We start from the raw sequence: 57,671 nt of genomic DNA on the forward strand, positions 1-57,671 counted from the left end.
GCGTTTTGGATGAGGTCCTTTGGAAATACGCATAAGGAGACCGTCATAATTAGTGTTTTAAGTGAGTTCGCTATTAAAGATGCTTACTGATAACCAATCTCTGAATTTCGCTCGTACCCTCGTAGATTTCGGTGATTTTCGCATCACGGAAGTATCGTTCAACTGGATAATCCTCTGTATAGCCATAGCCCCCAAATACTTGGATGGCCTCTGTTGTTACTTCGACAGCTGTTTTGGAAGCAAACAGCTTTGCCATGGAGGCTTCCATTCCACATTTGATTCCTCTTTGGCGAAGATCAGCTGCACGATAGATTAAGAGCTTCGATGCTTCAACAGCCGTAGCCATATCTGCCAGCTTGAATCCGATCCCCTGCTGAGCAGCAATCGGCTTTCCGAATTGGACACGCTCTTTCGCGTATTCCGCCGCCGCTTCAAGAGCCGCTTCTGCAATTCCAAGCGCCTGGGCGGCAATACCGATTCGGCCTACCTCCAAATTAGCCAAGGCAATCTTAAAGCCATGTCCTTCCTCCCCAAGTAGATTCTCAGCCGGAACTCTCATATCCTCAAAGCTTAGCTGAAGCGTTCTGGAGCCATGCAAGCCCATCTTTTTCTCGTCTTTTCCGATCACAAGACCCGGCGTATCTTTTTCAACGATAAAAGCGGAAATCCCTCTGCTTCCGAGCTCAGGATTAGTTAAGGCGAATACGATATAAACATCCGCTTCCCCGCCGTTTGTGATAAAAACCTTGGATCCGTTGATCACATGATGGTCACCTTTTTTAACAGCCTTTGACTTCAGGCTTCCCGCGTCAGATCCGGCACTCGGCTCTGTTAAGCAGAAGGCGCCAAGATATTCGCCTGAGGCAAGCTTCGGAATATACTTTTTCTTTTGTTCCTCTGTACCGAAATAAAGGATTGGATTGGTCCCTACAGAGGTATGGACGGAAAGGATAACGCCAATCGTTGCACTCACCTTTGATAGCTCATTGATGGCAATGATGTAGGAGGTAAAATCCATTTCCGCACCGCCATACTGTTCCGGAATGGGAATTCCCATTAGGCCGAGCTCCCCCATTTTTCTTAGAATTTCACGTGGAAACTCGCCTTGCTCCATTTTTTCAATAAAAGGTGCTATTTCGGATTGGGCAAAGTCTCGCACCATTTTTCTCATCATTTCCTGCTCTTCTGTAAATCTCAGGTTCATTTGCAGCCCTCCGTTATTCCTATCGGGTGATTTTTATTTAAGGAAATGCCTATTCGTACGTATAAAAGCCTCTGCCTGTTTTACGTCCCAGCCAGCCGGCCTTCACATATTTTCTTAACAGCGGGCATGGGCGGTACTTATCGTCACCAAAGCCCTCATGAAGTGTTTCCATAATATATAGACAAGTATCAAGTCCAATAAAATCCGCCAAAGTAAGCGGCCCCATCGGATGATTCATACCAAGCTTCATCACTTCATCGATGGCTTCCTTAGAAGCAACCCCTTCATATAGGGTAAAAATGGCTTCGTTTATCATCGGCATCAGCACTCGATTTGACACAAATCCCGGAAAGTCATTGACTTCAACTGGTACCTTTTTGAGCGTTTTCGTAATGTCTTCAATTGTTTGGTAGACGTCATCTGCTGTTGCAAGACCGCGGATGATTTCTACAAGTTTCATAACAGGAACTGGATTCATAAAGTGCATGCCAATCACTTTTTCCGGCCGCTTTGTGGCAGCTGCAATTTCTGTGATTGGTAACGATGACGTATTACTTGCGAGGATGGCGTGTGCAGGCGCAATGTCATCCAGCTGGCTGAATATTTTCGTTTTGATCTCCATATTTTCCACAGCAGCCTCAATAATAAGATCCACAGCTTTGGCATCCTGCAGATCCGTAGATGGCGTGAGATTGTTTAGAATCTCTTCCATTTGCTCGGCCGTCATCCGTTCTTTTTCAACTTGACGGGAAAGGTTCTTTCTGATCACACCTAGACCGCGATCAACAAATTCCTGATTTAGGTCATTTAAAAGCACGCTGTAGCCTGCTTGTGCACAAACCTGGGCAATCCCAGAGCCCATTTGACCCGCTCCGATTACCATGATTTTTTGTACGTTCATTTTTGCTCCTCCGTTCGGTTGAATGTATATATTGGCTGATGATTATTGGGGTGTTAAATTTGATTTGGCTGATAAATAGGCTAAATTGGCTGACAAATTTAACATGGGCCGACAAATAACGAATTTAGCCGTTCATTTAGTTTTTCGGAACTTCAATCATGATGGCATCGCCTTGGCCGCCGCCGCTGCAAATCGCCGCGATGCCGATTCCGCCGCCTCGACGTTTTAATTCATGCATTAATGTCAGGATAATTCTCGCTCCACTCGCACCGATTGGATGCCCTAACGCGACCGCACCGCCATTTACATTGACCTTATTTTCGTCAAGACTGGCAATTTTTCCGCTTGATAGCGCGACAGCTGCAAATGCCTCATTAATTTCAAAAAGATCAATCTGCTCAACGGATTTCCTAGTCTTTTTCAAAAGCTCGTTGATCACAAGCCCTGGTGTTTTTGGAAAATCCTTCGCCTCCACCGCAATGGCAGTGTGACCGAGAATAACCGCTGCAGGCTTTCTTCCTTCACGAACAGCTCTTTCCTCGCTCATTAGGATTAATGCAGCCGCTCCATCATTCACACCAGGCGCATTGCCGGCCGTAATCGTGCCCTCTGGACCGAATGCCGGGCGAAGCTTCGCCAATTTATCAATGGAAGTATCCTTTCGAGGAGACTCATCCTCGGAAATCATAATGGGTTCTCCTTTTCTTTGCGGCACCGAGACTGGAACAATTTCCTCCGCTAGCCTTCCAGCTTCCATTGCAGCAATGGCCAATTCATGACTTCTGAGAGCCCAGCGGTCTTGCTCTTCCCGGCTAATGTCCATTTCTTCCGCCGTTTCGTTTCCGTACGTCCCCATATGAACCCCTGTGAAACTGCAGCTTAATCCATCATGTGTCATTAAATCCTTAACTTGTGCATCCCCCATGCGTAATCCCCAACGAGCTGTTGGCAGAAAATAAGGAGCTTGGCTCATTGATTCCATTCCACCAGCCACGATTACCTCTTCATCACCGAGGCGGATGATTTGATCCCCTAATGTGACACTACGCATGCCCGAAGCACAAACCTTATTAACGGTTTCTGTTTTCACTTTCCACGGAATCCCTGCTTTTCTTGCAGCCTGACGGGAAGGAATTTGGCCTTGCCCACCTTGCAGTACCGTTCCGAGAATGACTTCACCGACTTCCTCCGGTTTGACACCAGCACGAGCTAAAGCCTCTTTTACAGCAAAACCGCCAAGGTCTGAAGCCGAAAAGCTGCTTAATCCCCCAGCAAACTTACCAAATGGCGTTCTTGCTCCACCTAAAATTACGGTTCTTCCCATCAGAATCTCTCCTTTGTTTTACTTATTTTTTTCAAACCTTCCTGCCCAATTGATTCATAGCGATCAAGCCATACGACTGAACGCTCGCTCAATGTCCATCCAAAAAAATAACCCCTATATTGTAAGCGCTTTATCTATAATTCTATTTTACTTTAAAAATAGTTAAAATTGAAATACTTTACGAAAAATTCTTATAGTTCAGCTCCAATTTTCGGAAATATCTTCCAACTGGAGCTGAACTAATCATTTTATTAAGAAACTAAAGTTTGCTTCTCCCCGATGACGGATTTTTCAAGAATTTCTGCTACATCGTAAGTATGAACGGTTTCTTCCACTTCCTTCGCCTTCGTTCCGTCCGATAGCATCGTTAGGCAGTATGGACAGCCTGAGCTGATGATGGATGGACCTGCGGCTAATGCTTGTTCTGTACGAGATACGTTAATGCGGTGGCCAGTTTCTTCCTCCATCCACATTAAGCCTCCGCCCGCTCCACAGCACATGCCAGTTTCGCGGTTTCTCTCCATTTCCACAAGCTTCACACCTGGAATGGATTTCAAAATTTCACGCGGCGGATCATAAACCTCGTTATAGCGTCCTAAATAACAAGAATCATGGAAGGTAATCGTTTCATTTACCGGATATTGCGGCTTCAGCTTTCCTTCCTCAACAAGCTTTGCAAGGATTTCCGTATGATGGTAAACCTCTGCCTGCAGCCCGAAATCAGGGTATTCATTTTTGAAAATATTATAGGCATGCGGGTCGATTGTGACGATTTTCTTCACTTCAGCCTTTTCAAATTCCTCTATATTTTTTGTCGCTAGCTCCTGGAATAAGAACTCATTTCCAAGACGTCTCGGTGTATCTCCAGAGTTCTTCTCCTTGTTTCCAAGAATGGCAAACTTCACACCCGCTTCATTCATTAATTTAGCAAAAGAAAGAGCAATCTTTTGGCTGCGGTTGTCAAATGAACCCATTGATCCTACCCAGAATAGGTACTCGAACTCTTCCCCAGCTTTATTCATTTCTTTCACAGTTGGTACATGAACATCCTCGCGTGCTTCACGCCAGTTTTCCTTCTCTTTGCGGTTTAATCCCCAAGGATTTCCTTGACGCTCGATGTTCGTCATTGCACGCTGTGCGTCTGCATCTAACTTTCCTTCTGTTAAAACAAGATAACGGCGAAGGTCGATAATTTTATCGACATGCTCATTCATAACCGGACATTGATCCTCACAGTTACGGCAAGTCGTACAAGCCCAGATCTCTTCTTCTGTAATGACGTCCCCAATTAAGCTTGGGCTGTATGCTAATCCAGCAGCTGCTTCCTCTGCCGCTTTTCCTGCACCAGCTAAGGCAATCTGATTGCCCATTGTATTCGAGAAAGCAAAGGTTGGCACCCACGGCTGTTTGGAAGTAACGGCTGCCCCATGATTCGTTAAATGATCACGAAGCTTTAGAATCAAATCCATTGGTGACAGCATTTTGCCCGTTCCCGTTGCAGGACACATATTCGTACAGCGCCCACACTCCACACAAGCATAGAAGTCAATCATTTGCAGCTGATTGAAATCTTCAATTTTGCCGACACCAAAGCTTTCCTGTGTTTCATCTTCGAAATCAATTTTTGTTAATTTGCCCGGCTTCTCAAGACGGTTGAAATAGACGTTGGCAGGTCCTGCGATTAAGTGCGCATGCTTGGATTGTGGCACATAAACAAGGAAGGCTAATAAGAAAATTAAATGAATCCACCAAGCGATATAGAATACAACAATCGAAGCGGTTTCCCCCATCCATGAGAAGGCTCCCGCAATGACAGATGCAACTGGCTCAGTCCATGCCGCTTCATGTCCGTGCCAGATCATGCTCATTCCATTTCCAAGTAAAACAGAAAGCATTAATCCACCGATAAAAATAAGCACTAGACCTGATTTAAAGCCTCTTTTTAAACGGACAAGCTTCTCCACATATCTGCGATAGAAGGCCCAAATCACAGCAATCAGTATCATTAAGGTAACAAGCTCCTGGAAAAACGTAAATCCTGAATAGAGAGGTCCAAGAGGCAAATGCGCACCTGGTTTGATTCCTTTAATGATGAAATCAATGGCGCCAAATTGGACTAGAATAAACCCGTAGAAAAACATGACGTGTATGATTCCACTTTTCTTATCCTTCAACAGCTTCTTTTGGCCAAAGACATTAACCCAAATTTTTCCTAGACGCTCCTTAACGTTGTTATCAAACTCTACCTTCTTTCCGAGTTTGATATATTCAATTCTCGTTTTAACAACATACACAAATAAACTGACTGCGTAAGCGGTTACAAGGAGAAATCCAATTAGATTCACCCACAACAATCCTGTCATTATCGTTAGCTCTCCCCTCTTAAAATGGATTGTCTAGCTTATAATTCAAAAATTTTCAATACGATAAAATTTTCAGAAATTATTCCTTGTCTCTATTATATTATGAGTGAGCATTCAGTCAACACATTTTATTTTAAAAATTATTTCTGATTGACTGCTTGCTTTAAAAAAATCATATAAATGATTGGGCTGGAGATAATAATTGGAAACCATCACGAGGAGGAGAAATAATGAAAGTAACCTCCATTCTTTTAATAATCGTTCTTTTGATCGCTCTTTGGCTGACACTTGATTTTTATTTTGGACGAAGAAATCAATTAAGCAAACAGACAAAGAAGGAGTATCCCTTTTGGAATAGCAGCCTGGATATTTTTACAGAAGGACCGGCATTATTCGAGGATCTTTTTTCGGAAATAAAAAAAGCAAAGCTTCACATTCATATATTATTTTATATTGTTAAGGACGATCAAATTAGTACAGAATTCTTAAATATCCTGAAGCAAAAAGCTCGGGAAGGAGTTGAGGTCCGCCTCCTTCTGGACTGGCTTGGGAGCCATCTGATTGATAAAAAAACGATCCAGTCTTTAGAGAGTGAGGGTATTCAGTTTTCTTTTTCCCAGCGGCCTAAGTTTCCTTTCCTGTTCTATACGCTGCAGGCTCGCAATCATAGAAAAATTACAGTCATTGACGGAAAAATCGGTTATATCGGCGGTTTCAATATTGGCAAGGAGTACATCGATTTAGATCCTAAACTGAGTCCATGGCGAGACTATCATTTGAAGATTGAGGGTGAAGGTGTAAACGGACTGCAAAAGGAATTTTTGACTGATTGGCGTCATGATAGCAAAGAGGATTTGCTGGATCATCCAAACTATTTTCCTACACTCCCTCAGGGTCCGTGCAGACATCAATTAATTCCCTCTAAAGGTGCGTTTCTGGAGGATACCTATACTATGCTAATTCGGAAGGCAGAAACGAATATTACCATTGGAACACCTTATTTTATTCCCAGCCAAAAACTGCTGCGTGAATTGTCTAATGCCCTCTCAAGAGGTGTCAACCTTACCGTACTTGTCCCAAAGACATCGGACCATCCTCTTGTAAAGGAAGCTTCGTATTATTTTTTTAGAAAATTAATTAGGCAGGGTGCGGCTGTTTACGAATTTAAAAATGGCTTTTACCATGCTAAAACTCTTATTATCGATGATAATATTTGTGATATTGGCACGACAAATTTTGATTTTCGGAGCTTTTTTTTAAACTACGAAATTAATTGTTATATCTATGATTATGACTTTATTCAGAAGGTGCGGCAGGTAATTCAATCAGACATTCGCCAATCCGAACGAATGACGCTCGCAAAACTAAACCAGTTTAACCCAATCCGGTCATTTAAGGAATGGGCGGCGCACTTGATTATATTGTTTTTGTAATATCCTTTAGTTCCTGTTTTTCTTGAATTCGTGAAAGTTTTGGAAAAAAACAAAAAAGCTGGCACGTAATTAGGAGGGAGGGCCCGCTCGATGGGGCTCTGCCTCTCTTTTACATGTCAGCAATCTTTTTACATTTTCTCCGGGGCCGAAACTCCGATTAGGGCAAGTGCATTTTTCAATGTAGTTTTAACTGCTTTGATTAAAGCAAGTCGTGCTTGCGTCCGTTCTGGGTGGTCGGTATCTAATACTTTTTCAGCATTGTAGAAGCTGTGGAACGCCGATGCCAATTCGAAAATATAATTAGTGATTCGATGCGGCAATCGTTTTTGTGCGGCTTCCCCTACTGCTTGCGGGAATTCGCCCAGCTTCTTCAAAACGTCTATTTCCTTTACAGCCGAAATTAAGGAGAAGTCGGCAGAGCGGCTCACAGATAATCCCTGCTCCTCGCCTTGTCGTAAAATACTGCAAATCCGTGCATGCGCATATTGCGCATAATAAACAGGATTTTCATTAGACTCGGAAACGGCTAAATCCAGGTCAAAGTCCATATGCGTGTCCGCACTTCTCATCGCAAAGAAATAGCGAGTTGCATCCAATCCTACCTCTTCCACTAGATCACGCATCGTTACCGCTTTTCCTGTCCGTTTGCTCATTTTCATTTTTTCGCCGTTTTTATATAAATGAACGAGCTGAATAACTTCTACTTCAAGTGTATCATGGTCGTAGCCTAATGCTTGAATAGCTGCTTTCATACGAGGAATATAGCCGTGATGGTCAGCACCCCAAATATTAATCAGCTTTTCAAAGCCTCGCTCCAGCTTATCCTTGTGGTACGCAATATCTGGTGTTAAGTACGTATAGGAACCGTCATTTTTGATCAAAACGCGGTCTTTATCATCGCCAAAAGTTGTAGAGCGGAACCAGGTTGCCCCCTCTTCCTCAAAAATATGGCCATTGTCCTTCAATGCTTGTAAAGCCGTATCAATTTTTCCATTATGATATAAAGATGTTTCAGAATACCACACATCAAACGGCACACGGAATTCCTCTAGGTCAGTCTTCAGCTTCGCCATTTCAACCTTTAATCCATATTCACGGAAGAAATCGAAGCGCTCTTTTTCATCCACATGAACATATTTGTCGCCGAATTCCTCAGCAAGCTTTTTCCCAATCCCAATAATATCCTCGCCGTGGTAGCCGTCTACAGGCATTTCTTTTTCCAATCCTAGTGCTTGGAAGTAACGTGCTTCCACTGAATACGCAAGATTATTAATCTGGTTGCCTGCGTCATTAATATAGTATTCGCGGGAAACATCATAGCCAGCCTTAGCTAAAATATTGGATAGAGAATCCCCTACAGCCGCACCACGAGCATGGCCAAGGTGAAGGTCCCCAGTCGGATTGGCGGATACAAACTCAACCTGAACTTTTTGATTCGCTCCAACATTTGTTTCTCCGTACTGATCGCCTGCTTCAAGAACAGCTGGAATTAAATTCGTTAAATAGCTATTGTCCATGTAAAAATTAATAAACCCTGGGCCCGCAATCTCCATTTTTTCAATGGAGGCTTTCGATTTATCAAAATTCGCAATCAGCGCCTCGGCAATCATTTTCGGCGCCTTTTTCGCTACGCGTGCAAGCTGCATCGCCATATTCGTGGAATAATCCCCATGCGCCTTTTCCTTCGGCGTTTCCAAAATAACGTTTGGCATTTGTTCTTCAGTTGCTAGATTCGCTTTGATCACAGCCGCTTTAATTTCTTCTTTCAGTTTGTTTTGCATTTGCTCTACACTGTTCAACTTTCTTCCTCCTCTTCGAATGTAATCGATAAATGGTATGTACCTGAACTTGCGCCTTGCATTTTCAATTCATATAAAAGGTCGATAGAGCCGTTCCCGGTTTGTTCGTTAAACTGGTGATCCAGCCTTTTTGTCATCGTTTCAATCTCAAACACGCCATAAGGTGTATGATAGCTTCCCTTAAGCTTTTTATTCATGATAAAAGGGAGCCTCATTCTCACAGCGCCGCTTCGCATAATAAGACCTTCTTTATCGGATACCTTGATGATTGTTTTGGCCATTCCTTCTTCCATCGCTTCCTCATATTGAAGAAACCGGGCATTTTCCTTTATATAGTATCGACCAAATGCGATGAGTTCAAAAGTATCTTTGCTTTGCCCATCTCGAATGTCTGTCTTTACTTTAATTTTAACAGGCATTTGCTCCGCTGGTCTAGTAGACAACGGCCACACATCCTTTTCGTAACATTATAGTAGACTTTAGCGAAAGGTTCTACTCTTCCCTGTATTAGGTTTACTATAGCCTATTTTAAAAATGGAAAAAACGGAGACCTCTGTCTCCGTCATCGCTTTTTAAAAAGATAAGCTCAGTCCTTTCCGCTTTTTCTTATTTCACCCAGCCCAAAATCATTTCGCGAATGAGCTTGCTCGCCGTGTTAGCTGTTTGCTCAGATGGGTCGTATATAGGTGCAACCTCTACAAGATCGCAGCCAACTACCTTTACATTGGAGCGGGCAATTTCATGAATGGAAGCCAGAAGCTCCTTCGATGTAATGCCGCCTGCGTCCACAGTGCCAGTTCCTGGAGCATGAGCAGGGTCAAGCACATCAATATCGATCGTTACATATACGGGACGTCCCGCAAGCTTTGGCAGAATTTCTTTTAACGGCTCTAACACATCAAATTTCGAAATGTGCATGCCGACTTCTTTTGCCCATTTGAATTCTTCCTTCATTCCAGAACGGATACCAAAGGAAAAAATATTTTGAGGCCCGATTAGATCACAGGCTTTGCGGATAGGTGTCGAGTGGGATAATGGCTCCCCTTCGTAATTCTCACGTAAATCCGTATGTGCATCCATGTGAATAATCGCTAAATCCGGATATTTTTTATACATTGCCTTAAAAACCGGCCATGAAACTAAATGCTCTCCGCCCATGCCAATCGGAAATTTACCTTCTGCTAAAAGCTGGTCAATAAATTCCTCGATTAAATCCAAGCTTTTCTGCGGATTTCCGAATGGCAGCGGAATATCGCCGGCATCATAATACTTCACTTCTTCTAATTCACGGTCTAAATAAGGGCTATATTCCTCGAGCCCAATAGACACCTCACGAATGCGCGCAGGACCAAAACGGGAGCCCGGACGGTAGCTGACGGTCCAGTCCATCGGCATTCCGTAAATGACCGCTTCACTTTCTTCGTAATTCGGATGGCTTTTTATAAAAACATTGCCAGAGTATGCTTCATCAAAACGCACCACTGTCATCCCTCGTTCGTATTAAATTTGGGGTCTCTAGCCCCTTGATAGTGCTATAATCAGCGATATTTTTGAATTAATGCTAAATCACATGTACTTTTTTATCTAAAAAACAGTTTATCAGCCAAATTCAACGATTTATCAGCCAATCGACATTTTACTGCCCATTAACACGCATATATTTTGGTACTAAAAATTTACTCCACTAAATCCTTCACAAATTTCGGCAATACAAAAGCAGCCTGATGAAGCTCTTTTGTATAATATTTTGTGTCGATTTCATGGAAGCGGTCTTCGCTAACCTCTAGTGGATCATACTTTTTAGAACCGATGGTGAACGCCCATAATCCGCTTGGATACGTTGGGATGTTCGCCACATAAAGACGTGTAATCGGGAAAATTTCCTTAACGTCCTTTTGAACATTGCGAATTAAATCGGCTTTAAACCAAGGGTTGTCTGATTGCGCGACAAAAATTCCGTCTTCCTTTAAAGCTTTGGAAATCCCTGCATAGAAGCCTTTTGTAAAAAGATTCACAGCTGGACCAACAGGCTCAGTGGAGTCAACCATAATCACATCGTATTCATTTTCGCTTTCTGCAATGTGCATGAAACCATCGCCAACTTTAACATCCACACGCGGATCGTCTAGTTTGCCTGCGATTTCCGGTAGGTATTTTTTAGAATACTCGATGACTTTTCCATCAATATCAACAAGCGTTGCCTTTTTCACGCTTGGATGCTTAAGAACTTCGCGAATCACTCCGCCGTCCCCGCCTCCAACTACTAAAACATTTTCAGGGTTCGGATGTGTAAACAACGGCACATGAGCAACCATTTCATGATAAACAAATTCGTCCTTCACTGAAGTCATAACCATGCCATCTAGTAAAAGCATATTGCCCCATTCTTCTGTTTCCACCATTTCAAGCATTTGAAAATCTGTCTGTTCTGTATGTAAAGTCTGCTTAACCTTCATTGTAATGCCAAAATTCTCTGTTTGTTTTTCAGTAAACCAAAGTCCCATTTATCTAACCATTCCTTCCGTAAAAAAATCGATTATTTACTGTCGATAACAATTCTTTTTTATACTTCCCAATCTGAATAATTACAAACATGAGAAAAAGTATAGATGAATCTAGCAAAAAAGCAAGAAAAAATTGAATTTTGCTTAAGAGAAATGTTTAAAACGAAAGGTTTGTTTCAATACTATTGAGAGATGGAATTTTTCCCAAATTAGAAATTTATAAAAGCTAGTAAACACTTTGGAGAGGTGGTGGTTTTCACGATGGAGATTATGACGAATCAACGTTTCAAAAAAGCTGGTAAGGTTTTACGCGCCATCTTTATTTTTAGCTTAATTGGTTTTATCCTGGCTGCTATCATCATGGCTGGCATTTTGCTTTATGCTAAGGTTCTTGGGCCTCCGCCTCTAGCTGTTCCGCAGTCAACCTTATTCTACTCTGATAGTGGAACCGTGATCGGGGAAAGTCATAATGGCCAAAAGCGGTATTGGGTAGAGCTTTCAGACATTAGCCCATACTTAGTGAATGCCACCGTTTCGATTGAGGATCGTAAATTTTACTCCCATCATGGGTTTGATTATAAGAGAATTGCAGGAGCCATCATTGCTGATGTTAAAGCAATGGCCAAGGTACAAGGGGCGAGCACCATTAGCCAGCAGTATGCCCGAAACCTATTTCTTGAACATGAAAAAACATGGAAGCGTAAATTGAAGGAAGCCTTCTATACGATTCGGCTTGAAATGAACTATTCGAAGAAAGAGATTCTTGAAGGCTACTTAAATACTATTTATTATGGCCATGGGGCCTACGGAACAGAAGCGGCAAGCCAGTTCTATTTTGGGAAGCATGCCGGAGAATTAACTCTTGGGGAAGCTTCCATTTTAGCCGGAATTCCAAAGGGCGCTGGTATCTATTCCCCACTCGTATCAATCGAAAATGCTAAAAATCGGCAAAAGATCATTTTAAACACGATGGTCGAAAATGACTATATTGATAAAAAGACAGCTGAAGCTGCTTTGCAAGAACCGTTGACCTTAGTTGGGAAGCATCTCCATACAAAAGCTAAAACAGCCCCTTACTTTCAGGATGCGGTTCGCCAAGCATTGAAAACAGAGCTAAAACTGGATGACCGGATCATTGAATTAGGGGGATTAAAGGTTTACACCACCTTGGATATGAAGCAGCAGGAAATCGCAGAACAGACAGTGGATCAATTAATCTCAAAGGATTCTGAAATCCAGGTTGGAATGGTTTCGATGAATCCGAAAAACGGGCATGTCAAAGCGATGGTCGGAGGAAGAGATTACGCGGAAAGTCCTTTTAACCGCGCCGTTCAGGCCATTCGCCAGCCGGGTTCAACTATGAAGCCACTGCTCTATTACGCTGCCTTGGAAAATGGATTTACTCCTTCCTCTCTAATGCGAAGTGAGCCAACCACTTTCCGATTCGATGACGAAAGACCTGACTATACACCGAAAAACTTTAACAGCCAATATGCGGATGGCGATATCACCATGGCTCAAGCACTAGCCCTTTCAGATAATATTTATGCTGTTAAGACTCATCTTTTCTTAGGAATCGATACACTCGTAAACACAGCTCAGAAATTTGGAATTTCTACAAAAATGAACAAAGTTCCTTCCCTGGCACTGGGCACATCTGGTGTTCGGATAATCGAAATGGCAAATGCCTATAGTATATTTGCGAACGGCGGAAAAAAAGTGTCGCCTGTCTTAATCACAAGGGTTGAGAATCATAAGGGAGAAATTATTTACGAGCAGGAAAAAGAGGCACTTCCTATATTGCGACCTGATTTAGCTTATGTGATGACCCAAATGATGACGGGCATTTTTGACCCGAGACTGAATGGATACACAAGCGTCACGGGGCGATCCGTTATTAATGATATGACTCGGACCTACGCGGGGAAATCAGGCTCAACGGATACTGACAGCTGGATGATCGGCTACTCACCGCAGCTTGTTTCCGCCGTTTGGACCGGCTTTGACAAGGGAAAAACGATTCATAAAACAGCAGATAAATCATATGCAAAAAATATTTGGATTCGTTTTATGGAGGAGGCGCATCAGGGGTTGCCAGTCAAAGGCTTTAAACCGGTAAAAGGAACAGTCGGTGTCTATGTGAATCCGGAAAACGGCAAATTAGCCACTGATGAATGCCCTGTTAAACGTTTAACGTATTTCGCTAAAGGCACAGAGCCGACCGAATATTGTACAGCTCACTTGTTATATCAAGAGGAGAAGCCAGGTGTAAAAGATCAGCCTGAGAAGAAGCCTTGGTATAAGCGATTGTTTAATTGGTAAAAAGAAGGAAACCTTCTTCGGATTTGGGGTCGGCATTTGGAGAGCTTGTCGCCCTTCCTATGGAAAAGTGAGGTCGAAGGGCATCATGAGGGGGGCTAACGCCATTCCTATGGAAAAAGCAAGGTACAAGGGCGATTAAAGGGGGGCTTAACCCCCTTCCTATGAAAAAAACAAGGTACAAGGGCGATTAGAGAGGGGCTTAACTACCTTCAGATGGAAAAATCAAGGACCATGGGCGATTAGAGGGGGTCTTAACTACCTTCCTATGGAAAAATCAAGGGCCATGGGCGATTAGAGGTGGCCTTAAATCCCTTCCTATGGAAAAATCAAGGGCCAAGGGTGATAAGAAGAGGTCTTAACTACCTTCCTATGGAAAAAACAAGGTACAAGGGCGATTAGAGATGGCCTTAAATCTCTCCCTATAAAAAAACATCATCAAAGAGGCGTCATTAAATCTTTCCCTGTTCTTGGGTGCCGCCATCCAGTGTTTCCATAAGATCTTTCTAAATCAACGTTTCCAAAAAACCGACAAAAAAAAGTGAAAAACCTCGTGCCAAAAAGCCCGAGGTTTTTCGTGTCCTAGTTCTATACAGTGCATTCACACTGTTAAATAGTGTACTATTTTTTATTAGATTTGGGCAAGTAGTTAGAAATTTTAGTCAGTAATCTGTCACAATTTCGTCATAAATCAAAAAGATTATTTTAATTTTCTTGCAAATCATCCTTCAGTTGTTGTAGAGATCGTTCCCACATGCCGGCATCGTGATTTTTCAGAAAATCACTTAGAACTTTCTTCGATTTGGCATCCATATGATCAACCATAATATGGCGTTTAATCGATTTATCCATACGGTTTACATGCTCCGGCAAGGATTTATAGCCTCTGCGAATTTCTCTATCAACAGTCATTTCACAAGCCGTCACACCTGCATAATAAGGACCTTTCTCTTTGCGGTCAATCGTTACCCAAATTAGCCAATACGGCTTTCCATTTGGCACATCTTCCTTATTGGGCAGGAATTTAATACCCTTTTCCACTGGGCTGCGGGCATGCAACGCACCCACTTCAATCGTTGCCTCCCCCGCCTCCACGTCAATGATGACAGGCGAAACATTATCCAAACTTAACGACCCTGAGCCAAAGCCTCCATGTCCGTCAGTCGGATCACTCTTAATAATATTGAATCCAATATTTTTCTTCTTTTTTTCTTCCAACTTGTAGTTCCTCCTTTTTTCAAAAAAACCTTTTATAAAAATATCCCACCAAAGAAGTTAGCTAACCCATCTGCAACGACAGGCAAAACAAAACGAAAGATTGGCTGAATCGTATATTGGTCGAGCGGCGTGATCACAAGAATTAAGAAAATGACCGATCCATATGCCTCATATTGTGTTAATCGCGGTCTAATCGATTTTGGCATTAAATCCTCCACAATGCGATATCCGTCCAAGGGCGGGAGCGGGATTAAGTTAAAAATAAACAAAACTAAATTGAGATGGATAAAAATATTTAAGAAGTCTAGGACAAAGGATGGTAATCCAGCTGCGACACCCATTCCGACCATAGCATACCAAATAAGAAACCCTAAGCTCGCCATGATTAGATTGCTGATAGGGCCGGCAATGGATACCGAAATTCCTGCTAAACGCGGATTTTTAAAGAAGAATCTGTTAACCGGAACAGGTCTTGCCCAGCCAAAGCCTGCAATAAAAATCAGAATGGTTCCAATTGGATCTAAATGCTGAATCGGATTTAACGTCAGTCTTCCTTGATTTTTCGCTGTTGGGTCGCCAAATTTATAGGCGACAAACGCATGAGCAAATTCATGAACGGTAAAAGCAATCATTAACGTAATCGCCACATAAGGAATTTCCTTTAAATTAAAGGCTAAAAATTGTTCCAAGGCCAAAACCCCTTTAATTACAACTTAAAAAAATTATACACGATATTGAGGATAAAAGGAAAACGAACGAACTACTTGCACATTTTTCTGAAATATGAAAAACTACAAACATTAGGAAAAGCTGAGGTAAACCGCCTGTAAAATCAAAGCGGAATACCCCAGCCAACAAAAAAGGAGAGATCCCCATGCCATATGTAACAGTAAAAATGCTAGAAGGCCGTACAGAGGAACAAAAGAAATCACTCGTTGAGAAGGTAACAGACGCAGTAAGCGAAACAACAGGAGCGCCAAAGGAAAATGTTGTTGTGTTTATCGAGGAAATGTCCAAGAATCATTACGCTGTTGCTGGCAAGCGTTTTAGCGACCAATAATTTGTGCAGGGGTGCGACAAGTCCCCCTACTTCCAGCAGTAAAGCCGGGCAAGCTCAATGCCCGGCTTTTTCTTTCAAGCTTTCAATATATTGATAAGCAGTCTCCACTTCTTCCTCCGTATAGCGCTGCTTGCTTTTTAACGTAAAAATCTTCTCTTGTACTTCTTCTTTCGGCAGATTTTCGAAAAAAAGTACGGTCGATACTAGCTCAAGGAATCTTGCATTTTGACTGTTCATATCAGTCAAGCAATCTTGAAGATTGGGCATAGTCACCTCTTCATTAAGGCTCAAGAACTCCTTGCCATTCTCCGTTAATGTATAGCGATACTGGTAATAGCCACCCTTCTTCTCCTTAACCTCATTGAGGAAGCCCATATTGCATAGCTCCTCCACTCTTAAAGTCAATTCCTCCGAGTAAGGACCATAAAAGTGAAATTGAAATCTTTCCTGGAAAGGGAATTCTAGTTTTTTTGCGATATATACCATTTTCTGAAGCCGTTTCCGTCCAATTATTTCTTCTGAGGCAGCAATGGCATGAATGATTTTAGCATGATCTTTCAACAAGATACGTCAACTCCTACTCCATTTAATACCGTGACACGTCTATTTCAAGAAGCTTGCAAATGTCCTTTTTTATCGCTGGTTCCGTTGAAAAGTCTTTTAGAAAATCTGCTGGATAATATAATTTATGGTCGGTTCTCCTTTTTCCAGAGATCGCATCGACAATTTCAGATTCCCGGGAAAGCTCCCGAATTTCTCCATTTTTCATAAGCAAAGAAATCGGCAGCCGTTCTTCTTCTTCTCCCGGCCGGTAAAAATCATATGGAAGGTCGGAAGAGGAATCGACAACTAGATAATACTCAGGATCAATTCCTGCCTTTTGAAATAGAATGGACAGCTCCGCAAGCTTTTTATATTCCTTTGCAGGATCAAATTCAGCATATTTAAATAGATTGCGATTCATAAAGCGGCGGCAAAGGTCCCGTAAAATAAGATCCTCTTCTTCCTGCCACATTTGAAAATAATAAAGAATGATTGCTTCATCAAGTTTAATATAATCTTCAAGTGTAATTTTCCCATCAAACATCGAAAAGAAATGATAAGGATGTGATTTGAAAGAATAGCCCTGCTTATGTAAAGCTTTAGCGCGATGCAAAATTTTCGTTAAAATCACTTCGGCGCTTCTTGTCACAGGATGAAAGTATACTTGCCAATACATTTGGTACCGGCTCATAATATAGTCCTCAACGGCGTGCATGCCGCTTTGTTTAAAGACAACCTGATCTTCCCCCGGCTGCATGACGCGCAAAATCCGCTCCATATCAAAATGGCCGTAGCTGACCCCCGTATAGTAGGCATCCCTTTGCAAATAATCCATGCGGTCGGCATCGATCTGACTGGAAATAAGGCTTACGACTAATTTGTTTTTTGACGTTTTCGCGATGACTTCAGCAACCTTCATAGGAAAATCAGCACTTATGGTTGAAAGAACATGGTTGACTTCTGTTTTTCCGAGAATGATGGCTCTTGTATAGTACTCATGGTCGAGGTCAAAGACTTTTTCAAATGAATGGGAAAATGGGCCATGTCCTAAATCGTGGAGTAAGGCTGCGCATAGGGAGAGGAGGCGGTCATCTTCATTCCATTCCGGCCTGCCGTGGAAAACATCATCGGCAATTCGCCGAATAATTTCGTAAACCCCCAAGGAATGGTTAAATCGGCTATGTTCAGCCCCATGAAAGGTTAAGTAAGTAGTCCCGAGCTGCTTAATTCGTCTAAGGCGCTGAAACTCCTTTGTCCCAATTAAATCCCAGATTACCCGATCCCTCACGTGAATATAGCGATGGACAGGGTCTTTAAATACCTTTTCTTCACGTAACTTCTCCACCGGATATGCCATCATTTACCTCCGATTTTCTAATGTGTCTCTATTATAGCCCGTTTCCTTCTGCAATTCACTACAGAAAATCTGCTAATTCTGCAGAATTCGACGAAATCCTTGATGTAGGCGGGTTATAGCGAGGAAAACAAAAATCACCTCAAGGCGATCTTTAAGGTGACTTTATTTCTTAAGCTTTTTATTAACTTTTTCCATTAATTCCTCTTCTGTTAACCCAGCGAGGGGACGATTATTGACGAAGGCAAATGTTTTCTTTCGGCCTGGTCCACAATAAGATTGGCAGCCTATCTCGATTTTCGCTTCTGGATCTATTTCCTTCAAACGGGGAATTAAGGTTTTTAAATTAACACCCTGACAATCGTCGCAAACACGAAATTCGTTTGCCATATTTATTACAACCCTTTCTATGGTCTATCTTAAAAAATATTTATACAAAACGGGGCAAATGCCGCCTGAAATTAAGATAAAGGTGAAATTTTAATCATCGAGGGTCCTGCAGCATTCGAGTATAAAACTATCTGAACCTGCGCTTCCCCTTTTCTTTTCTCTTGCTGTATTTTACAGCTTCTTTCCTTCTAATGCAAGCTGTCGCCTATTTTAAGCACTGACAAATGGCTAATAAACATATGAATCTAAAGTGTTCAGAATACCTATCTATTGAAAAAATAAAAAAATCTACTATCCTTTTAATTCACTTTGTATATTTTTCTTCTGAAATGTCCATCCTTATATTAAGAATTAAAAAATGTAAATGAATTGGGAGTTGAAGAAATGAAAGTTCGTCAGGATGCATGGACGGAAGAAAATGATTTATTACTAGCTGAAACCGTTTTAAGACATGTAAGAGAAGGAAGTACGCAATTAAATGCTTTTGAAGAAGTGGGGGACCGCCTCGACCGAACTTCTGCGGCCTGTGGATTTCGCTGGAATGCAGTAGTGAGGCATCAATACGAAAAGGCTTTACAGCTCGCTAAAAAACAGCGGAAGCAAAGGCAGCGCTTGCTTGGAAAAGAACAAAACGGAAAGAAAAAGCTGCTCTATTCGCCGCCTGCACCAGCCATTTCAGAGGTTGAAGCCGTACCTGCTGCGGCAATGATGTTATCAGCACCTGCAGAACAGGATGAATCAATGGAAATTATCGAAGCAAGCCCTATTCCTGTCTATGTGGAGAAACCAAGCTACACAGGCGGAGCTTTAACAGGAGATTCTGATTTAAATCTCGATCGCATCATCACTTACTTACAATCTTTAAAACACTCGAGTATTCAACTAGATATTTTGAGAAATGAGAATGAAAGATTGAAGCGAGAGAATGCACAGATTAAGAGCCGAAACGAAGAGCTAGAGGGTAAGATTAATCAGCTCGAAGAAAATTCGGAAACAATCCAAGAAGATTACGAGACGCTAATGAAGATTATGAACCGTGCCCGCAAACTCGTCCTCTTTGAGGAAGAAGAAAGACCAGCAACTAAGTTCAAGATGGACCGAAACGGGAACCTCGAGAAATTAGCAGAATAAATATAAATATAAAACTTCCAATTTTGGGAGCAGGAGAAGGAATTACATCCTCGATTATTTTTAAAAAAGCCGTAACGCTCTGTTACGGCTTTCTCATATTCATCCAAGCACCTTTTCGTTACGTTCGACCATACGTTGGTGATACCCTTCAAATAGCAAAATCTCCTCACCCTGCAGTTCACCTGAAAATAAATGTTTAGAGCGATTCTTTAATGCTTGTAAAAACCGAAGCATAACATCCTGAATCGAAAGACTTTGCCCCAGCAATTCAGATAAAGAAGCCATCACCTCAGGCTTTATTTCTGGAAAAAGGAATTTAGTTTCAATGTCTTTCTTGGAAATGGCATAAAAACGTTCAATTTGGGCAGCACGAGCACTCCCGCTTCCATGAACACAAAGATAAATCTGCACGGCCACCCCATTTCGCAGGCGCCTTTGAGAAATACCGGCAAACTTTTTCCCGCCTATACTTAAATCATAGCTTCCCGGACAATAGGAACCGACAATCTCCTTTGCCTCTATTTCTTTATTAAAATCAGAAAACATTTCCTTAATGAGCATCCACATCACATCATAGCCCCGATTAATATCAATGCCCTTATCACTTTCTGAAAAAACTAGAGTTAAATTTAAGATCCCTTCATCCAAAACAACAGCCAATCCGCCAGAATTTCTGACGATGACGCGATAACCCTCATTCTGCAAATAGCGGATACCCTCTTCCAGAAAAGGGAGCTTTGTATCCTGGATGCCTAATACAACCGTATCACGGTGAACCCAAGCCCTTGCCGTTGGAGGTGCCATGCCGCTCCCAACCGATGCACAGAGGGTATCATCCATTCCGAATGAATATAAAGCAGGCAAATGGACGGCTGCTGACGATTGATCAATCACTCTCCATTGATCTTGCTGTAATAAGTCATTCATATAGTGGTTCTCCTTTTGAGCGAATCCTTTTCATATAACACTAACATTTATTAGCCAAGCACATTATATCAGCAACAATATCGAAAAAAAAGAGACGGACTTAAGTCCGGCCCTCAATCCTAGCCTAATCAATCTCTCAATGCCTGTGCCGCAGTAATTAAGGCTAGTTTATAGACATCCTCTTCATTGCATCCGCGGGAAAGGTCGTTAACTGGCTGGTTCAACCCTTGTAAAATAGGGCCGATCGCCTCAAACCTTCCAAGACGCTGAGCAATTTTATAGCCGATATTTCCTGATTCCAAGCTTGGGAAAATAAAAACATTCGCATCTCCTTGAATCGGTGAATCTGGTGCCTTCTTTTTAGCCACAGATGGGACAAATGCCGCATCAAACTGAAACTCTCCATCAATTAATAACTGCGGATTCCGTTTTTTTACCTCTTCAACAGCCGCAATAACTTTATCGGTTTCTGGCGACTTCGCTGATCCCTTCGTTGAAAAGCTCAGCATCGCTACTCGCGGCTCAATACCAAACATTTTCGCTGTTCTAGCACTTTCAATGGTGATCTCCGCCAAATCCTGACTGCCCGGAGCAATATTTATAGCACAATCCGCGAAAACATACTCTTCATCCTCCCGAACCATAATGAAAACACCTGATGTTTTCCGCACACCTTCTATTGTTTTAATGATCTGTAATGCCGGACGAACAGTATCCGCCGTTGAATGGGCAGCCCCGCTTACAAGTCCATCCGCTTTATTCATATACACGAGCATCGTTCCGAAGTAATTTTCGTCCAGAAGAATTTTTCTCGCATCCGCTTCTGAAGCTTTTCCGCTCCTTCTTTCTACAAAAGCAGCAACCATTTCATCTACTAACTCAAATTGACTCGGATCGTAAATTTCCGCTCCCTCCAGAGAAAGATTCATCTCTTTCGCCTTTGCCTCAATTTCTTGAATCTGGCCAATTAAAATAGGCGTCAGAATTTTTTCTTCCGCAAGTCTCCCCGCAGCAGCTAAAATTCGATTATCCGTCCCTTCCGGAAATACGATTTTTACATTCTTCCCCTTGACCTTTTCCTGTAACTTTCTAAATAAATCTATCATTACTAACTCTCCTTTTGCTGGAAAAAATTAATCCTCTATTTTAATCTAATGCTTGGCTCTTTTAGCGTCAAATTCAATTCTTCCAATTTACCTCCTTTAACAAAGTATCCACAATTTCGCCATACTATTCGGTCTTCCTTTCCTTTTTCAAGTTTTATAAAGTGGTTAATTGGAGAAACTGTGATATAGTAATGGTGTAATTTTCTTATTACATAATAGGAGTGATAGTTATGAGTGAAGCAGCAAAAACGCTCGAGGGCTGGTATAGTTTACATGACTTCCGTGCTATTGATTGGACGTCTTGGAAGATGCTTTCTAGTGATGAGCGCCAAGCAGCTATCCATGAATTTGTAACCCTAGTTGATAAATGGAATGGGGTTCAGAGTGAGAAAAAAGGCAGCCACGCATTATATACAGTTGTTGGCCAAAAAGCCGATTTTATGATGATGGTGTTGAGACCAACTTTAGAGGAATTAAATGAAATTGAAAATGAATTCAATAAAACGAAACTAGCTGAATATACGGTTCCTGTGTATTCCTATGTGTCCATTGTGGAATTAAGCAATTACTTGCCTTCCGATCAGGACCCTTACCAAAGTCCAGAAATACTTGCCCGCCTATATCCTATTCTGCCTAAAGCGAAGCATGTATGCTTCTATCCAATGGATAAACGCCGCCAGGGCAATGATAACTGGTATATGCTTCCGATGGAAGATCGCCGCAATATGATGCGCAGCCACGGAATGATTGGCCGCCAATATGCAGGTAAGGTGAAACAAATCATTACCGGTTCTGTTGGCTTAGATGACTATGAATGGGGCGTTACGCTATTCTCGGATGATGCACTTCAATTCAAAAAGCTTGTATATGAAATGCGTTTTGACGAAGTAAGTGCACGCTATGGCGAATTTGGCTCTTTCTACGTTGGAAATCTGCTTGAAGAAAATCAAATTGGCAAGCTGCTGCATGTCAATTAACTGTTTTAACTCCTAGATAATTGATCTAGGAGTATTTTTTTAATATAATCCTCCTTTTTCCCCTCCTCCTATTGAGGCTCTTCTTTTTTATTCAAAAAAGCATAAAGGAACAAGCATGAACATACTTATGAATTAGTGAGTGGTTATCCAATCCTTATTATGAATTTTTCCTAGTTTCCTTCAAGGCATTTATGAGGAAAAATCTCTGACAATCTATTAATTATGATTACACTTCCCTTGAGGAAAAAAGTCTGCGATGCTTCAAGGTTCTTTTTTATGAAGGAAATAGAGTGGGAGCTCACATATTTAAGTGGGATACATAGCTCCGCTCACATCGCCATTTTGAATAACAGTTCTTAAAATGGGGTGCTGTTTAACTTTATTAGAATTATTTTAAGCTTGGGAGGGGAAAAAATGAGTCAATCAGGTTTTAATCCATATGGAACACCTTATTATGGGTTTCAGCAGCCTATGGTAGGTGTGCCGGGACAAAAGCCTTCAATGAGTGCCCATCCTGTCATGCCACCAATGCCAACAGTTCAGCAAACAATGGGGATGATGCCAACTGGGGGGATGCTTCCTCCGCAAGCAACTGGAATGAACCCACAAACAACTGGCCCGCAGGTACCTGGCATGCTTCCGATTGAACAATCTTATATCGAGAACATTCTGCGCTTAAACAAAGGAAAGCTTGTCACCGTTTATGCAACCTTTGAGAATAATAGAGAGTGGAATGCGAAAAAGTTTGAAGGAATAATCGAAGCCGCTGGAAGAGACCATGTCATATTAAGCGATCCTCAATCAGGCATGAGATTCTTAATTCCAATGGTGTATGTAGATTATGTGACATTCTCCGAAGAAATCGAATACGAGTACCCAGGTTTCACACCACCTGGAATGTTATCGCAATTTAGCCCTAGATGATTACGAAAAGCGGAAGCGCCTTGCCCACCCCCGACAAGCACAAGACAATCCTCACGGAAAGGTGTTCTTTGCCTTTCTGGGAGGATTGGCTTGTGACCTCGAGGGGGTAGGCGCTGGAGCTAGACAGTTCTCTAACTCGAGTAAAGTTATACTTTCTTATCTACAACCAAAAGAAGCTTTGACAAACTAGTCAAAGCTTCTTTTGGTTTACACTTATAAATACTTCACAGCAGCTATAATCAATAGCACCCAGGCCGCCAAAAAGGATACCCCGCCTAAAGGTGTAATAGCGCCAAGGACACTGATTTGGGTGACACTTAAAACATATAAGCTCCCTGAGAAAAGAATAATCCCGATGAGCATCATCCAGCCTGACCAGGATAATAAAGCATTTGCCGGCATTTTACCAAGCAATATCCCAATAACTAATAGGCCTGTAGCATGAAACATTTGATACTGTACACCTGTCTTCCAAATTTCCAGATACTTCGGTTCCACCACTTTTTCAAGACCATGGGCTCCAAATGCACCCAAAGCCACAGATAAAAAGGCATTTAAAGCCCCTATAATGATAAATAGTTTCATTCTACTTCCCTCACCTCTGTCTTCTGACTTCCTAAAAAGCCTCTAGATTTAAAAATCAAATAGCGATTCCCCATTAGCACTGTCATCCATTTCCATTCGCTTCGGCTGCTGGATGGAGGCTGGCTGAACGTGCTGGACGGCTGGCGCCGTGTAAGAACTTATTGAAGAAGATTCTCCCTTTTCCTGTGCCGGCTCATCGAGAATTAATTCACATAACGATTTAATCGCATGAATCCTTTCCCGCAGCTTTGCCGTTGTTGAACTATCCTTTGCTTCCTTCAATTCCTTTTCCATCTTTCCTAAAAGCTGCTGGACGGAAATGTTCAACACAATCACTCCTTAGCATTCACATTAAACTTATAAAAATGGGGCAACATCAAGTCCCCTGCTTATCTCCCTTTCTTTCAAAACGCATGCACGGCTGTCCCGATGCACGCAAAACTTCCATGGAAGGAAGCATTGCTGTTTTGAATTGAAAAGCTCTACAGCCTTTAGGAAATCTTTGATCCCACGTTACATAGAAATATTTACACTTAAAACAATCGACTCTCTTTGCCATCATTTTCATTCTCCAAATTAATCATTCTACATTATACATGATAGCAAATGAATTTTCGATTACACTACATTTAGGGCGACTTCTGCCAAAACCTGTCTGTTTCACGTGAAACAAGGCGAATGATGTAGAAAACGCTAAAATAGGACCTTAAAAAGGGGCCTACCCATTACAGAATAGGACCCCTCCTTTATCCTTATGCCTATCTTTTAAAAGCCGCATTTAAACTTAGCTAATGGTTCATTATCCAAGCAAACGCTGATAAATCGCTCTAGCCTGTGTTAAATCCTTCGTGCCATGGATGAGCGCCCGGCCATCATTAAAAATAACGAGACGCTGCTCCTCCATTTCAACCGAAAGTAAATAAGGATTACCCTTCACTTGATAACCTAGGGATTTCAACTGACGAGATAAATCACCCAACTGAATTTGCTGCTGTCTTGGCGGACGAATTTGCACGGTATCCCTTCCACAAAGGACCGTTGATTTCATCATATTTTCGCTGTCGAGATATGGGTAGGTTCTCATTTCCCCACACGATAAACAGCCCTTATCCTTTGCTTTCGAAACCTTCATACTCGTATATTGATTTCTCCATAAATCAAAGCTGACGAAGGAAGTTCTAACAGCATTCCAGTCTTCTACAAGAATTTTCATAGCTTCTGCAGCTTGGTGTGATATGACCATCTGGACAGCCGGTGCAATGATTCCGCCCGTATCACAGGTCATCCCTTGAATAGGAATAGTTTTAAGCAGGCAATTCAAACAAGGGGTCTTTCCAGGGATAATGGTCAGGCTCATGCCAAAGCTCCCCACACATCCCCCATAGATCCATGGGATATTATGTTTTTGTGAGATATCATTAATCATCATTCTTGTTTCGAAATTATCCGTTGCATCAATGATTAAATCTATACCTTGTACAAGGTCCTCCATCATTTCCGGATTCGCATCTGCAATCAAGGCTTGAATGTTAACGTCTGAATTTATGGCTTTCAAACGTTGTGCAGCTGCTGCCGCCTTTGGAAGCTTCTCTTCTACATCCTGTTCTGTATAAAGCTGCTGCCGCTGCAGATTGCTGGCCTCCACATAATCGCGGTCAACGATTGTTAGCTTTCCAATGCCCGCTCTTGTTAAAATATCAGCATTGCCTGAACCTAAAGCACCCGCTCCAATCATTAATACATGCTTGGAATGGATTTTCTCCTGCCCCTCTTTCCCTATGAATGGAAACAGGGTCTGCCGGGAGTATCGATCATCCATAAAACATCAGCCTCCACTGACCGGAGGAATAAACGCAACAGTATCCCCAGCTTGAATAGCTTCTTCATTTGAAGCAAATTCTTCATTAATAGCTGTCATCACATTTTCCAGATTAACGGACTTATATGTTTCAGAGATTATCTGTTTCAACTCGGCAACGGTTCTGCCGCTCACGTTCAATTCCACAGATTCTTCCCCAACAGCGTCACGCAAATGAGCAAAAAACAAAATTTTATTCATGTAAGTCACTCTCCTCCGGTTTTCCTTTTGGATAAGCAACCGTTTCAAGCTGATTGCCTATCCATTCCTCTCCATCCTCCCAATGCTCCTTTTTCCAAATCGGAACAATTTCCTTAATCCGTTCAATCGCATATCGATTTGCTTCATAAGCATCTGCACGATGAGGGGTTGAAACCGCAATAACGACTGCGATATCAGTAATATCAAGCTTCCCGACACGATGAGTAATCGCAACCTCAGCCCCGCTCCAGCGCTCCTTTATTTCATGGCCAATCTGTTCAAGCTTCTTAACTGCCATCGCTTCATAGGCCTCATAAATTAAGTACAAAGTCTTTTTTCCATGTGTTAATTCTCGTACTGTGCCGATAAAGGTCGTAATCGCCCCCGCTTCACGCTGGACCACTTTATCAATCACCTCTTGAATGACAATCGGCTCCTTAGAAATCTCGTAAAAATTCAAGTAATCCCCTCCCCAACTACATATTTAATCTCAATTTATCGTTAAAGTTTGTTACTAACAACATATCAAATTTTCGGACAAATTCCAAAGAGGAAGCCTCTATTTCCGATTAAAATCCCCCTCCATTTTTAAAGCCCTTTCAAAATCTTCCCGGTGATTCATGTTAAAGAAATGCTGCTCCTGATAATGGTAGTGATGCTTCTGAAGACATGCTTCTGTAACGTACTTCGTCTTAGTATGTTTAAAAAACTGCCTGATTCGCAGCTCCTGATTTTGCAGGGATTGCTGGACCTCCCCAAGAGTATCCTTCCGGTAGGCAGCAAACAATGGATGAAGCTGGTCTGAAACATCAGGGACAGCGACTTGATAATCATCTAAAAAGGTCAACAAAATGTCTCCAACCTGAGAAGAAATAAACGGCATGTCACACGCCACGATTAGATTTTTTTCTGTACTGGAGGCACTTAATCCTGCATGGATTCCAGCCAACGGCCCCATGTCCTTCCAATGGTCCTGAACCATTGGAAGCCCTAGGAATTGATAGTCCTCAAACGTATTTGTGACAATCACCAGATCTGAGACAATCTTACTTAACTCCTGGACAATTCTTTCTATTACTGTTTTACCACCAATGGGCAACAGCGCCTTATTCGTCCCCATTCTGCTCGAACGGCCGCCCGCCATGATGATCCCTGTTACCTGCATGACCTCACCTGCCCATTCAATAGGATTAACACTTGAAATCCCTAGCTTCCTATCCATCCATTTTCTCACTTCTTCTCTTTAGTATACCTTTTGCTTTCGCATCAGGCATGTATTTCTTAATCCTTCAAGTTTTTATAATTTGAATGATTTGTGTCTTCACAAAACGTTCAAATTATAATTCCGTGTTTATTAACCGAATCTTAACAAACCCAATTTATACTGAGGGCGAATTCATAATAAGGGAGGAAAAATAGGATGAATAAGCTGTTTCTATCATCTGTTCTAGGTATTATTTCTTTATTAGTATTGGGCTTCACGATGACCTATTTTATTGTGAAAGATTCTGATAAAAGTATAGCTGCAGATTCACAGCTTTCAAACCCAAGTCAGGCACAAGCTGAAAATACCCCTAAGCATCCGTATGCCCCGCCAAGCCTAGACGATGTACCTGAGGGAGAAGAGGGCGAATTAATTAAGCTCGGCCACAAGTATGCAACTGATACAAGCACCGCATTGGACGGATATGTCGGAAACACTTTAAGCTGTGCAAGCTGCCATGCCAACGGAGGATATGGGGGTTCCCTAGACCTAGTAGGAATTTCAAAAACCTACCCGCAGTATAATCCTCGGGCCGGGAAAGAGGTTACACTTGAAGATCGTATCAACGGGTGTTTCAAAAGAAGTATGAATGGAAAGCCGCTGCCAAAGGATTCACAGGAAATGAAAGCGATGGTTGCGTTCTACGATTATATTTCGCAAAATGTCCCTGATGGCACAACAGAAAGACCTTGGGCTAAGTTAAATAGGTCGGAAGCCGATATTGAAAATGTCGACATTGAAGAAGGCCGAGAGCTTTACAATAAAGCCTGTATTACCTGCCACGGCGAAAATGGCGGTCAGGGTACACCTCTAGCTCTTTGGGGTGACGATTCATACAATATCGGAGCTGGGATGGCTAGACTAAGAACAGCCGCAGGCTTTATTAAAGAATATATGCCCAAGGCGGAAGTTGAGGGTTACTCACAAGGCTCTCTTACTGATGAGGAAGCTATGAATCTAGCGGCCTATATTAATGCCCAAATGCGACCTGACTTCCCGGATAAAATTTATGATTGGCCAAATGGAGATGCCCCAGACGATGCTGCATACGAAACCCTTGCCGGGAAAAAGAAGGATAGCACAGCGAAAAAGTAGCCTATCAAGCGCCAGGCTCCACAACAGTACAAATATCTAGAATGCTACACCACTCATTTGACACTAGATAATGTATCGCGGAGCCAGGCACCTTTGCCGGGTTTTTGTTATTTTTGTGAATAAATCTCGGACTCTCTCAAATGAAGGACTCATTTCTATATAATTAATACGAGATTGAGAAAGGGGTGTAACTTTTTGATGAATAAGCTTAGAGGAAAAACCATCCTGATTATTGATGATGAGGAACGAATTAGAAGGTTAATCAAATTGTCCTTGCAAAGAGAAGGCTTTGAAGTTATTGAGGCGGCGGACGGCTTTGAAGCAAAGGAGCAGTATATGAAGTATGACCCGTGCTTTATTATCCTTGATATGATGCTGCCCGGATTAAGCGGAGAAGAAATCTGCATCTGGCTTCGTCAGGATTTGAACAGCAATGTACCTATCATCATTCTTTCCGCCTTGCATAGTGAAAAAGAAAGAATAGACGGATTAAAATTAGGTGCAGATGACTATATGGCAAAGCCCTTTAGTTTGGAGGAATTAACCACCCGAATTGAAACGGTTTTAAGAAGAACTGCGAACCGCTGCAGTAAAATCAGCTATCGTGGGCTTACTCTCAAGCCGATCGTTGGCATGGCTAAATTTATAGATGCACCACTTGACCTCACTCTCTTTGAATATAAATTGCTTTATCTTTTCATGACACATCCCGATCAAGTATTAACAAGAGAACAAATCATTTCGTTCATATACGAAAAAGAAGAAAAATTAATTAATGAACGCACAGTCGATGTGCATATTAAAAACCTTCGTGAGAAAATTGCCCAATACTCAGACTACCCTTTTATCCAAACGGTTCGGGGAATTGGCTATAAATTCACAACATAGAAGGAAAAACATCCTCCCAATCAGAAGGATGCTAGACTTCTTTTCTTTGAAAATAGGTAAAGCCTGATGCAAAAAACAATACCAAGCTGCCGAAGACAACAATAAACAATGTTTCGAGCGGTACATTCAACGCGCCAAAGCTTTCTCCTGAGCCAGGCATCATCAGCAGAAATGGCTGTGCCCACGGATAATAAGGACCGAACTTATCTGAGTTCACGATTAAAATATTGGGCAATGTAAAAATCACATTAATCGCTAGTGGTGCTGCAAAGCTTGACCAGGCAGTTGAGACAAAGAGCTGTAAAGCAGCAAGCGGCATACAGGCAACCCAGCCTCCGATTACGCTAGATGCAATGATTTTCCATGGAATAGCTGCTTCAAAGCCTTTAAGCTGCCCGATGAGCAAAAGCCCTCCCGTAAACAGAATTTGAGTCAGTGCCAGTAACCCCATCACGATGATGAATTTCGCTATATAGACATTGCCTCTTGAAACAGGCATAGCTAGAAGCTGTTTCCAGCCTCCTCCTGCATGCTCGAACCGGCAAACAAAGGCTGAAAAGACACCGGTCAGTAAAGGGAGAAAAATTAATGCATGCAGAAACACCATAAAGGTTAAAGTCATTTCATATTGATAGGTTTTTTCAGCTTGTAATTCACCAAAACCTGTCAACGAAGCTAGGATCGGACTAATAAAAATCAACATCCAAATAGATGATTTTCGCAGCTTTAAACATTCAGCTCTTAACACTTTGCCCATTTATTGCACATCCTTTCTTCCAAAATCTAACATGCCCATTAAGTAAATAAGGATCCCTAGCCCCAATCCAGCCAGTGTGGAGTAAATCGGGGTTCCCCAGCTAACGTTCAAATAAAGCCAGTTCCATGGAAACCAATCAGGGAATTTAAAGGGTCCCATTGAAACAATGGTACTCAGAATCCCAATCGTTAATGGGGTCGCCTGATTTTTCATTATAATAGACAGCCAAAGCTGAAAGGCAATAAACGGCATAGCTGCGAAATAGGTGAAATAAGCCATTTTTAGCAGGCTTACATACGGAATATCCGTCCCAAATTTCAAGATTATTCCTAGAATAATCACCCCGATAAACAGCAAAGTACTAGACAAGAATAATAGAATTGCCGTAATGACGAATTTCCCTGTAAAAGCACGAAATTTTGAAATGGGCAATGCCAGCAGCTGCTTCCAGGCATTCGTTTGATGCTCAATGCCCGCAATCATGGAGGCTATGATCGTCAACCCAAGCATAAGGGCCGGTATTGCCATAAAGCTCGCTTCCCCAATAAGTCCTCCCCATAAATCCGCTTTATAGCGCTTTGTTAAATAATCATATCTTAAACCGAAGTTGACCGCTTCCAGCACCACAACCCCAAATGGTCCAAGAAAAATAAGAAACCAAATCATTTTTCGCTTTATTTTGATGAAGTCAGAAAAGAGGCTTTTCAACATTACAAGCTCGCCTCCCCACCAGTCAGCTCCAGGAAAATTTCCTCCAGCGATTTCTTCTCCTCCTGAACTCGGTACACAGAAAAGCGACTGTTCACAAGCTCATGGATGACAGTAGAAACATACGAATCAGATGAATACGGCAAATATAATTGCTTATTTTCCATCTCAGCCTGGATGCCTTTTGATAAAAGCATTCTCCACGCTTGTTCCGTATCATTAACTTTTAAGGAAATTTTGCTTTGCGATCTTTGCCTTAACGTTTCGATTGAATCCTGAAAAATCATTTTCCCTTTTGATATAATCCCAACCTTTGTCGCCATTTGGTCGATTTCAGATAGCAAATGGCTCGATACGAGGATGGTCATTCCATGCTCTTTTGGCATGCTTTTGATCAATTCGCGGATTTCTAGAATGCCAGATGGGTCCAGCCCATTTGTTGGCTCGTCTAAAATAAGCAATTCCGGATTTCCTAATAAAGCAGCCGCGATTCCGAGCCTTTGCTTCATTCCAAGCGAAAACCCCTTAACTGGTCTCTTCGCTTCTTTTGACAGACGGACGATGCGCAGAACCTCTTCAATTCTTGACTTCGGAGCATCTAGTAAAATACGAATCGCTTCCAGATTCTCATAAGCTGTTAAATGCCCGTAGTACGATGGATACTCCACTAATGACCCTATTTTTTTTAACACAGAAAGCTTTTCCTTCTTCATATCCTTTCCAAAAATGCGAATGGAGCCATATGATGGTTTTGCTAATCCCAGAAGCATCCGGATGGTCGTTGTTTTTCCAGCTCCATTTGGACCTAGAAATCCATAAATCTCTCCTTGTTTAATTTGAAGATTCACCGTTTCTACCGCATAACGGTTCTTAAATTTCTTTGTTAACTGGTTCGTTTCAATAATAAATTCACTCATCATGATCACCTCATAAACAATCTTAACCAAACACGGTTAAATCAAAGGTGTGGTGAAGTTTAAAATTGGTTTAAAAATGATAGCTTCACTTTTCTTGTACGAATACTCGTGTTTTTCGTTGAGGGAGGCCAAAACAATCACATTGAACCTCTATGTTAGGGTTTTTCGTTGAGGGAGCCCAAAACAATCACATTGAACCTTTCTATGTTAGGGTTTTCCGATGAGAAGATCCAAAACTCTTACATTAAACCTCTCCCTACGCAAAGTTTTATCATTCAAAAAAAAAACCGACATAAAATAAGTCGGCTCCTCAATTTTTCCTCTGTATTCGAATAATTGTTCCTTTTTCTCCTGTTTTCGCAATCCATTCAAGACCCATATCCTTCAACATCAGCGACACAATGGAAAGCCCGATTCCAGCACCCTTCCCGGTTGATTCCCCGCTCATTCCCGAGCCGTGGTCTTCAATGATGATCTGCTCCAGTTCTGCATCAACCTTGACCCCAATATACTTCCCTTCCTTCGCATGCCGATGGACATTCTGATAAAAATTATCCAACACCCGCTCCAGCCATTGCGAATCGATTTCCCAATAAAAGGTCCTCTCAGGAAGATCAATGCACATCTCAAAATGAAGATGTTCAAAAACAGGGTACCAGGCGGCAAAAGAGGTTTTCACTAGGCGAACGATATCCACCCTCTTTGGATCATAAGGGTATTTTCCTGATGTTAACAATGTATAGGAAAGAAGGTTTTCTATTAATTGGCTTAAATACCCAATCTTATTATCAATCAAATCAAGGGATTCCTTCCCCTGTGCACTTAACGGCTCCTTCTTTAGGCTGTAAGCATGTCCTCTAATCGTAGTAAGAGGGGTTCTTAAATCATGAGACAGATTGGCAATCAGCTGTCTTCTTAGCGTTTCTTCCTCCAATTCACGCTGACGGCTACTTTCAAGCTGATGAATCATTTCATTAAACGAACCTTCCAGCTGCCCAATTTCATCCTTTTTCTCTACACTGATTGGATCGGGAATCCCATTTTCAGCCGGGCTCGACATAGCCTGCCGAAGCCGTAAAAGCCGCTTTCTAATTTTGTAAAAGAAAATCCATGAGATAAAAATAAAAATCGCTAATATCGCAAAGATCAAAACAACAATGATATAACTATAATCTTCCTGGATTTGCCGTCCTCTTACCGTCATTGCCGACCTCGGGACTTGCAGAACCATAAAGCCTTCATTTTTATTTTCACCAATTAAGGCCACTACGGTAAAAGGATCCACCTCGTATCCACGACTTTTTTTCATAAAATCAATCGTATAGGACGGGGACCATGATGAAGGAACCGTTATATCCTTAGGTAGTGTTAATTTCGTTTGTCCCGTTTCATCGACCCAGAACATACTCGCTTGATCGAATTCATGTTGGATTTGCTGTAACTTTTCATTTATTTTCTCGTCTGAGGCGCCAGCCAAGCTTCGTGCAGCTTCATGCCACATTTTCTCTAGATCGGTCCCATTTTGATATTTGTTCGGTTCTTCATCACTGTACGGGAGGTAGAACACCATCGTAACGATAGGAAAGGAAATAGGCACAATCATAATCGCAAACAAAACGATTAGTAAATATTGGTTCAATAACGAGTTTTTTAGTTTCATTGCTTCACCCGGTAGCCAATTCCTCTAATCGTTTCAATGATTTCTGGCGAGCTTGGATTCTTTTCAATTTTTTCCCGAAGATAACGGATGTGGACCATCAGCGTCTTATCCCCTTCGATATAAGGTTCTCCCCAAACCGCCTCATAGATTTGTTCTTTCGTTAAAATCTGGTTCGGGTGCCTCAAAAAATGCATGAAAATTTGGTATTGCTTGCCGGTCAATACAATTTCCTCTCCAGAGCGGCTGTCCAAAATTCTATTTTCTGAAAGGTTTACACTTATATGTCCAAGGTTTAGCTCGTTGGTGAGTGAAAGCCCCGATCTTCGAAAGCATACTTCAATTCGTGCAGCCAATTCATCGGGATGAAATGGCTTGGTCAAGTAATCATCAGCAAATTGGAGGCCATGCAGCTTATCTTCAACTGCCGTGCGGGCTGAGAGCATTAATATTGGAATTTGCGGCGACTCCTTTTTCAGCCGCTGGCCAATCGTAAAGCCATCAAGACCCGGCAGCATAACATCTAATATTACGAGGTCATGTTCTGATACCATTTTTTCAGCTCCATCACCCGATTTTAACCATTCAACTTTAAATCCCCTTTGCTCTAAATCTTCTTTTACCCAGCTGCCAATCTCCAAATCATCTTCTATATATAAAATTCTCCTCATTATTCATCACCTAAGCTTATAATAGAGAAAATGGACTGGAAATAAAAGCCTATAACAATAAAGTTTCAGCTAATAATAATTATTGCTATAATTAAAAATGGATAAATTTAATCAAATCGAAACCTGAATTTTGGGAGGAAGGTATCACATGACAATGAAAAAAGTTCTAACAATTGCTGGCTCAGACACGAGCGGGGGTGCAGGAATTCAGGCTGACCTTAAAACATTCCAGGAGCTTGGCGTATATGGAATGACAGCTCTTACTACTATCGTAACGATGGATCCAAAAAACAATTGGAACCATAACGTATTTCCAATTGCTCTCAACACTCTAGAGACTCAGCTTGAAACGATTCTTTCAACAGGAATCGATGCAATGAAAACAGGTATGCTTGGTTCAGTCGAGATCGTTGAGCTTGCAGCCAAAACAATTGATGAGAATCAATTAGATAAAGTAGTGATTGATCCAGTTTTAGTTTGTAAAGGAGAAGATGAAGTTCTTCACCCTGAAACAGCGGATGCGTTAAGAAACATTCTTGTCCCTCGCGCAACAGTTGTGACACCTAACCTTTTTGAAGCGTGGCAGCTGGCAAAAACAGGACCAATCAAAACAGTGGACGATATGAAGGAAGCCGCAGTGAAAATCCATGAACTTGGGGCAAAATATGTAGTGATCAAAGGCGGCAGCAAGCTAAACCATCCTACAGCCGTTGACCTTTTCTACGATGGAAAGGAATTCAAGCTTTTGGAATCTGAGTTGGTCAACACAACCTACACACATGGGGCAGGCTGCACATTCGCATCTGCCATTGCAGCAGAGCTTGCGAAAGGCAAAACGGTTGTTGAAGCCGTTGAAACAGCAAAAGATTTCATTACGGCAGCTATTAATCATGGCTTTAAATTAAATCAATACGTGGGGCCAACGATGCATGGAGCATACCGTCTGTTTGGCGCTGGACGATCAGGAGCAGCAGAATAAGTTTTTTACAATGATTTCAACAGAGCCTTTTTGGCTCTGTTTTTTTGCAAGAAGGCTCCACCCATTTGTGCAGTCATGCTTTTTCTCATCACACAAGCGTCATTTTCGCTTTTACTGTTTATTTTTAGTAAAATAAATGGGTGAAAATTAAAACCCATGAACCTTTCATATTCACCAAAACGTAAGTTTATAAATATAAATTGGAAAGGAGGCCCATTATGGAAGCTGTTAAACCTGAGCAAGTGCAAAAGGAAATAGACCGCTTTGCTAAGAAAGATGTATATATTCATTTGGAAACAACGAACGGGGCCTATGCTTCCCATTTTGATAAGTCTTTTTTCTCTTCGGGGGCCTATATTCGAAATGCTTTCCTGCAATATGAGCATGGAAAAATAGTTGGAAAAGGACCTTATCGAGTTGGGCTCAAAATGAGCTTTGGCTGGGTGTACGCTGAAGGGATTACCCATTTTGAAATCGATGAAAAGGGGCGTCTCCTTTTAGCTGGGCATGACTTTGAAGGCAAGCTCGCAGTGGCGCTGCAAATTGGCGAATCACCTTTTTAAGTTAAACATTCATTTTTAAATATGCAAAAACAGATAGAAAGGAGACAACACAATGGAAAAAGAAAGACATGTTCTAGTCGTATTCCCCCATCCAGATGATGAGGCATTTGGTGTATCCGGAACGATTTCCTTCCATATCGATAGCGGTACGCCTGTCACTTATGCCTGCCTGACCTTGGGCGAAATGGGCCGAAATATGGGAAATCCTCCTTTTGCCACAAGAGAATCCTTGCCCCACATTCGGAAAAAAGAATTACAGGATGCTGCGAATATTCTAGGGATCACGGATTTAAGAATGCTTGGCTATCGAGATAAAACAATCGAATTTGAAAATGAGGAAGTTGTCGCTGCCCATATGGCCTCCATTATTAAAGATGTGAACCCTTCCTTAATCATCACATTCTATCCAGGCTATGCCGTGCATCCAGACCATGATGCTACAGGGGCAGCCGTTATTCGGGCAGTTAGAGAAATGCCCGCTGAAAAACGTCCAAAGGTTCATTGTGTGGCCTTTTCCCATAATTGTGAAGAGGAAATCGGCCAGGCTGATGTCGTTAATGATGTATCTGCTTTTGTTGATAAAAAGCTCGCTACCATTAAAGCACATGTATCGCAAACCCAGCTGGTCGTGAGCCAGATGGCGATAAACCTGGAGAACCAAGATCCCGAGTATGTAGCCAGATTTCATAACGAGCGTTTTTGGACCTACTCGTTCTAGGGCCTTTCATGCAAAAAGCAGTTTTTCTCGCATCACTGAGAAAAACTGCTTTTTTTGCTAATTACTCACTTTTTTTGCCTTCAAGCATTTCCTTCAAATACTCAAGCTGAAATCCGTCTTCCTTTTTGATCATATTGACAATTAATCTCTTTGTTAATTTCATCCTAAGTCCGCTCGTCTTCACAAAGGCATCAAGCTCCACCTGGGTTCCTTCCTCAATCTCATGAAAGGCATAGGCGTACTCGGTAATCAAGCCATTGGAATTGCTCCTCGTTGTGAAGGCTTGATCCTGTTTATATTCAATAAACTCAATTTCTGCATTCACGGTATTCCCTCGGACGGACCGGCTTTCCTTAAACTTTGTTCCTTTGCCAATCAGTCCTTCTGTGAGTTTTTCCATTTTCACTACATTGGGCATGAGTTCAGGAACATTCTCCATACTGGCCATGTAATGAAATACTTCTGAAACCGGTTTATGAATAATTACACTAGAACGGAAATCTGCCATAGATAAAGCACCTCTGTACCCTTTTAAATACCTTTATTATACATAACTCTATTTAAATTAACTATTAGAGTTTATGATGAAAAAGGGAGCAAAAGCGGCACCAATCCGTAATTATAATGTTTTTCCCGCTAATTTCGAGAAGTCCATCCTTTTTTAGCTTAGAAAAAACCCGGCTGACACTTTCTCTCGTTGTTCCAACTAAGGTTGAGAATTCTTGTACGGTTATCGGAAGCTCAATATGCATTCGGTTACAATGATTGGCACCAAACTTTTCAGCCAAACGTTCTAATGCCCGCACCGTTTTCATATACACATCCAGTAAAGCAACATCCCGTAGAATCGAAGTAAAATCACGCAGCTGCACACTCATATAGCGAATCATCTGAACCGCCAACTCCGGGGAAACCAGAAACTCTTGCTCCAAGTCTTCCGTTTTCAAAAAATACACTTCTCCGTCCTGAATCATGGTCGCGGTTGCTGGATAGCAAGTTCCCTCCTCATTAAATAAGCATGCCTCAGCGAAGACCTCTCCCTTCTTCTTTATACAAGTGATCATCTCATTCCCTTGATCGTCCTGCTTTGTTAATTTGACAATGCCTGAATGAACAAAGAATATTCCTTCTGCTTTATCATATTCGGAAATAACTTTTTCCCCTTTTTTATAAGGTTTTTTACTAATTCTTTTATGAAGCAGCTGGTAGGATTCTTTTGGGAGATCTTTAAATATCTCAATTTTTTCTAAAAAATGTTCAATATCAGACTGACGCACTGAACTGCTCATACCGAAACACCTCCTCCATGTTACTCTACTTAACATTCTATCGAGATTGCTTCTTGCAGAGTGTGATTAATTTCACACTCTGATATGCATATTCAATATTTAATTAAGATTAGTAAAAAATGAGTGATTACTCACTTTACAAATTCCGGTATTTTTCATACACTAATAATGAGTGATTACTCACTTTAAAAAGAGAGGTGTCGACAGTGGAAAATAATATTGTTTCAATTCGCCATGTGTCTAAAGCTTTTGGTAAACACGAAGTACTGAAAAACATCAGCTTAGAGATCGCTTCGGGAGAGATTTTTGGCCTTCTTGGCCCTTCTGGCGCCGGAAAAACGACATTAGTTAAACAGCTGGTCGGACTTGATCTCCCAACGGATGGTGAAAACTTCATTTTTCAAAAGAAAATGCCTAATCTCAAGCTCATTGAAAAAATTGGGTATATGGCCCAGTCGGATGCTCTATATGGAGAGCTTTCCGCAAAGGAAAATCTTGAATTCTTCGCAGCCCTCTACGGTTTAAAAGGGGGAAAGCGAAAGGAACGGATGCGTGAGGTCATGGAAACCGTCTCCCTTTCTGAACATGTAAATAAGCTAGTTTCTGCCTATTCTGGCGGAATGAAACGCCGCCTCTCGCTGGCAATTTCCCTTTTACACGAGCCGAAGCTGCTTATTCTTGACGAACCGACAGTCGGTATTGATCCTGTCTTAAGAAAGAGCATTTGGGAAGCTTTTTATAAGCTGAAGGATGCGGGCACAACGATTATTGTTACAACCCATGTGATGGATGAAGCAGAGAAATGTGACCGGCTCGGCATGATCCGAGATGGGAAGCTCATTGCTGTTGGCACCCCTGAAGAATTGAAGGAAAAAACAAATTCCCATAATATCGAAGAAGCTTTCCTTGTGTATGGAGGTGCTGAAGGATGAGAATTTCCGCATTAGTTATTCGAATTCTACGCCAAATCATCCGTGATAAACGGACAATGGCTCTATTAATCTTTGCTCCCATTCTTGTCCTTTCCATGCTCTATTTAGTTTTTAATGGAACTGATTATGAGCCGAAAATTGGTTTAGTAGATGTACCTGAGCAAATAGCAGATCAGCTAGATTTAGATCATGCTGATGTTACGCAATATGACTCTATTCAAAAAGCTGAGAAGGATTTAGCAGATAAAAAATTAGATGGATATATCCTGTTTGAGAATCAGCAGCCTGCTGTATTCCTTGAAGGAAGTGATCCAGGTGCAAACGGCTCTGTATTAAAATGGCTGCAGGATGCACTAAAGCCTTTACAGCAAGGAGGGCCACAAAAGGCGGCAGAGGTGCATTATTTATATGGTTCTAGTGATATGGGGCAATTTGATTACTACGGTCCGATTCTCTTAGGATATTTCGTCTTCTTCTTCGTATTCCTTATAGCCGGTGTCTCCTTTTTGCGCGAAAGAACGACAGGAACGCTGGAAAGGTTATTATCAAGTCCTTTGAGAAAATGGGAAATTGTCATGGGATATGTGATCGGTTTTGGAATATTTACAATGATCCAGGCCGCCGTTATTGCATGGTATTCCATCTATGTACTAGGCATGTTGATGGAGGGCATCTTCATCTACGTCCTGATCATCACCTTACTCGTTTCCCTAACAGCCTTAACATTGGGAACTTTATTATCATCCTTTGCCAATAATGAGCTGCAAATGATTCAATTTATCCCGCTCGTGATTGTTCCGCAGCTGTTCTTTTCCGGTTTATTTAACCCTGACACCATTTCGAAGTGGCTCAGCTGGATTGGTCCTTTGACCCCTCTTTATTATGCGAATGAGGCGCTGCGAAATGTCATGATCAGAGGCTTTGGCTTGGATATGATTTATCAGGACTTACTAATGTTGGCTGGATTTTCCTTGCTATTTATGATACTTAATGTTGCTGCACTAAGAAAATACCGAAGGATTTGAACAATCTGTTGTTTATTTCCTTCCTCATCTGAACTTCATTTATAATGAAATGATCAGGATGAGTGTAAAAAGGAGTTGTTCATCATAGCTGAACAGGATTTATTGATTACCCAGCTTTTCGACAATGAAGAAGAGTTAACAGATAAGCAGAAAAGAATTATCATCGCCGCCATCGAATCATTTTCTGAAAAAGGCTATGCCGCTACCTCAACGAGTGAAATTGCTAAAAAAGCGGGAGTCGCTGAAGGTACGATTTTCAGGCACTATAAAACAAAAAAAGATTTGTTATTAGGCATTGTCGCTCCTACTATGGCCAAATTGCTGGCCCCATTTGTCATTAAGGACTTGAATAAGGTGTTGGATACGAAATATGAGAGGTTTGAAGATTTTCTTAGAGCGATGATAGAAAATCGCGTGATCTTTTTAAAGAAAAACCTGCCTCTCTTAAAAATAGTAATCCAGGAAATCCCTTTTCACCCTGAGCTGAAGGAGCAATTTTTCGAGCATATTGCCAAGAAGGTCTTTGACCGCTATATAAAAGTAACAGAATACTATCAGGAAAAGGGCCAAATTATTGAGATCCTGCCCCAGCAGGTTATTCGGTTAACCGTTACTACCATTATTGGCTACCTTTTCAGCAGATACATCCTATTTCCAGATTCCCAATGGAACGATGAAGAGGAAATTGAACTAACCATTCAATTTCTCATGCGCGGGCTAGCACCAAATTAAAATTTGGGGCTAGTCAATGTCCGCTGTCAGTGGACAAACTAACATGTCAATCTATAAAAAAGAGAATTGTCCTCTCTGATATGATAAACAGAAAAGGACAATTCTCTTTTCATTTATAACTCAATTTGGCAAACTTCTGCTATATGCCTAGTAAACGTTAACTATTAAAAAGCACACTGCCAATCGTACGTTGGTCCTCCTGAACAAACAACAGGATTTTTCCACGGTCCAGTTTCATTTCGTACACATCTGCTTCCTCCTTGGAAAGCCCCATCTCTTGTATTTTATTACGGAGAGTTTCCCCTTTGCCTTCAAACAAATTCTTTACAGCTGTCCCCACACCTTCTTCCTTTATACCAATCGTATTAATACCTAATTGCCTTGCTATTTCATCCGTCCGACTCTTTTCATGAGCCAACACATACATATCATCTGGCTGGACTCCACTGAATTCAAATGCTTTAACCTCATTTAAGACTTGAACCACATCATTACATTCTCGAACGATTAATTTTGTATTCATCGAATTCCCTCCATTAAAATTTATTAAGCAGCCTCGAATTTCCCCAAATAACCTTTACATCGGAAGATCGTGCAGATAGAATTGGTTCTTTTTTCTCCTGCTCAACATTCTTTTCATCATTCTTCGCGCAGGGGGAGATTCTTGATCAACCACACTGCCTAACAGATAGTTAGACATTCCCATTGTCAAAATTTCAGTAATAAAACGATTATTCATTTTCTTACCTCCCTTTAGTTTGACGTAAGAGCCTGCCTTTTCGGTTGCTCACTGCAACCTTGCTTAATGTGTACCACCGTATATGAAATCTAAAACTATTATTTTCGTATTTAATATTTTTGTAACGAGAATGAAAAGAGAGATTACTAGATTTCATGTTTTGATAGAAAAGCTGAAGGGTATACATATGATAAATAACAGGAGGTGAAATGAAGCAGGATCAAATCCAAAATTTTAAGAGGAGGAGTTACTATGAGACAAGCCTTACGTATGACATCCGTAATGGCGGCAGGAGCTGGTGTATCAGCTGCTGCGATATGGTTATCTTCTAAACCCAATAGATTAAAAGCCGGAAATGTACTAAGAGACTGGAAGCGAAAAATCAAACCATCTCCATTAGATAAAAGTAAAATTCTCCCGATTGAGAAGGCGGGAAACCCTCACCCACAAGATATTGAGGACAATAAAATGGTCGATGAGGGAGCCTTGTATTCGGTCAAGTATTATAATCAAAAAATGCAATAAAAGGTTGGGCCTCAGGCCCCAACCTTTTTTTTATTGAGATGACAACGGGATTCGATATAATTTATCATCCCTCTCTAGCGGATTTCCGCGGCCATCCGTATTATTGCTAATAAAATAGAGGGTATTGTCCTTGATGATCACATCCCGTATTCGCCCAAGACCTGTAATGATTTCGCGCTGCTCTCCCGTTTGCAGATTAAATTCTATTACAGCATTTCCTCTTAATGCCGAAACATAAAGGTTTCCGTTAGCAAACGCCATGCCCGAGGGCGCCCATGTATGGTTGGCCCCAGAGGTAAATAACGGTGACTCCATACCCGCTCTTTTCTCTGTCCCTTTGATGAGTGGCCATCCGTAATTTTTTCCGGCCTGTATTAAATTAATTTCATCATTGGCTGAAGGTCCATGCTCACTTTCATAAAGTGCACCATCTGCAGTCCAAGCAAGACCTTGAGGATTGCGATGTCCATAGCTATATACGTAGGAATTCGGAAATGGGTTATCATTTGGGATAGAGCCGTCCAAATTCATTCTTAAGATTTTTCCACCTAAGGAGCCGAGATCCTGAGCGATTTCCGGATTCGTTGCGGCATCCCCTGTTGTCGCATACAGTTTGCCATCCGGCCCGATTTTCAGCCTGCCACCGTGATGAAATTGTCCGCTCGGTATTTTATCTAAGAGCAGGCGCTTTTCCTGCCAAACATTGTTCTTAAGCTGGAGCACGACAATTCGGTTAAACTGACCACTCTGATCCGTGTAGGTGTAATAGGCAAAGGCCTCATTTGTTTGTAAAAAGTCTGGTGAAAGCACGAGTCCTAAAAGTCCTGCTTCTGCAGCCGTAGCAAGCGGTTTTTCGAATACAACCTTTTGCCGCTCCGAACTCCCCTCTTCCACCTTCACAATGGCCCCAGGCCTTTCCGATAAATAAAAGCTATTGCCAATCTGAGAAATCGACCACGGAATTTGCAGCTCATCTGCCACAACTTGAGGTGCTGTTACTGGAATACTCGCTTCCTGGTCCTCAACATCCTTCTTCTCTTCATTGGAACATCCGATCATGATCATACATGCTAGAAATATTATCGATACGATACGAATCATTTCAATCCTCCCTTCGAACACAATGCTTTTCATTACCCAGTTTCGGCTTTTACCGAATGCCTAAACGCTTTTTCAGTCCTTAAATATATTTACTTCCTTCCCTAACACTTAAGCTAGCAAGCGTAGTCGATTCGATAAATGCCTTTACAGATTCCGGATTCGTTTTTGAGTACTCCCTTAAAGCCCAGCCAATCGCTTTTTGAATAAAAAACTCCTTACTGTCTTTATTATGCTCGATGTAGCGATATAAGAGCTTTTCATCTGTTTGATTTTTATATTTTAGCTGAAAAAGAATAGCGGTTCTTCGCAGCCAGAGGTGATCCCCATAAGCCCAGCCCTCAATAGTTTCAGCAATTACCTCCGGATGCTTTTCAGCTATTGCCCCCACGGCTTTTGATGCGAGCAAATCAACCGTATCCCACCATGGCTTTGTTGTAATTAATTGCTCTATCAATGAGAGATGCTGCTTGTCCAGCTGTTTCAAACATCTCTCTAAATAATCCATAGCAGCATATTGATATTCTCGTTCTTCTTTCTCCCATAAAGCTAAGACAAATTCTGGCTGAAAGTCTTGCTTTAGCAGCCCACTTTCCTGAAAAAATTGCCTAACTAATCCTTTCCGATCAGGCGACTTAATCCCGAGAAAAAGAAAATGGTTTTTCATATAGGCTTCCATTGGGCCGGCTTTCTCCGGATCCCTGTTCTGTTCAAAAAGTTCAACTAATAATTGGATCATTTTTATTTACCTCAAGTTCTTTTTACTAATATTGTAGCTTATTCATTCAGAAAGAAAACAGCACAACCCCACTTTATAAAAGTTTATACTTGCTTCTTACGTAACGTTAGGTTTTATGATAGAGATAGAAATTATTGGAGGGGGAATCAACCACATGTCTGCTAACTATTCAATCGGTCAATTTGCCAAAAAAACAGGTTCGACAGTAAGGACTCTGCATTACTATGATGAAATTAGCTTGTTAAAGCCCACCCTAATAACCGAATCTGGCAGGAGATTTTATTCTGACGAGGATTTAATTAAACTGCAAAAAATCGTTTCACTCAAATATTTAGGCTATTCCCTTGAGAAGATCAGTGAGTTTATTCATTTGCAGGATTGGAGTTTAAAAGACTCTCTAACCTTTCAAAAAAGTGAAATGCTGCAAAAGAAACAGCAGCTCGAAAACGTTATTCGGGCACTCGATCATGCCCTGCATATGATGGACAAAAATGAAGAGGTCGATTCTTCCATTTTTATTTCCCTAATTAAAAATATTCAAATGGAAAACGAGCACAAGGAATGGATGAAAGAAATTATCCAGGAAGAGAAGGTTGAGAAAATGTATAGTATTCCTGAGGAAAAGCAGCTTGAAATGAATCAGAAAACACTTGTTGTTTTTTCCGAACTAAAGGAGCTATATGGACTAGATCCTGCAAGCGAACAAGTTCAAGGGCTAATAGGAGATTATATGGAATTAGTGAAAGAACTCACAGGGGACGACCATAATCTCGTTCAAGACCTTCTTGATAGCGGGGTCGAAATAGAGGATGATCCCGTCCTGTTTCACTCCCCTTTTTCAGCCGAGGAGGAAAAGTGGCTTACAAAAGCGCTGGAAATATATTTAAAGGAAATGGGGTTTGAATTCAATGAAAGTTCGGGGAAAGAGTAATAGCCAAGTTACCACAAATTGGAGATCCTTTTCGCAGTTATTAAAAGAAGCAAAGCCTCCGAAGTTGATTTTCATCGTAGCAATTGTCCTAAGCCTAATCGAAACAGGGGCCGGTCTAATCGTTCCCCTTTTTACAAAGTCACTCGTTGACCAGCTGGCAGCATCGGCGCTGGAAACATCTTTAATCATTTTTCTGGCAGCGGCCTTTATTGTCCAGACGATTTCTTCCGGATTTTCATTTTATTTTATGACCTACATCGGGGAGGCGATTGTCGCTTCCATTCGCAAGCGGCTATGGGAGCAAATTTTACTTCTCCCCATCCCCTTTTTCGATAAACATCAATCGGGAGATACGATGAGCCGGGTTACACAGGATACGAATATAGTAAAAAATTTAATTACCCAGCATTTAATCACCTTTTTAACTGGGCTCATTTCGATTATCGGGGCAATCGCTATCCTTCTAATGATCGATTGGAAAATGACATTGATCATGATTATTTCTGTCCCGCTTTCCATCGGGCTCATTATGCCTTTAGGTCAAAAAATGTATAAAATTTCTAAAGCTACCCAAGATGAAATGGCCGACTTTTCCGCAAATCTTGGACGTGTTCTTACTGATATTCGTCTCGTTAAGTCCTACCATGCGGAAAACGCTGAAAAGATCCGCGGGGAAAAAGGGATTAAGCACCTTTTCCAATTTGGCCTTAGGGAGGCAAAGATACAAGCTATTATCTCACCTTTTATGACCTTTATTATGATGCTTGTCCTTGTCATCCTAATTGGCTACGGAGGAGTTAGAGTTGCATCAGGAGAATTATCAGCAGGATCCCTCGTTGCTATTATTATTTACATGTTCCAAATTGTCGTGCCGTTTACCCAAATGGCCTCATTTTTTACAGCTTTTCAGAAAGCAATTGGGGCTACTGAGCGTATACAGGGAATTCTTGCTCTTGAGAAAGAACCGTCTGAACAGAATTTAATTGTAAAAGACCCGGCCCAAGATATATATTTTTCAAATCTATCTTTCTCTTATAATGAAAATCCTATCCTCAAGAATATTCATTTAACCATACCCGCTGGAAAAACAACTGCTATTGTTGGACCGAGCGGAGGTGGAAAGACTACCCTTTTTGCCTTGCTTGAGCGCTTTTATGAGCCTAATAGCGGGGAAATTCTGCTCGTTGACACAAATATTAATGAATTCAACCTTCTTTCCTGGAGAAGCCAGATTAGCTATGTCTCACAGGAAAGCCCGCTTATGTCTGGCACGATTAAAGACAATATTGTTTATGGATTAGAGAAGGGAGTTTCTGATCAAGAACTGAAGGAAGCCGCTGAGCTTGCCCACGCAGCAGAATTTATTAATCAGCTGCCAGACGGCTATGAAACGGAGGTAGGAGAAAGAGGGATTAAGCTTTCCGGTGGTCAAAGACAAAGGATTGCCATTGCCAGAGCCATCATTCGAAATCCGAAAATCTTTCTCCTTGACGAAGCAACTTCTAATTTAGATAGTACATCCGAGCACTTCGTCCAGAATGCCCTTAAGAACCTGATGGCCAACCGAACTACTTTAGTTATTGCCCATCGTTTATCAACGATTATCGATGCTGATCAAATTGCCGTTATGGATGCTGGAACGATCACAGGCACCGGAACACATGCGGAATTGCTGCAATCCCACCCTCTATACCGGGAGCTTGCTGAACAGCAGCTTGAATACTCGGAGTAATAAAGAATGGGATGGCCTTACTTATATAGGGCTGCCCTTTTTCTTATTCCAATTTAGGAGCTAACCATCTTTCAACCATTGGGACAAACTGTTCACCGATATATCAATCCGTCCAAATGATCGTTCTAGCAGTGCATATTATTTTCTAATTGAAAAGACGGACCAGCGAAGGTCCGTCTTTATAGCTGCTTAACTATCCTCTCCATGCGCACAGTATTAATTAACTGCCCGCAGAAGGTACCTGGCACCGATTTTAGAAGCATTGGAAGGAGCGGACGCTGCGCAGGTCTGTTCCGAAGTATACCCAGCGATTGCGTCTCCAACGCCAGCCGGCAACTGAATCCCTTCCGACAAAGACTGGATAGAACCAGAAGCTCCGGCCATTATGAAGCCACATATAAGTAAAACGGAATAAACATCTTCTAATTGCTCCTGGATCCACTGCAAAGGTAGTTGCTTGCTGCATTTGCGGTGTGAAGGCTGGCGGCGGTGATGATGGAGGGCCCCCTTGCTGTCCGCCACCTGTTGGCTGACCTGGCGAGAATCCTGGCTGGCCTGGAGGAAATCCTGGTTGCTGACCCGGTGGGAATCCTGGTTGGCCCGGCTGGAAACCTCCTGGGGGTCCAAATCCCCCGCCCGGAAATATTCTGTCATAAATAGCATTCTGCTCTACATTCAAGGGAAATGAATAGGGATAGTAGCTGTAATCCATAAATTTTGTATCTCCTCTCATTTTACATTCCTTCTAATGTATGCAAAACGCCTACTTTGGGTGTTTGACTGTTTATAAGAATCTTTTGGAAGGTTCGTTCACTTGTGTGTGGGCCGTGTCTTTAATGAAAAAATATAAAAAATCAAATAAACTATTAACCTTGCATCTATTAATTTCTTTCAGACATTTGCAGAATTTCAGCCCTGATATCATTCCGCATCCGGTCAACCATTTTAAAATCCATGGCCCCAATATAAATTTTTTCTAATTCCTCACGCTGTGCTTTTGCCTGAGCTAAATAAGAAATGGCCTCTTTCATTTTCGCCTTATATTGCTGGCTAATTTCTTTGATTTGCTCAGCAAAAATTTCATCCGTACCTGGAGAGACGATGATTTCATACGTATCAATAATTGCATCTCCCGCCCGGTCCGGAAAGTATTCGTGTGGACTGGTGCTGTCGAAGATCGCCAGACCCAGCTCGCGAAAGATCAGCATATCAAGACTGTGCGGGTCAAATCCGCAATGATAAATTTCTAGATCGAATCCTCGTTCTTCTGCAACTTTAGCTAATTTTTTTAGCATCGTAGACTTTCCTGTGCCCGCACGGCCTTTAACAAAATATCGTTTAGGAATGCCCTCTGTCAGGTTTTGGACAAAATCAACCGCCCCTATCGGTGTTGCTGCACCGAGGAAGCGATGCTTAACATTGGAAGCCTTATTTAATTGCATATTCCCAAAGAATTCCTTCAATAGCTTATTTGTAAGCTGATCCGCTTTCGCAAAATCCATATTCTCTATATAAACATTTTCCCATTTATCATGAATTTTGAGCGCTTCTGCCAATTTGCTATAAGCCATTTCAAAGGAACCGCTGACTCGCTCATTGATTTGCATAATTTCCTCTTTTTGCTCTGATAAAGCCTTCGAATCCCAGGCCTCACCTAGGTTGACATACTTCTCCACGGCACCTGGGGCCTTTGGTTCAATGACATGAGGGGCTGTTCCATCGACAATTCCCACCTTCAAAGCGGGAATAATGACACCATCAATCGAATTATTGTCCGATGAGCAATGGATATACTCTAGATCATATCCCTTCTCTGCCCATTCCGAACCCATGGCTTTCATAAGAGAGGACTTTCCCGTTCCAGGACCGCCTTTTAAGATGAATAATCGTTCAAGTCCTTGCAGGTTAGACTCAAACAAGCTGTAAAAACCACGTGCTGTATTTCCGCCGCCAAAGTAATTTAAAATTTTTCCAGCCACAATTACACGTCCTTTCCCGTTCATTTGCCTGAATTGTTTTTCACCTTTACCATATGCAAATGGGGATTGATGGGTGAATGCCTACTTAGTAGTGGAAAAAAATTCCTAAATACCTCTTTAAAAAAACCACAGCTCCAAGTCTGTGGTAAATAATCCATTAAATGTGTTCAATCTTTACAAATATCCTTCAACTGAGCTTGTATGACCTGAATCAGGTCCTCCATTCTAACTTCAATCTGAATGCCAATTTTCCCGCCGCTCACAATGATGGACTGAAGCTCTGATGCCTGAATATCAATAAAGCTTGGATATTGCTTTTTCATGCCAACTGGTGAGCAACCGCCACGGATATAGCCTGTTAGCGTCTGAATATCCTTGACCGCAATCATTTCGATTTTCTTCTCTCCTGCTGCCTTGGCGGCTTTCTTTAAATCTAGCTCAGCCTCGACCGGAATAATAAACACATAAATTTGTTTGCTAGTTCCATGTGCTACCAGTGTTTTATAAACTTCTCTTGGCTCTCTATTGATTTTCTGCGCTACTGAGACACCGTCAATTTTTCCATCCTGATTGTCATAGGTGATTAATTCATATTTCACTTTTTTCGAATCGAGAATGCGCATGGCATTCGTTTTCCCTTGTGCCATCATCGTGCTCCTTACGAGGTTTTTCCTTTATTTTATCACGTAACGGAATGAAATTTATATACTCGAGCTTCATAAGGATTAAAAGAAAACATGGACTGTAAGCTGTGTTTTTCCACTGAATAATTATTTAAAAGAAGCTGGTCTGAGCTTAGGCTCCATTCATTTAACTGAAACTTCGCCTGCCGACCGGACAAATTTGTGAGAACCACAGCTTTTTCACCCTTAAATGTCCGTGTATAGGCAAAAATTTGTTTATTCTCCTCCAAAATTAGATCATATTGACCATAACTAAATACTTCATGTTGTTTCTTCAATTGAATCATTTTTCTATAAAAAGAAAGAACCGACCCTTCATCCCGAAGCTGTGTTTCCACATTCAATTCTTTATTATTCGGATTTACCTTCATCCATGGAGATACGGTGCTAAATCCAGCATGTTCTTCCGCTGACCACTGCATAGGTGTTCGGCTATTATCACGAGAGGAGGCCCAAATGATTTTCATGATTTCCTGATTCTTTAGTCCTTCGCTTTGTTTCTTTATATAGAGGTTTTTCGTTGCCACATCATCATAATCATCAATGGAAGAGAAGCAAACATTCGTCATGCCGATTTCCTGCCCTTGATATATAAACGGTGTCCCTTTCATGAAAAAATACATTGCTCCAAAGGCTGTCGCACTCTCACGCCAATATTTCCCGTCATCCCCCCAGGTTGAAACGACACGAGGTTTATCGTGATTTTCAATAAATAAAGCATTCCATCCATTCGACTCCAAGCCTTTTTGCCATTTAGTCAGCACCTTTTTCAATTCAATGATATCTAGCTCTGTGTCCTTATCTTCCGGGTCCCAAAGACCGAGATGCTCAAATTGAAAAATCATATCCATGACGCCCTGCTTTTGTCCAACCCAAAGCCCTGCATCCTCCACCGTCACTCCATTTGCTTCCCCAACTGTCATCACATCTGTATTTCCGTAGGTCCTTTCTTTAAACTCCTTCAATAACGGATGAATGCCCTTTTGGTTCAAATGCATCGGGAAAGACGAGACATACTTTAATTTCTTTGGATTAGGCAAATTAGGTAAACCCGCTCGCTTTTTAATATGGCTAATCGCATCGATCCGAAAGCCGTCAATCCCTTTCTGAATCCACCAATTAACGATTTCATACAAAGCTTTGCGAACTTCCCCATTCTCCCAGTTTAAATCCGGCTGCTTAACTGAAAAAATGTGGAGATAATATTGCTTTGTCTTCTCATCATATTCCCATGCCGAATCGCCAAAAATACTTTCCCAGTTATTCGGCTCACGCCCATTTTTCCCGTCACGCCAAATATACCAATCTCTCTTTGGGTGATCCTTTGAGAACCTAGATTCAATAAACCATGGATGCTCATCACTTGTATGATTTAGAACAAGATCAATGATTAACTTCATGCCCCGTTTGTGTACCTCTTCAAGAAGCTGATCGAAATTCTTCATTGTTCCGAAGTCTTCCATAACATCCTGATAATCTGAAATATCATAGCCATTATCGTCATTTGGCGATTTAAACATCGGGCAAATCCAGACGGCATCCACGCCTAATTCCTGGATATAGTCCAACCTTTGAATGATTCCTTGAAGATCACCAATTCCATCTCCATTCGAATCTTGGAAGCTTCGCGGATAGATTTGATAGACTACCGCTTCTTTCCACCATATCTTCATTCAACAGCATCCTCTCTGTTCATATTTTATCCAAGAGAGTTATATAACAAATTTGAACCGGCAAATAGCAAAATAATAGCATATTGTAACCCCTTCTTAACCTTTTATTCTTTGATATAAGCTATGATTTAGAGAGGCATGAAATAAATTCCTTTTAACATCATTTCCCAGATGACCAGACATATATTTTTATATAAAAATCCCCTTACCTATTGTATTGAAAAAATCTAGGTTTATGATTTTTACATAACTTACGGAACATCACCGACCTACTATCCTTGGGCAAAAGACGTCTGGCAATTCCTACAATTTTTCTCTAAAAATGGTATTATATTGTTAAGTGGCTATTTTCCTAAAGGTAGTTTTAAAAACACGAGGGGTTTTTATTAAACAGTACATTTTCCTAATCCTTTAAATTAACTACATAAATCCTGTAACTAAGAATGAGTAAATCATTATTAAGGAGTATTCATGATGAATAAAATTATTTTAGATAATCAGTTATTATTCATCCATGCCTTTGAACATGCAGGAATAGGAATGGCACTCATCTCATTGGATGGAAAAATAGTAAAGGCGAATCAGTTTTTATGTGACAGTTTGGGCTATGTAGAAAACGAGCTGTTACAATTAACGATTATGGATATTATTCCTCCAGAGGATGCAGAAATAGATGAACATATCGTTCAAGTTCTTTTCGAAGGGAAAAAGAATTCATATCAAATGGAAAGACGTTATATCCATAAGAACCAACGGTATATTTGGGGGTTAATGAGTGTCTCATTAGTGAGAGATGAGGACGGGATCCCCTTATTCTATATCAGTCAGATTCAAGATATCACTGCCCGAAAGTTAGCGGAAGAAAAGCTGCGTGAAAGCGAGGGCAGATATCACCGCTTAGTAGAGGAATCCCCGGATGGCGTCATTATTTTAAAAGATGAAAAATGTATTTTTATTAATGTAACAGGGATCGAGATGCTTGGGCTGCAGCATAAAGAAAATATTATCGGGAGACCGATTTATGACTTTATTTTTTATCAGGACCATGAGTGTTTTAAACAGCGCAATTTACATATTCATTCTGTTGGCCCATTTGAAAAGAAATTCATTCGCATGGATGGAAAGATCATTCCTATTGAATTAAAAACGATCCCAACAATATTTGAAAATACTCCGGCTGTCTACATGATTATGCGTGATGTCAGTGAAAGAGAAAAGACAAAGGAATTGATGATTAATTCGGAAAAGCTGACAATTGCCGGCCAGTTAGCAGCCGGAATTGCCCATGAGGTTAGGAATCCTTTAACAGCCATAAAGGGCTTCTTTCAAATGATGGAAAGCGACTTTAAACAAAATAAAATATACTTCGATGTCATTAACTCAGAGATTAATCGAATTGAAACGATTCTAAATGAGTTATTATGGCTAGCAAAGCCTCAAGAATCAAAACTTGCCCAGAAAAACATTGAGGTTGTATTAAACCATGTCCTCACCTTATTAGAAACCCAAACAAATTTAAATAATATCCAAATCATCAAGTCGATCGAGCAAAACCTGCCCATTATTAATTGTGATGAAAACAAACTAAAACAAGTGTTTATTAATTTTCTTAAAAATGCAATTGAGGCCATGCCCAAAGGCGGTGCCATACATATTGATATTCGACAGCAGCACCCTGCCTGGATCATGATTCAGATCACTGATGAAGGTTCAGGGATCCCAGAACATTTACTTACTCGAGTCGGGGAGCCTTTCTTCACAACGAAGGAGAAAGGAACGGGACTAGGTTTAATGATTTGCAAAAACATTATTGCAGAGCATGAAGGAGAAATCATGATCGAGAGTTCATCCAATGGGACCCATGTCAAAATCCTTTTGCCATACTCGATATAATTCAAGCAGGAGGTCTTCCCTCCTGCTTGAATTATTTATTCCGTCTTGGCAAATGTGCTAGGCATGACAACCGCGATGACTTCGCCGCGGGCGCATACCACATCCTCGGCAAACACTTCGATATCAACCTTCCACTTTTTCGGATGTATTTCGGTTACAGCGCCTATTGCTTTTAATGGGACATCTTGAGGGGTTGGTTTAAGAAAGTCAACCTTTAAGGAGCCTGTTACAAATCGCGGCGGCTCCGCTCCATCCCCAATCTCATGCCCATTTTTACGGTGCAGAGCCAACGCGGCAGATCCTGTTCCATGACAATCAATGAGTGATGCGATTAAACCTCCATAAACAAACCCCGGAATGGCGGTATGTTCTTCTTTAGGCGTATACAACGTTACCGTCTTTTCCCCTAACCAGCCTGTTCTAAAATGGTGGCCATTCTCGTTAAAGCGGCCACACCCATAGCACCATGCAAAGTCATCCGGATAAATATCTTGAACTGCATGAAGTACCTTATTTTTCATCCCTTCTCCCCCTTTTCAGAAAATTATAACATAACGCAGAAAGATCACGGCCACTTTTAATTTCACTAGAATTTCATGTGGAATATTCCGCCTTATCATAATAAATTTATTATTTTAAAAAAACTTATTTTTAATTACCCTTTTTACATTAAAGCTTATATTACCAACGATTAATGCGATTTCATCATCCCCTGTTAAAAAATAGTTTTTGACAATTTAAAACTATCAAAAGTATTATAGTATAATATTACTCGTTTTTAAACGAATAGCTTTCTGCAAGATTGCAAATTATAGAAAAAAGTAAGGAGGATTTTTACATGTCTAAAATAGATAAGCAACAAATTGTTGCGAGCGTCCCGCAAAAGGGATTTTTCGGACATCCTAAAGGATTGTTTACCCTTTTCTTCACAGAATTCTGGGAGCGTTTCTCTTATTACGGAATGAGAGCCATTCTCGTTTTCTATATGTACTATGAAGTGTCAAAAGGTGGATTAGGTATTGACCAACCTACTGCCCTTGCCATTATGTCCATATACGGATCATTAGTATATATGTCGGGAATCATCGGCGGCTGGTTAGCCGACAGAGTATTCGGAACGTCCAAAGCCGTTTTCTATGGCGGGATTTTGATTATGTTTGGTCATTTAGCCTTAGCTATACCTGGAAATATCACACTTTTCTTTATTTCCATGGTACTGATTGTACTTGGTACAGGTTTATTGAAACCAAACGTTTCAAGTGTTGTTGGGGAAATTTATAGCGAAGAAGATAATCGCCGAGATTCCGGCTTCAGTATTTTCTACATGGGCATTAACCTTGGAGGGTTCCTTGCACCACTAATTGTCGGAAGTACAATGGGTTATAGCTTCCATTTAGGCTTCGGTATAGCTGCTGTCGGAATGTTTTTAGGGTTATTAGTATTTATGTTTACAAAGAAAAAAAATCTTGGTCTAGCTGGCACCATTGTACACAATCCACTTTCACCAGCTGAGAAGAAAAAGACCATTACGATATTTGGATTAGTTGCCGTTATTATTGCTATTATTTGTGCAATTGCCATTCCAGCCGGGTATCTAACGTTTGATAGCTTTATTGCACTTGTAGGAATTTTGGGTATTTTGATTCCAACTGCTTATTTCGTTGTCATGTATCGCAGTAAAAAAACAACTGATGTAGAACGCTCAAGAATCATTGCCTATATTCCACTTTTCATTGCTTCCGTCATGTTCTGGGCCATTGCAGAGCAAGGTTCTACCATCCTTGCAGCTTATGCGGATACTCGGACACAGTTAAACTTTGCAGGAATTACGATTTCACCAGCTTGGTTCCAATCATTAAACCCGTTGTTTATTATTGTTTTGGCACCAGTTTTTGCTTGGGGTTGGGTGAAACTAGGAAATCGCCAGCCATCTATCCCGCAAAAATTCTCGATAGCTTTACTTTTCGCTGGTATATCATTCCTTGTAATTCTTTTACCAGCGTACTTTGGCGGTACTGATACATTGGTTAATCCATTATGGCTTGTCCTAAGTATATTCATCGCCGTCCTTGGTGAATTATGTTTATCACCAGTTGGTCTATCTGCTACGACTAAACTAGCGCCTGCAGCCTTCTCCGCGCAAACGATGAGCTTATGGTTCTTATCAAACGCTGCTGCTCAAGCTATTAATGCACAAATTGTTAAATTTTACACACCTGAAACAGAAATGGCTTACTTCGGTATCATTGGCGGAGCATCCATCGTACTCTCCATCATCCTATTTATCTTAGCTCCGAAAATTCAGGGCTTCATGAAAGGGATTCGTTAATTTTAGAAGTGCTTGTCATTTAATGAAAAGAAGCAAGGAACCCTTGCTTCTTTTTTTGTTTTTTCAATCCGAAGGAAACATAATGTATTTATTATTTCAAAAAAACTAAATTTTAGAAATTTGGTAATCGAAATCCAATTATACCAAGGTTTAGAGGCTGAGTATCTTCTTTTCCCTAAATACCCTTTTGACAATTTCGAACTTTCGAAAGTATTATAGAATAATAAGGAGGTCGTCTTATGTCAAATATTAGCAGGCAACAAATTGTTGAAAGCGTTCCCAGAAAAGGTTTTTTTGGCCACCCAAAGGGACTATTTACATTATTCTTCACTGAATTTTGGGAGCGTTTCTCCTATTACGGTATGAGGGCTATTCTTGTATTCTATATGTACTATGAAGTGTCAAAGGGCGGTTTAGGATTAGATCAGTCATTAGCGCTATCGATTATGTCGATTTACGGTGCACTCGTTTATATGTCGGGAATTATCGGCGGCTGGATGGCAGATAGGCTAATCGGCACATCGAAAGCTGTATTTTACGGCGGGATCTTAATTATGCTTGGCCATATTGCTTTAGCTATACCCGGAAATACAACGATGTTCTTTATTTCTATGGTGTTGATTGTTCTTGGTACAGGGTTATTGAAACCGAATGTTTCGAGTATTGTCGGTGACTTGTATAGCGAAGATGATGATCGGCGCGATTCTGGATTTAGTATTTTCTATATGGGGATTAATCTTGGCGCATTCCTTGCCCCATTAATCACGGGTAGTGCTATGGGGTATAGTTTCCATCTAGGATTCGGTTTTGCTGCTATTGGGATGTTCTTAGGATTACTCGTTTTTATTTTTACTAAGAAAAAAAATCTCGGGCTTGCAGGAACAATCGTTCCAAATCCACTATCTCAAGATGAGAAGAAAAAGGCATTTACAATTTTTGTTTTATTTGTCATTGTAATCGCTGCCATTTGTGCAGTTGCTATTCCAGCAGGGTATTTAACCTTTGATGTATTTATTGCAGTCATTGGGATTCTCGGTATTTTAATTCCAACCGCATATTTCATTGTGATGTACCGCAGTAAAAAAACAACAGATGTGGAACGTTCTCGAGTCATTGCCTATATCCCGCTTTTTATTGCTTCTGTCATGTTCTGGGTTATTTATGATCAAGGGGCTACTATTCTTGCAAACTATGCAGATAAGCGTACACAATTAGATTTTGCAGGCATTCATATTTCACCTGCTTGGTTCCAATCTCTGCCAGCATTATTTATTATCATCTTTGCACCTGTATTTGCTTGGCTTTGGATAAAGTTAGGGAAGCGCCAGCCAACCATTCCGCAAAAGTTTTCAATCGCTTTATTATTAGCTGGATTATCCTTTATCGTCATTCTATTGCCAGGGTATTTGAGTGGCGGAGATTCGCTAGTTAGTCCAATATGGCTTGCACTAAGTTATTTAATTGTCTCTCTTGGCGAACTATGCTTATCACCTGTAGGACTTTCAGCTACAACGAAATTAGCACCTGCTGCTTTCTCTGCACAGACAATGAGTCTATGGTTTTTATCAACAGCAGCTGCAGGGGCGATTAATGCACAAATCGTTAAGTTCTATTCACCAGAAACGGAAATTATGTACTTTGGCATTATCGGCGGGGCTTCCATCGTGCTTTCGATCATCCTTTTTATGTTAGCTCCAAAAATTCAGAGCTTCATGAAAGGAATTCGTTAAAAAAGGGACCCTGGTTCCGTTATTTATCTAAAAAGATTGCTTTTTAGAAGTTAATGGACTTGGGTTCCGCTACTGAGTGAAAAGAAAGCAATTTTCTTATAGATTTCATTCATTAGCGGATCCTGTGTCCGATGCATTCGATAAAGTTGCAATTTTTATAGAAATAAAGGATTGTCTGTCCGCTAAAATTAAGAAAAAAAGCAAGGGGCATCTAATAAGTCGATTTTTCGACTACTGGATGCCCCTTCTCATATCAACACTATTGATTTTCTTTGTTTGAACCCTTTTAAACTACCTTCTTATATTTCTACTTTGCTTCCTACACCGAGCTTAATAGCCTTTTCATAGGCGGCCGATGCAACAGCCAAATCAAAATATGCAATCCCAACTGATTTAAAAAAGGTGATCTCTTCATCCGATTCCCTGCCAGCGATTCTCCCTACTGCCAGCTCTCCAATTTCCCCATGAAGGTCTGAAAAACTCCATTCTCCTCTGTTTGCAGGAATAATAAAGTCACCAGCCTCATCTTTTACTCCTTCAATCGTATCAGCAACAATTTTTGAGCATTTACGAAGAGTTTGCACGTCTACCTCTTGCATATGCGGGAGATACGATCCAACACCATTAATATGTGTTCCAGGCTGCAGCGCCTCCCCTGAAAAAACAGGAGTTTCTGAGCGCGTGCTGCAAATAACGATTTCCGCTTTCGAAACAGCTTCATCTGCATGACCCATAATCGTAATTTCGCCTTTATACTCCGGGCTAAGATCCGCTATTTTATCAGCAAATGCATGTGCTCTTTCTTTTGTTCGATTATAAAGCATGATTTTCTTAATATCACGAACCTCCAGAACAGCCTGAAGCTGCTCCTCTGCCATTCCGCCACAGCCAATGACTGCTACCGTTGATGCTGTTTCCTTCGCTAGATACTTCGTTGCGATCCCACTTACCGCCCCCGTACGAAGCCTTGTTAAATAAGAGGCATTCATGCAAGCAAGATGGTCTCCATTCTCGGTGTCACTTAAAACAATGACACCCTGAGTGGTCTTCTTCCCTACTGATGGATTGTTTGGAAAAATAGTGACTACCTTGACAGCCGTTTTTCCGATTGGCTCCATGGCACTAGGCATATAGAGGGCCGATGCATTCTTTTCGGGGAATTCCAGAACCGTCCTGTGCGGATTAAGAATTTTTCCTTCTATGTAATGTTGTAAAGCTTGTTCCAAGTCCTGAATCGCGTCCTTCATTGTATACATGGATCGCAGTTGTTTTTCTGATATGACTAGCAAAATAAGTACCTTCTT

General features: G+C 41.3%; 58 protein-coding genes. 20 read left to right on the forward strand and 38 right to left on the reverse strand.

Going from position 1 to position 57,671, the window contains the following annotated elements; translation table 11 throughout:
- Nucleotides 1-73: 73 nt before the first annotated feature.
- From V7127_RS08630 to V7127_RS08645, 4 genes are all read right to left on the reverse strand, one after another.
- Nucleotides 74-1,204, reverse strand: a complete 1,131-nt coding sequence (locus tag V7127_RS08630; RefSeq protein ID WP_335484903.1) for an acyl-CoA dehydrogenase — start codon at nucleotides 1,202-1,204, stop codon at nucleotides 74-76.
- Nucleotides 1,205-1,253: 49 nt separating this feature from the next.
- On the reverse strand, nucleotides 1,254-2,105 hold the full coding sequence (locus tag V7127_RS08635; protein ID WP_335484908.1) for a 3-hydroxybutyryl-CoA dehydrogenase: 852 nt from the start codon (nucleotides 2,103-2,105) through the stop codon (nucleotides 1,254-1,256).
- A gap of 136 nt (nucleotides 2,106-2,241) precedes the next feature.
- Complete coding sequence (locus V7127_RS08640; RefSeq protein ID WP_335484911.1) at nucleotides 2,242-3,429, reverse strand: acetyl-CoA C-acetyltransferase; 1,188 nt, start codon at nucleotides 3,427-3,429, stop codon at nucleotides 2,242-2,244.
- Between the two features lie 251 nt (nucleotides 3,430-3,680).
- Entirely contained in the window at nucleotides 3,681-5,792 is a 2,112-nt protein-coding gene (locus V7127_RS08645) for a (Fe-S)-binding protein (RefSeq protein ID WP_335484914.1), read from the reverse strand.
- A 230-nt stretch (nucleotides 5,793-6,022) separates the two neighbouring features.
- Between V7127_RS08645 and cls the strand changes: the two genes are divergently transcribed.
- On the forward strand, nucleotides 6,023-7,225 hold the full coding sequence (gene cls, locus V7127_RS08650) for a cardiolipin synthase (RefSeq protein WP_335484917.1): 1,203 nt from the start codon (nucleotides 6,023-6,025) through the stop codon (nucleotides 7,223-7,225).
- Between the two features lie 128 nt (nucleotides 7,226-7,353).
- On the opposite strand, the gene argS is transcribed toward cls, so the two are convergent.
- From argS to speE, 4 genes are all read right to left on the reverse strand, one after another.
- A complete protein-coding gene (gene argS, locus V7127_RS08655) occupies nucleotides 7,354-9,024 on the reverse strand; it encodes an arginine--tRNA ligase (protein WP_335484920.1) in 1,671 nt (556 codons plus the stop codon).
- Nucleotides 9,021-9,467, reverse strand: a complete 447-nt coding sequence (locus V7127_RS08660; protein ID WP_335484923.1) for a DUF1934 domain-containing protein — start codon at nucleotides 9,465-9,467, stop codon at nucleotides 9,021-9,023. Before V7127_RS08660 ends, argS begins: the two co-directional genes overlap by 4 nt.
- A gap of 163 nt (nucleotides 9,468-9,630) precedes the next feature.
- Entirely contained in the window at nucleotides 9,631-10,503 is an 873-nt protein-coding gene (gene speB, locus V7127_RS08665; RefSeq protein ID WP_335485178.1) for an agmatinase, read from the reverse strand.
- Nucleotides 10,504-10,700: 197 nt separating this feature from the next.
- Nucleotides 10,701-11,528: a spermidine synthase gene (gene speE, locus V7127_RS08670; protein ID WP_335484926.1), complete on the reverse strand. Its 828-nt coding sequence runs from the start codon at nucleotides 11,526-11,528 to the stop codon at nucleotides 10,701-10,703.
- A gap of 261 nt (nucleotides 11,529-11,789) precedes the next feature.
- Here speE and V7127_RS08675 point away from each other — a divergent pair, with 261 nt between their 5' ends.
- Nucleotides 11,790-13,850 (forward strand): transglycosylase domain-containing protein, encoded by a 2,061-nt coding sequence (locus V7127_RS08675; RefSeq protein WP_335484929.1) that lies wholly within the window; start codon nucleotides 11,790-11,792, stop codon nucleotides 13,848-13,850.
- Nucleotides 13,851-14,552: 702 nt separating this feature from the next.
- Here V7127_RS08675 and V7127_RS08680 read toward each other — a convergent pair.
- Both V7127_RS08680 and V7127_RS08685 read right to left on the reverse strand, forming a co-directional pair.
- Nucleotides 14,553-15,065: a YwhD family protein gene (locus V7127_RS08680; protein WP_335484932.1), complete on the reverse strand. Its 513-nt coding sequence runs from the start codon at nucleotides 15,063-15,065 to the stop codon at nucleotides 14,553-14,555.
- Nucleotides 15,066-15,097: 32 nt separating this feature from the next.
- The gene (locus tag V7127_RS08685) at nucleotides 15,098-15,754 is read right to left on the reverse strand and encodes a site-2 protease family protein (protein WP_335484935.1); all 657 of its coding nucleotides are present in this window, start codon (nucleotides 15,752-15,754) and stop codon (nucleotides 15,098-15,100) included.
- A 185-nt stretch (nucleotides 15,755-15,939) separates the two neighbouring features.
- On the opposite strand from V7127_RS08685, the gene V7127_RS08690 reads away from it, so the two are divergent.
- Nucleotides 15,940-16,125: a 2-hydroxymuconate tautomerase gene (locus V7127_RS08690; RefSeq protein WP_335344689.1), complete on the forward strand. Its 186-nt coding sequence runs from the start codon at nucleotides 15,940-15,942 to the stop codon at nucleotides 16,123-16,125.
- A gap of 54 nt (nucleotides 16,126-16,179) precedes the next feature.
- Here V7127_RS08690 and V7127_RS08695 read toward each other — a convergent pair whose 3' ends face one another.
- From V7127_RS08695 to V7127_RS08705, 3 genes are all read right to left on the reverse strand, one after another.
- Nucleotides 16,180-16,689 carry a YwgA family protein gene (locus V7127_RS08695; RefSeq protein ID WP_335344690.1) on the reverse strand — a complete coding sequence of 170 codons (510 nt, stop codon included), beginning with the start codon at nucleotides 16,687-16,689 and terminating at the stop codon, nucleotides 16,180-16,182.
- Nucleotides 16,690-16,711: 22 nt separating this feature from the next.
- Entirely contained in the window at nucleotides 16,712-18,025 is a 1,314-nt protein-coding gene (locus tag V7127_RS08700) for an HD domain-containing protein (protein ID WP_335484938.1), read from the reverse strand.
- A 162-nt stretch (nucleotides 18,026-18,187) separates the two neighbouring features.
- Complete coding sequence (locus V7127_RS08705) at nucleotides 18,188-18,412, reverse strand: DUF1450 domain-containing protein (protein ID WP_066296587.1); 225 nt, start codon at nucleotides 18,410-18,412, stop codon at nucleotides 18,188-18,190.
- A 384-nt stretch (nucleotides 18,413-18,796) separates the two neighbouring features.
- Here V7127_RS08705 and V7127_RS08710 point away from each other — a divergent pair, with 384 nt between their 5' ends.
- Nucleotides 18,797-19,543 (forward strand): RsfA family transcriptional regulator, encoded by a 747-nt coding sequence (locus V7127_RS08710; protein WP_335484941.1) that lies wholly within the window; start codon nucleotides 18,797-18,799, stop codon nucleotides 19,541-19,543.
- A 99-nt stretch (nucleotides 19,544-19,642) separates the two neighbouring features.
- Here the strand turns inward: V7127_RS08710 and V7127_RS08715 are convergent, their stop codons facing one another.
- Entirely contained in the window at nucleotides 19,643-20,470 is an 828-nt protein-coding gene (locus V7127_RS08715) for a lipoate--protein ligase family protein (RefSeq protein WP_335344693.1), read from the reverse strand.
- Nucleotides 20,471-20,598: 128 nt separating this feature from the next.
- Nucleotides 20,599-21,576 carry a phosphate acetyltransferase gene (gene pta, locus V7127_RS08720; protein WP_335484944.1) on the reverse strand — a complete coding sequence of 326 codons (978 nt, stop codon included), beginning with the start codon at nucleotides 21,574-21,576 and terminating at the stop codon, nucleotides 20,599-20,601.
- Between the two features lie 230 nt (nucleotides 21,577-21,806).
- On the opposite strand from pta, the gene hemQ reads away from it, so the two are divergent.
- On the forward strand, nucleotides 21,807-22,553 hold the full coding sequence (gene hemQ, locus V7127_RS08725) for a hydrogen peroxide-dependent heme synthase (RefSeq protein WP_335344695.1): 747 nt from the start codon (nucleotides 21,807-21,809) through the stop codon (nucleotides 22,551-22,553).
- 414 nt (nucleotides 22,554-22,967) lie between these two features.
- On the forward strand, nucleotides 22,968-23,477 hold the full coding sequence (gene gerQ, locus V7127_RS08730; RefSeq protein ID WP_335484947.1) for a spore coat protein GerQ: 510 nt from the start codon (nucleotides 22,968-22,970) through the stop codon (nucleotides 23,475-23,477).
- A 213-nt stretch (nucleotides 23,478-23,690) separates the two neighbouring features.
- Here the strand turns inward: gerQ and V7127_RS08735 are convergent, their stop codons facing one another.
- From V7127_RS08735 to mobA, 6 genes are all read right to left on the reverse strand, one after another.
- A complete protein-coding gene (locus V7127_RS08735; RefSeq protein ID WP_335344697.1) occupies nucleotides 23,691-24,062 on the reverse strand; it encodes a DUF423 domain-containing protein in 372 nt (123 codons plus the stop codon).
- Nucleotides 24,063-24,110: 48 nt separating this feature from the next.
- Nucleotides 24,111-24,389, reverse strand: coding sequence for a YwdI family protein (locus tag V7127_RS08740; protein WP_335344698.1), 279 nt, complete (start codon nucleotides 24,387-24,389; stop codon nucleotides 24,111-24,113).
- A 472-nt stretch (nucleotides 24,390-24,861) separates the two neighbouring features.
- The gene (locus tag V7127_RS08745) at nucleotides 24,862-25,881 is read right to left on the reverse strand and encodes a MoeB/ThiF family adenylyltransferase (protein ID WP_335484951.1); all 1,020 of its coding nucleotides are present in this window, start codon (nucleotides 25,879-25,881) and stop codon (nucleotides 24,862-24,864) included.
- A 6-nt stretch (nucleotides 25,882-25,887) separates the two neighbouring features.
- Nucleotides 25,888-26,121, reverse strand: coding sequence for a molybdopterin converting factor subunit 1 (moaD, locus tag V7127_RS08750; RefSeq protein WP_335344700.1), 234 nt, complete (start codon nucleotides 26,119-26,121; stop codon nucleotides 25,888-25,890).
- The gene (locus V7127_RS08755) at nucleotides 26,114-26,581 is read right to left on the reverse strand and encodes a molybdenum cofactor biosynthesis protein MoaE (protein ID WP_335344701.1); all 468 of its coding nucleotides are present in this window, start codon (nucleotides 26,579-26,581) and stop codon (nucleotides 26,114-26,116) included. The genes moaD and V7127_RS08755 overlap by 8 nt, the downstream gene beginning before the upstream one ends.
- 99 nt (nucleotides 26,582-26,680) lie before the next feature.
- On the reverse strand, nucleotides 26,681-27,343 hold the full coding sequence (mobA, locus tag V7127_RS08760) for a molybdenum cofactor guanylyltransferase (RefSeq protein ID WP_335484954.1): 663 nt from the start codon (nucleotides 27,341-27,343) through the stop codon (nucleotides 26,681-26,683).
- Between the two features lie 198 nt (nucleotides 27,344-27,541).
- Between mobA and V7127_RS08765 the strand changes: the two genes are divergently transcribed.
- The gene (locus V7127_RS08765; RefSeq protein ID WP_335484957.1) at nucleotides 27,542-28,480 is read left to right on the forward strand and encodes a c-type cytochrome; all 939 of its coding nucleotides are present in this window, start codon (nucleotides 27,542-27,544) and stop codon (nucleotides 28,478-28,480) included.
- A 198-nt stretch (nucleotides 28,481-28,678) separates the two neighbouring features.
- Nucleotides 28,679-29,368, forward strand: coding sequence for a response regulator transcription factor (locus tag V7127_RS08770; RefSeq protein WP_335344704.1), 690 nt, complete (start codon nucleotides 28,679-28,681; stop codon nucleotides 29,366-29,368).
- 31 nt (nucleotides 29,369-29,399) lie between these two features.
- Here the strand turns inward: V7127_RS08770 and V7127_RS08775 are convergent, their stop codons facing one another.
- The 5 genes from V7127_RS08775 to V7127_RS08795 form a co-directional block, all read right to left on the reverse strand.
- Entirely contained in the window at nucleotides 29,400-30,125 is a 726-nt protein-coding gene (locus V7127_RS08775) for an ABC transporter permease (protein ID WP_335344705.1), read from the reverse strand.
- On the reverse strand, nucleotides 30,126-30,836 hold the full coding sequence (locus tag V7127_RS08780; RefSeq protein ID WP_335344706.1) for an ABC transporter permease: 711 nt from the start codon (nucleotides 30,834-30,836) through the stop codon (nucleotides 30,126-30,128). It lies immediately after the preceding gene.
- A complete protein-coding gene (locus tag V7127_RS08785) occupies nucleotides 30,836-31,750 on the reverse strand; it encodes an ABC transporter ATP-binding protein (protein WP_335485181.1) in 915 nt (304 codons plus the stop codon). The genes V7127_RS08780 and V7127_RS08785 overlap by 1 nt, the downstream gene beginning before the upstream one ends.
- Nucleotides 31,751-32,060: 310 nt before the next feature.
- A complete protein-coding gene (locus tag V7127_RS08790; protein WP_335484961.1) occupies nucleotides 32,061-33,410 on the reverse strand; it encodes a HAMP domain-containing sensor histidine kinase in 1,350 nt (449 codons plus the stop codon).
- Nucleotides 33,407-34,078 (reverse strand): response regulator transcription factor, encoded by a 672-nt coding sequence (locus V7127_RS08795; protein WP_335484965.1) that lies wholly within the window; start codon nucleotides 34,076-34,078, stop codon nucleotides 33,407-33,409. Before V7127_RS08795 ends, V7127_RS08790 begins: the two co-directional genes overlap by 4 nt.
- Nucleotides 34,079-34,226: 148 nt before the next feature.
- On the opposite strand from V7127_RS08795, the gene pdxK reads away from it, so the two are divergent.
- The 3 genes from pdxK (at nucleotide 34,227) to bshB2 (ending at nucleotide 36,338) form a co-directional block, all read left to right on the forward strand.
- Nucleotides 34,227-35,057 (forward strand): pyridoxine/pyridoxal/pyridoxamine kinase, encoded by an 831-nt coding sequence (pdxK, locus tag V7127_RS08800; protein WP_335484968.1) that lies wholly within the window; start codon nucleotides 34,227-34,229, stop codon nucleotides 35,055-35,057.
- A gap of 218 nt (nucleotides 35,058-35,275) precedes the next feature.
- The gene (locus tag V7127_RS08805; protein ID WP_335344710.1) at nucleotides 35,276-35,620 is read left to right on the forward strand and encodes a YojF family protein; all 345 of its coding nucleotides are present in this window, start codon (nucleotides 35,276-35,278) and stop codon (nucleotides 35,618-35,620) included.
- A gap of 52 nt (nucleotides 35,621-35,672) precedes the next feature.
- Entirely contained in the window at nucleotides 35,673-36,338 is a 666-nt protein-coding gene (gene bshB2, locus V7127_RS08810; protein WP_335344711.1) for a bacillithiol biosynthesis deacetylase BshB2, read from the forward strand.
- A gap of 61 nt (nucleotides 36,339-36,399) precedes the next feature.
- Here the strand turns inward: bshB2 and V7127_RS08815 are convergent, their stop codons facing one another.
- Complete coding sequence (locus tag V7127_RS08815; RefSeq protein WP_335484971.1) at nucleotides 36,400-36,846, reverse strand: SRPBCC family protein; 447 nt, start codon at nucleotides 36,844-36,846, stop codon at nucleotides 36,400-36,402.
- A gap of 64 nt (nucleotides 36,847-36,910) precedes the next feature.
- Entirely contained in the window at nucleotides 36,911-37,627 is a 717-nt protein-coding gene (locus V7127_RS08820) for a Crp/Fnr family transcriptional regulator (RefSeq protein ID WP_335344713.1), read from the reverse strand.
- A gap of 206 nt (nucleotides 37,628-37,833) precedes the next feature.
- Between V7127_RS08820 and V7127_RS08825 the strand changes: the two genes are divergently transcribed.
- The 3 genes from V7127_RS08825 to V7127_RS08835 all read left to right on the forward strand — a co-directional run bounded on the left by V7127_RS08825 (nucleotide 37,834) and on the right by V7127_RS08835 (nucleotide 40,316).
- Nucleotides 37,834-38,559, forward strand: coding sequence for an ABC transporter ATP-binding protein (locus V7127_RS08825; RefSeq protein WP_335344714.1), 726 nt, complete (start codon nucleotides 37,834-37,836; stop codon nucleotides 38,557-38,559).
- Nucleotides 38,556-39,584: an ABC transporter permease gene (locus V7127_RS08830; RefSeq protein WP_335344715.1), complete on the forward strand. Its 1,029-nt coding sequence runs from the start codon at nucleotides 38,556-38,558 to the stop codon at nucleotides 39,582-39,584. Before V7127_RS08825 ends, V7127_RS08830 begins: the two co-directional genes overlap by 4 nt.
- 84 nt (nucleotides 39,585-39,668) lie before the next feature.
- Nucleotides 39,669-40,316, forward strand: a complete 648-nt coding sequence (locus tag V7127_RS08835; protein ID WP_335353810.1) for a TetR/AcrR family transcriptional regulator — start codon at nucleotides 39,669-39,671, stop codon at nucleotides 40,314-40,316.
- A gap of 157 nt (nucleotides 40,317-40,473) precedes the next feature.
- Here the strand turns inward: V7127_RS08835 and V7127_RS08840 are convergent, their stop codons facing one another.
- Nucleotides 40,474-40,839 (reverse strand): general stress protein, encoded by a 366-nt coding sequence (locus V7127_RS08840; protein ID WP_335344716.1) that lies wholly within the window; start codon nucleotides 40,837-40,839, stop codon nucleotides 40,474-40,476.
- Between the two features lie 54 nt (nucleotides 40,840-40,893).
- Nucleotides 40,894-41,055: a hypothetical protein gene (locus V7127_RS08845; protein ID WP_335484974.1), complete on the reverse strand. Its 162-nt coding sequence runs from the start codon at nucleotides 41,053-41,055 to the stop codon at nucleotides 40,894-40,896.
- A gap of 252 nt (nucleotides 41,056-41,307) precedes the next feature.
- On the opposite strand from V7127_RS08845, the gene V7127_RS08850 reads away from it, so the two are divergent.
- Complete coding sequence (locus tag V7127_RS08850; RefSeq protein WP_335344718.1) at nucleotides 41,308-41,580, forward strand: hypothetical protein; 273 nt, start codon at nucleotides 41,308-41,310, stop codon at nucleotides 41,578-41,580.
- Nucleotides 41,581-41,610: 30 nt separating this feature from the next.
- Here the strand turns inward: V7127_RS08850 and V7127_RS08855 are convergent, their stop codons facing one another.
- Both V7127_RS08855 and V7127_RS08860 read right to left on the reverse strand, forming a co-directional pair.
- Nucleotides 41,611-42,681, reverse strand: a complete 1,071-nt coding sequence (locus V7127_RS08855; RefSeq protein ID WP_335344719.1) for a PQQ-dependent sugar dehydrogenase — start codon at nucleotides 42,679-42,681, stop codon at nucleotides 41,611-41,613.
- A gap of 79 nt (nucleotides 42,682-42,760) precedes the next feature.
- Nucleotides 42,761-43,417: a DNA alkylation repair protein gene (locus V7127_RS08860; protein WP_335484977.1), complete on the reverse strand. Its 657-nt coding sequence runs from the start codon at nucleotides 43,415-43,417 to the stop codon at nucleotides 42,761-42,763.
- Nucleotides 43,418-43,571: 154 nt separating this feature from the next.
- On the opposite strand from V7127_RS08860, the gene V7127_RS08865 reads away from it, so the two are divergent.
- Together V7127_RS08865 and V7127_RS08870 are read left to right on the forward strand one after the other, a co-directional pair.
- Nucleotides 43,572-44,348 carry a MerR family transcriptional regulator gene (locus V7127_RS08865; RefSeq protein ID WP_335484980.1) on the forward strand — a complete coding sequence of 259 codons (777 nt, stop codon included), beginning with the start codon at nucleotides 43,572-43,574 and terminating at the stop codon, nucleotides 44,346-44,348.
- Nucleotides 44,326-46,080, forward strand: coding sequence for an ABC transporter ATP-binding protein (locus V7127_RS08870; protein WP_335484983.1), 1,755 nt, complete (start codon nucleotides 44,326-44,328; stop codon nucleotides 46,078-46,080). The genes V7127_RS08865 and V7127_RS08870 overlap by 23 nt, the downstream gene beginning before the upstream one ends.
- Nucleotides 46,081-46,333: 253 nt before the next feature.
- Here the strand turns inward: V7127_RS08870 and V7127_RS08875 are convergent, their stop codons facing one another.
- From V7127_RS08875 to V7127_RS08890, 4 genes are all read right to left on the reverse strand, one after another.
- A complete protein-coding gene (locus tag V7127_RS08875) occupies nucleotides 46,334-46,813 on the reverse strand; it encodes a hypothetical protein (protein WP_335353805.1) in 480 nt (159 codons plus the stop codon).
- A gap of 148 nt (nucleotides 46,814-46,961) precedes the next feature.
- Nucleotides 46,962-48,059: a PRK06851 family protein gene (locus V7127_RS08880; RefSeq protein ID WP_335353806.1), complete on the reverse strand. Its 1,098-nt coding sequence runs from the start codon at nucleotides 48,057-48,059 to the stop codon at nucleotides 46,962-46,964.
- 167 nt (nucleotides 48,060-48,226) lie between these two features.
- Entirely contained in the window at nucleotides 48,227-48,706 is a 480-nt protein-coding gene (ybaK, locus tag V7127_RS08885) for a Cys-tRNA(Pro) deacylase (protein ID WP_335484986.1), read from the reverse strand.
- A gap of 35 nt (nucleotides 48,707-48,741) precedes the next feature.
- Nucleotides 48,742-50,415 (reverse strand): glycoside hydrolase family 13 protein, encoded by a 1,674-nt coding sequence (locus V7127_RS08890; protein ID WP_335484989.1) that lies wholly within the window; start codon nucleotides 50,413-50,415, stop codon nucleotides 48,742-48,744.
- Nucleotides 50,416-50,889: 474 nt separating this feature from the next.
- Here V7127_RS08890 and V7127_RS08895 point away from each other — a divergent pair, with 474 nt between their 5' ends.
- Nucleotides 50,890-52,308 carry a PAS domain S-box protein gene (locus V7127_RS08895; RefSeq protein WP_335484992.1) on the forward strand — a complete coding sequence of 473 codons (1,419 nt, stop codon included), beginning with the start codon at nucleotides 50,890-50,892 and terminating at the stop codon, nucleotides 52,306-52,308.
- Between the two features lie 35 nt (nucleotides 52,309-52,343).
- On the opposite strand, the gene V7127_RS08900 is transcribed toward V7127_RS08895, so the two are convergent.
- Entirely contained in the window at nucleotides 52,344-52,829 is a 486-nt protein-coding gene (locus V7127_RS08900; protein ID WP_335484995.1) for a PaaI family thioesterase, read from the reverse strand.
- Between the two features lie 317 nt (nucleotides 52,830-53,146).
- Here V7127_RS08900 and V7127_RS08905 point away from each other — a divergent pair, with 317 nt between their 5' ends.
- Together V7127_RS08905 and V7127_RS08910 are read left to right on the forward strand one after the other, a co-directional pair.
- Nucleotides 53,147-54,637 (forward strand): peptide MFS transporter, encoded by a 1,491-nt coding sequence (locus tag V7127_RS08905; protein ID WP_335484997.1) that lies wholly within the window; start codon nucleotides 53,147-53,149, stop codon nucleotides 54,635-54,637.
- 239 nt (nucleotides 54,638-54,876) lie between these two features.
- Complete coding sequence (locus tag V7127_RS08910; RefSeq protein ID WP_335485000.1) at nucleotides 54,877-56,367, forward strand: peptide MFS transporter; 1,491 nt, start codon at nucleotides 54,877-54,879, stop codon at nucleotides 56,365-56,367.
- Nucleotides 56,368-56,666: 299 nt separating this feature from the next.
- Here the strand turns inward: V7127_RS08910 and V7127_RS08915 are convergent, their stop codons facing one another.
- Nucleotides 56,667-57,656 carry an ornithine cyclodeaminase family protein gene (locus V7127_RS08915; RefSeq protein ID WP_335485004.1) on the reverse strand — a complete coding sequence of 330 codons (990 nt, stop codon included), beginning with the start codon at nucleotides 57,654-57,656 and terminating at the stop codon, nucleotides 56,667-56,669.
- Nucleotides 57,657-57,671 lie beyond the last annotated feature (15 nt).

Source organism: Bacillus sp. JJ1773, from assembly GCF_036962035.1.
Classification (GTDB): domain Bacteria; phylum Bacillota; class Bacilli; order Bacillales; family Cytobacillaceae; genus Cytobacillus.

What these genes read in the sequence shown, in the direction of transcription:
- V7127_RS08630 (WP_335484903.1), bottom strand. Translation starts at nt 1,204, where the DNA reads ATGAACCTGAGATTTACAGAAGAGCAGGAAATGATGAGAAAAATGGTG.
- V7127_RS08635 (WP_335484908.1), bottom strand. Translation starts at nt 2,105, where the DNA reads ATGAACGTACAAAAAATCATGGTAATCGGAGCGGGTCAAATGGGCTCT.
- V7127_RS08640 (WP_335484911.1), bottom strand. Translation starts at nt 3,429, where the DNA reads ATGGGAAGAACCGTAATTTTAGGTGGAGCAAGAACGCCATTTGGTAAG.
- V7127_RS08645 (WP_335484914.1), bottom strand. Translation starts at nt 5,792, where the DNA reads ATGACAGGATTGTTGTGGGTGAATCTAATTGGATTTCTCCTTGTAACC.
- cls (WP_335484917.1), top strand. Translation starts at nt 6,023, where the DNA reads ATGAAAGTAACCTCCATTCTTTTAATAATCGTTCTTTTGATCGCTCTT.
- speE (WP_335484926.1), bottom strand. Translation starts at nt 11,528, where the DNA reads ATGGGACTTTGGTTTACTGAAAAACAAACAGAGAATTTTGGCATTACA.
- V7127_RS08675 (WP_335484929.1), top strand. Translation starts at nt 11,790, where the DNA reads ATGGAGATTATGACGAATCAACGTTTCAAAAAAGCTGGTAAGGTTTTA.
- V7127_RS08690 (WP_335344689.1), top strand. Translation starts at nt 15,940, where the DNA reads ATGCCATATGTAACAGTAAAAATGCTAGAAGGCCGTACAGAGGAACAA.
- V7127_RS08700 (WP_335484938.1), bottom strand. Translation starts at nt 18,025, where the DNA reads ATGGCATATCCGGTGGAGAAGTTACGTGAAGAAAAGGTATTTAAAGAC.
- V7127_RS08705 (WP_066296587.1), bottom strand. Translation starts at nt 18,412, where the DNA reads ATGGCAAACGAATTTCGTGTTTGCGACGATTGTCAGGGTGTTAATTTA.
- V7127_RS08710 (WP_335484941.1), top strand. Translation starts at nt 18,797, where the DNA reads ATGAAAGTTCGTCAGGATGCATGGACGGAAGAAAATGATTTATTACTA.
- V7127_RS08715 (WP_335344693.1), bottom strand. Translation starts at nt 20,470, where the DNA reads ATGAATGACTTATTACAGCAAGATCAATGGAGAGTGATTGATCAATCG.
- pta (WP_335484944.1), bottom strand. Translation starts at nt 21,576, where the DNA reads ATGATAGATTTATTTAGAAAGTTACAGGAAAAGGTCAAGGGGAAGAAT.
- hemQ (WP_335344695.1), top strand. Translation starts at nt 21,807, where the DNA reads ATGAGTGAAGCAGCAAAAACGCTCGAGGGCTGGTATAGTTTACATGAC.
- gerQ (WP_335484947.1), top strand. Translation starts at nt 22,968, where the DNA reads ATGAGTCAATCAGGTTTTAATCCATATGGAACACCTTATTATGGGTTT.
- V7127_RS08735 (WP_335344697.1), bottom strand. Translation starts at nt 24,062, where the DNA reads ATGAAACTATTTATCATTATAGGGGCTTTAAATGCCTTTTTATCTGTG.
- V7127_RS08745 (WP_335484951.1), bottom strand. Translation starts at nt 25,881, where the DNA reads ATGGATGATCGATACTCCCGGCAGACCCTGTTTCCATTCATAGGGAAA.
- moaD (WP_335344700.1), bottom strand. Translation starts at nt 26,121, where the DNA reads ATGAATAAAATTTTGTTTTTTGCTCATTTGCGTGACGCTGTTGGGGAA.
- mobA (WP_335484954.1), bottom strand. Translation starts at nt 27,343, where the DNA reads ATGGATAGGAAGCTAGGGATTTCAAGTGTTAATCCTATTGAATGGGCA.
- V7127_RS08765 (WP_335484957.1), top strand. Translation starts at nt 27,542, where the DNA reads ATGAATAAGCTGTTTCTATCATCTGTTCTAGGTATTATTTCTTTATTA.
- V7127_RS08770 (WP_335344704.1), top strand. Translation starts at nt 28,679, where the DNA reads ATGAATAAGCTTAGAGGAAAAACCATCCTGATTATTGATGATGAGGAA.
- V7127_RS08775 (WP_335344705.1), bottom strand. Translation starts at nt 30,125, where the DNA reads ATGGGCAAAGTGTTAAGAGCTGAATGTTTAAAGCTGCGAAAATCATCT.
- V7127_RS08780 (WP_335344706.1), bottom strand. Translation starts at nt 30,836, where the DNA reads ATGTTGAAAAGCCTCTTTTCTGACTTCATCAAAATAAAGCGAAAAATG.
- V7127_RS08785 (WP_335485181.1), bottom strand. Translation starts at nt 31,750, where the DNA reads ATGAGTGAATTTATTATTGAAACGAACCAGTTAACAAAGAAATTTAAG.
- V7127_RS08790 (WP_335484961.1), bottom strand. Translation starts at nt 33,410, where the DNA reads ATGAAACTAAAAAACTCGTTATTGAACCAATATTTACTAATCGTTTTG.
- V7127_RS08795 (WP_335484965.1), bottom strand. Translation starts at nt 34,078, where the DNA reads ATGAGGAGAATTTTATATATAGAAGATGATTTGGAGATTGGCAGCTGG.
- pdxK (WP_335484968.1), top strand. Translation starts at nt 34,227, where the DNA reads ATGACAATGAAAAAAGTTCTAACAATTGCTGGCTCAGACACGAGCGGG.
- V7127_RS08805 (WP_335344710.1), top strand. Translation starts at nt 35,276, where the DNA reads ATGGAAGCTGTTAAACCTGAGCAAGTGCAAAAGGAAATAGACCGCTTT.
- bshB2 (WP_335344711.1), top strand. Translation starts at nt 35,673, where the DNA reads ATGGAAAAAGAAAGACATGTTCTAGTCGTATTCCCCCATCCAGATGAT.
- V7127_RS08815 (WP_335484971.1), bottom strand. Translation starts at nt 36,846, where the DNA reads ATGGCAGATTTCCGTTCTAGTGTAATTATTCATAAACCGGTTTCAGAA.
- V7127_RS08820 (WP_335344713.1), bottom strand. Translation starts at nt 37,627, where the DNA reads ATGAGCAGTTCAGTGCGTCAGTCTGATATTGAACATTTTTTAGAAAAA.
- V7127_RS08830 (WP_335344715.1), top strand. Translation starts at nt 38,556, where the DNA reads ATGAGAATTTCCGCATTAGTTATTCGAATTCTACGCCAAATCATCCGT.
- V7127_RS08840 (WP_335344716.1), bottom strand. Translation starts at nt 40,839, where the DNA reads ATGAATACAAAATTAATCGTTCGAGAATGTAATGATGTGGTTCAAGTC.
- V7127_RS08845 (WP_335484974.1), bottom strand. Translation starts at nt 41,055, where the DNA reads ATGAATAATCGTTTTATTACTGAAATTTTGACAATGGGAATGTCTAAC.
- V7127_RS08850 (WP_335344718.1), top strand. Translation starts at nt 41,308, where the DNA reads ATGAGACAAGCCTTACGTATGACATCCGTAATGGCGGCAGGAGCTGGT.
- V7127_RS08855 (WP_335344719.1), bottom strand. Translation starts at nt 42,681, where the DNA reads ATGATTCGTATCGTATCGATAATATTTCTAGCATGTATGATCATGATC.
- V7127_RS08860 (WP_335484977.1), bottom strand. Translation starts at nt 43,417, where the DNA reads ATGATCCAATTATTAGTTGAACTTTTTGAACAGAACAGGGATCCGGAG.
- V7127_RS08865 (WP_335484980.1), top strand. Translation starts at nt 43,572, where the DNA reads ATGTCTGCTAACTATTCAATCGGTCAATTTGCCAAAAAAACAGGTTCG.
- V7127_RS08870 (WP_335484983.1), top strand. Translation starts at nt 44,326, where the DNA reads ATGAAAGTTCGGGGAAAGAGTAATAGCCAAGTTACCACAAATTGGAGA.
- V7127_RS08875 (WP_335353805.1), bottom strand. Translation starts at nt 46,813, where the DNA reads ATGAGAGGAGATACAAAATTTATGGATTACAGCTACTATCCCTATTCA.
- ybaK (WP_335484986.1), bottom strand. Translation starts at nt 48,706, where the DNA reads ATGGCACAAGGGAAAACGAATGCCATGCGCATTCTCGATTCGAAAAAA.
- V7127_RS08890 (WP_335484989.1), bottom strand. Translation starts at nt 50,415, where the DNA reads ATGAAGATATGGTGGAAAGAAGCGGTAGTCTATCAAATCTATCCGCGA.
- V7127_RS08895 (WP_335484992.1), top strand. Translation starts at nt 50,890, where the DNA reads ATGAATAAAATTATTTTAGATAATCAGTTATTATTCATCCATGCCTTT.
- V7127_RS08900 (WP_335484995.1), bottom strand. Translation starts at nt 52,829, where the DNA reads ATGAAAAATAAGGTACTTCATGCAGTTCAAGATATTTATCCGGATGAC.
- V7127_RS08905 (WP_335484997.1), top strand. Translation starts at nt 53,147, where the DNA reads ATGTCTAAAATAGATAAGCAACAAATTGTTGCGAGCGTCCCGCAAAAG.
- V7127_RS08910 (WP_335485000.1), top strand. Translation starts at nt 54,877, where the DNA reads ATGTCAAATATTAGCAGGCAACAAATTGTTGAAAGCGTTCCCAGAAAA.